This window comes from Nocardiopsis sp. YSL2 (genome assembly GCF_030555055.1).
Lineage (GTDB): Bacteria > Actinomycetota > Actinomycetes > Streptosporangiales > Streptosporangiaceae > Nocardiopsis.
The window spans coordinates 858,374-916,044 of record NZ_JAMOAO010000001.1 but is presented as its reverse complement, the minus strand read 5'-3'; the positions used below and the strand labels follow the sequence as shown (position 1 = coordinate 916,044).

Sequence of the window (57,671 nt, the reverse complement as noted above, 5' to 3'; positions counted from 1 at the left end):
GGCTGCGTGAGCTCGTCTCCGGCGAGTCGGCGTTCGTCGGTGCCGCCAACTACCTCACCCTGCTGACCGACCCGTACCTGTGGCGGGTCGCCATGTTCAACACCGTGGCCTTCGCCCTGGTGGCGGTGGCGGCGACCATCGTCCTGGGCACACTGGTGGCCCTGCTGCTGTCGACGCTGAGCCCGGTGGCGCGTGTGGCCGTGGTCTCCTGCATCATGGTGGCCTGGGCGATGCCCGCGGTGAGCGGCACCTACGTGTGGATGTGGATCTTCGACGTCGAGAACGGTGTCGTGGCCAGGGCGCTGATGGCCGCGGGGGCGATCGACCCCGCGGGCTACAACTGGTTCGCCGACCGCCTGTTCTTCTACGGGATCGCCACCCTCAACGTGGTGCACGGCGGGTTCCCGTTCGTGGCGGTGACGGTCCTGGCCGGGCTGCTGACCGTGCCCCGGGAGCTGCACGAGGCGGCGCTGATCGACGGTGCCGGGGCGTGGAAGCGCTTCTGGCACGTCACCTTCCCCGTCCTGCGCCCGGTGTTCGCGGTGGTCACCGTCCTGTCCACGATCTGGGACTTCAAGGTGTTCGCGCAGATCTACCTCATGCCCGGCGGGGACGTGGGCGGCTCTCAGATGCTCAACCTGGGCGTGTGGGCCTACGTGCGCTCCTTCAGCCACAACGACTACGGGCTGGGCTCGGCCATCGCCGTCCTGCTCTCACTGCTGCTGCTGGGCGTCACGGTGGTCTACCTGCGCGTCCTGTTCCGGGAGGACGAGCTGCGATGAGCTCAGTGCAGCCCCTCGATGAGCTTGGCCCGTATCCGGCGCCAGTCGACCGAGCCGAGCGAACGCCGGTTGAGGTCCGCGCGGACCGCGTCCATGGTGCGCAGGTCGAAGTCGCCGAGGGCCCGGCCGTCGTCGTTGTCCCGGTTCACGAGGTTGTCCACGTACACGAACAACCGCTGACCGCTGTGGTCGTCCAGGGCGTGGCGCACCGCGCTGTCACGGAAGCGCGCGTCGTAGGGGATCCAGCTGATGATCACCTCGGTGGGGGAGGGGCCGACCGCATCGCTCACGGCGTCACTCCGTCTCCCAGGCCGACACGGCCATCGTTCCCTCTCCGGTGCCGGGCGCGGTACGCACCCGGACTGGACGGGAGTCTAGCCACCTCCGCCGCGCGGCGGGCAACCCGGTCGCAGAGTGAGGAGTGCCGGTGGACATGACGACCGCGGCGGCCGCCGCCGACCGGGGAGGCTCCCGTCCCGCGCGGTTGCGCGACGCCGGGCGCGGGCGGCGTCGCGGGCGGGGGTGGAGCCGGTCGGCCGCCGCGGCGGCCAAGGCCGCCGGCGTCGCGGCCCTGCTGCTGTTCACGCTCTTCCCGGTCTACTTCATGCTGGTCAGCGCGTTCTCCGACAGGTCGACGGCGAGTACCGGGACGCTAGTGCCCACCGACCTGACCTTCGGCAACTTCGTCCACGTCATGACCGAGGGCGACTTCGGTCGCTACATGCTCAACTCGCTCGGCGTCGCGGCGGTGACGGTGGCGGGCGCGTGCGTGCTGGCGCTGCTGGCCGCCGTGGCGGTGACGCGGTTCCGCTTCCGGATGCGCACGGCGGTCCTGGTCATGGTGCTCGTCGTGCAGATGGTGCCGTTGGAAGCGCTGGTCATTCCGCTCTTCCTGCAGGTCCGTGATCTGGGAATGCTCAACACCCTGCTGGGGCTGGGCGTGGTCTACGTCGCCCTGTCCCTGCCGCTGGCGGTGTGGATGATGCGCGGTTTCGTGGCGGCGGTGCCCGTGGAGGTGGAGGAGGCCGCCTACATCGACGGCGCCTCGTGGCCGCGCATGTTCTGGTCGGTCCTCTTCCCCCTGGTGGCCCCGGGACTGGTGGCCACGGCCATCTTCGCGTTCATCATCGCCTGGAACGAGTTCGTGCTGGCGCTGACCTTCATGACGCGCAGCGAGAACTACACGGTGGCGGTCGGACTGCGCCAGTTCTTCGGCCAGTACGCCAACGACTGGGGCCACGTGATGGCCGCCTCCACGCTCATCACCCTGCCGGTCATGGTCTTCTTCGTCCTCGTCCAGCGCTGGCTCGTCTCGGGCCTGGTCCAGGGCGCCGTCAAGGGCTGACGGGGTGCGCGCGCTCCCGCCGCCCCGCTCCGGGGAGGAGGGGGCGGGCCGGCCCGGTCGGGGGGAGGGGCGGGCCGGCCCGTGACCGCGCGCCCGAGGGTCGCGCGCGGTCCGGATCAGCGCAGTTCGCGCTTGAGGATCTTGCCCGTGGCGGTCATCGGCAGCTCGGTGCGGAACTCCACGGAACGCGGGTACTTGTAGGCGGCCAGGCGCTCCTTGGCGAAGTCGATGATGTCCGCCTCGGTGGCGTCGGCCCCGGCGTCCTTGATCACGAACGCCTTGACCTCCTCGCCGTGCGTGTCGTGGGGCACGCCCACGACCGCGGCCAGGCTGACGGCCGGGTGGGTCATCAGGACCTCCTCGATCTCCCGCGGGTACACGTTGTAGCCGCCGCGGATGATCATGTCCTTGGACCGGTCGACGATGAAGTACATGCCGTCCTCGTCCCGGCGGGCGATGTCGCCCGTGCGGAACCAGCCGTCGCGCAGGACCTCGGCGTTGGCCTCGGGACGGTTGTGGTAGCCCTTCATCACGCAGTGCCCGCGCACCGCGATCTCGCCCTGGTCCTGCACCTCGTTCCAGTCGGGGTCGATGAGCTTCATCTCCACGCCCCACACCGGCAGACCGATGGAGCCGGTCTTGGCCAGCACCTTGGGGTTGTTGAAGGAGACCACCGGGGAGGTCTCGGACAGGCCGTAGCCCTCCTTGATCCCCACACCGAAGGTCTTGGTGAAGTCCTCGGCGAGCTGGCCGGGCAGGGACGCTCCGCCGGAGGCGGCGTCGACCAGGTTGGCGGTGATCTTGTCGATGTCGTAGGTGCCGGACTCGGCGGACTGGATCGCATTGAGCAGGCCCCAGTACATGGTGGGCACGCCGGCGAAACCGGTCACGCCCTCCTTCTCCATCAGCCGCAGGGCCTCGTCGGCTTCGAAGCGCGGCATCAGGACGACGGTCCCCTGGCGGTACAGGATCGCGTTGAGCATGACGGTCTGGCCGAAGATGTGGAACAGCGGCAGGACCGCCAGGCCGACGTCGCGCCCGTCGGGGTGGGCGTTGACCACCTTGGCCGAGATGACGGCGTTCATCAGCAGGTTGTTGTGGGACAGTTCGGCGCCCTTGGGCCGGCCGGTCGTACCGCTGGTGTAGATGATCACGGCGGTGTCTTCGGCGTCCGACTGCACGGACTCGAACTCGCCGGGCTGGCCCTCCAGGGCCTTCCACAGGGTCTCGGCGCCCTCGATGGTCGACTCGGTGGCGCCGGGCGAGGCGGGCAGGTCGATGTAGGTCTCGCAGGTCTCCACCTGGCCGAAGGCCTCGAACGCGCGCTCGCCCAGCGGCAGCTCGGGGCTGCCGGTGAACGCGAAGATCGCCTTGGCGCCGGAGTCCTCCAGGTGGTAGGCGATCTCACGGGGAGTGAGGAGCACGTTGAGCGGGACGACGACCGCGCCGGCCTTCAGGGCGCCGAAGTAGACGAACGGGAAGTAGGGCAGGTTCGGGCTGGCCAGCGCGACGCGGTCGCCGGGCCGTACACCCCGGGCCACCAGCAGGTTGGCGACCTGGTTGGCGATCATGTTGGTGATCGCGTAGTTCAGCCGCAGATCGCCGAAGACCAGGCAGTCCTTGTCGGGGACGGACCGGGCGCCGTCCTCGAGCAGTACGGACAGGTTGAGCATGGGGCCTCCCGCTAGGCACGTGGGCAACGGACCCAGCTGTGGCCTGGGTCGCGTGTGCTGCGTCACTATTTACGGCAGGGTAACAAACCGAGTGGTCGGTGTGGAGTGCTCGGGGGTCGGTAAAACCACCGATCTTTCGGTCACTCCCCGTGTCCGTCGCCGGACCCGTGTGGCCCGGGGCAAGCCGTGCCCGTGGTGACCGGCCAACCGCTAACCTGGGTCCAGTACACCCACACCGGACAGGAACTTGCAGCGATGACAGCGGTAGACGGCGACCAGACGACGGGCGACACCTACGACGCCCGCGCCCTCCAGGACAAGTGGCAGGCGCGCTGGGCCGCTGAGCTCCCGTTCCAGGCCAACGAGGACCCCGGCGACACCAGGCCCCGCTCCTACATCGTCGACATGTTCGCCTACCCCTCGGGCGACCTGCACATGGGCCACGCGGAGGCCTACGCGATCGGCGACGTGATCGGGCGCTACCGCTTCCAGCGCGGCGACAACGTGCTGCACCCCGTCGGCTGGGACTCCTTCGGCCTGCCCGCGGAGAACGCGGCCATCAAGAACGACTCCCACCCGGCCGAGTGGACCTACGCCAATATCGAGACCCAGGCGGCCTCGTTCCGGCGCTACGGCATCGGCGTCGACTGGTCGCGCCGCCTGCACACGAGCGACCCCGAGTACTACAAGTGGAACCAGTGGCTGTTCCTGCGCTTCTTCGAGCGCGGACTGGCCTACCGCAAGGACGGCACGGTCAACTGGTGCCCCAAGGACCAGACCGTGCTGGCCAACGAGCAGGTCGTCCAGGGCAAGTGCGAGCGCTGCGGCTCCGACGTCGTGCGCCGCAGCCTGAACCAGTGGTACTTCAAGATCACCGACTACGCCCAGCGCCTGCTGGACGACATGGACCAGCTGGACAACGGCCGCTGGCCGGACGAGATCCTGGCCATGCAGCGCAACTGGATCGGCCGCTCCACCGGTGCCGACGTCCACTTCCGGATCGAGGGCCGCGACGAGCCGGTCACCGTGTTCACCACGCGCCCGGACACCCTGTACGGCGCCACGTTCTTCGTCGTGGCCGCCGACGCCGACCTGGCCGACGAACTGTGCGCGCCCGAGCAGCGCGAGGCCTTCGACGCCTACCGGCGCGACGTCGCCAAGCTGTCCGACATCGAGCGCCAGGCCACCGAGCGCCCCAAGACCGGCGTCTTCCTGGGCAGGTACGCGATCAACCCGGTCAACGGCGAGCGCATGCCGGTCTGGGCGGCCGACTACGTGCTGGCCGACTACGGACACGGCGCCATCATGGCCGTGCCCGCCCACGACCAGCGCGACCTGGACTTCGCCCTGGCCTTCGACCTGCCGGTCAAGGTCGTCGTGGAGACCGGTGAGCCCGACCCCGCCGAGACCGGCGTGGCGACCGCCGGCGAGGGCACGCTCCGCGACTCCGGCCCGCTGGACGGCCTGGACAAGGCCGCGGCCATCGAGCGGATCATCGAGGTCATGGCCGAGCGCGGCACGGGCGCCGGGACGATCAACTACCGCCTGCGCGACTGGCTGCTGTCCCGCCAGCGCTACTGGGGCACGCCGATCCCGATCATCCACTGCCCGTCGTGCGGGGAGGTGGCCGTCCCCGACGAGCAGCTGCCCGTGGCGCTGCCCGAGCTCAAGGGCGCCGAGCTGGCGCCCAAGGGCGTCTCGCCGCTGGCCGCGGCCAAGGACTGGGTGGAGGTCGACTGCCCCTCCTGCGGCGGTCCGGCCCACCGCGACACCGACACCATGGACACCTTCGTCGACTCGTCCTGGTACTTCCTGCGCTACTGCTCGCCGCACGACGACAGCGCGCCGTTCGACACCGAGGCCGTCAACAAGTGGGGTCCGGTCGACCACTACATCGGCGGCAAGGAGCACGCGACGCTCCACCTGATGTACGCGCGCTTCTTCACCAAGGTCCTGCACGACATGGGGATGGTCTCCTTCACCGAGCCCTTCCGTCGGCTGACCAACCAGGGCCAGGTCATCAACGAGGGCCGGGCGATGTCGAAGTCGCTGGGCAACGGTGTCGACCTCGGCAAGGAGATCGACGCCTACGGTGTCGACGCGGTCCGGCTGACCATGCTGTTCGCCAGCCCTCCGGAGGAGGACGTCGACTGGGCCGACGTCTCGGTCACGGCCGCGCAGAAGTTCCTCAACCGCGCCTACCGGGTGATGTCCGAGGCCGGTGCCGCCAGCAGTCCGGGCACGGACCCGGCCACGGGACACGTCGAACTGCGGCGCGCCACGCACCGCACGATCGACCAGATCACGACCCTGGTCGAGTCGCGCCGGTTCAACGTCGCGATCGCCCGCACCATGGAACTGGTCTCGGCCACCCGCCGGGCGATCGACTCCGGGCCCGGCGCTGCCGACCCCGCGGTGCGCGAGGCCGCAGAGTTCGTCGCCGTCGCCCTGTCGCTGTTCGCGCCCTACGTCGCCGAGGAGGGCTGGGAGAAGCTCGGCCACGCCGGCACGGTGGCCGTCGGCAACTGGCCCGAGACCGACCCGGCTCTGCTGGTCCAGGACGAGGTCACCTGTGTCGTCCAGGTCCAGAGCAAGGTGCGCGACAAGCTGACGGTGGCGCCCGACATCGACCCGGCCGAGCTGGAGCGGCTGGCCCTGGCGTCGGAGAAGGCACGCAACTTCATCGGTGACAAGCAGGTCCGCAAGGTGATCGTGCGTGCGCCGAAGCTGGTGAACATCGTCGTCGGCTGACCCGCTCCACGGTGGTGGCCGCGCACGGCGGCCGCCACCGGCGCGCACGGGTGCAGGCCACGACCGACAGTGAGGCGGTGACCGGGTGTCCGGAAGGACCCGCGGGGTGCTGGTGCGGACGGCCGTCGCCGTCGGGGGAGCGGCGGTCCTGGCGGCCGCGGCGATCGGCGGCGGGCTCTGGCTGGCCGGGGACGACCCGGACCTGCCCGACTCCGGTGACGTCCACACCGCGGCACCCGGGTGCGGTGTGCTCTCCGACGAGCAGGTCGCCGAACTCCTGCCCGACGCCGTCCTGGAGTCCGCCGAGAGCGGGCCCCTGAGCGGCGGCGAGAACACGGCGTGCACGTGGACCTCGGCCGGATCGGACGGGGAACGCCCCGAGACGCTGCGCGTGGACCTGTCCGCGCGCTTCACCGACGCCTCCGGCGAGACCCCGGTGGCCGGGGACGAGGCCGCGAGGGCCGGTTACGAGGCCATGGTCCCCGTCCGAGGCGAGGACGTCCCGCTGGCCGACGATCTGCCCGCGAGCGTGTGGCGCGGCCAGGCGCCGGGCACCGCCGAACTGGCCTTCTACACCGACAACCTGGTGGTACGGGTCTCCTACGCCGGCGTCGGCCAGGAGTTCGAGGCGGCCCGCGACCGTGCCGTCGACGCCGCAGACCGGCTCGGGGAGGTCCTGTGACCGTGCCCGGTTCCGACGGCCCCGGCCCGGATCCGAACCCGCACCCCGAGCCCGCATCCCCCGCCGACGCCCCGGGCCCCGGCCCGGGCACGCCTCCCGGTCGGCACACGGCCCCCGACGGACACCCGGCCCGTGGCCACGACTCGGACGCCGGGTGGCGGCCGGAACCCGGCGTCGGCCGGGGTTCCGGTGACCACCCGGACCCCGGGACGGGTCCGCCCTCCGGCGCGTACCCGGTCCGCGGCCATGACTCGGACGCCGGGTGGCGGCCGGGCCCCGGAGCAGGCTGGGGCCCCGGCGAGTACGCGGGTCCGGGGGCCGGCTCGGGTCACCCTCCAGGGACCGTGCCGTCGGCCCAGCCGCAGAGCCGGGGCTGCGCCGTCGTCGGCGTGATCGCGGCCGTGCTCGTGGTGCTCCTGCTCGTGGCGGGCGCCATCTGGTTCGTGGCCAGCAGGGACGTCCTGGAGCAGGGCGACTTCGACGCCGCGCCCGAGTGCTCGATCGGGGAGACCGACGCGCTCGACGACCTGGTCCCCGCGCACGCGCTGGAGGTCCAGGAGCCGATCGGCGGTGATCAGGAGACCTTCGGCAGCGGGTGGCAGTGCCGCTGGGCCACCCCCGGCGGGGAGGGCAGCGCTGTCCCGGCCACTGCCACACTGGTCGCGGTCGTCGCACCCGACCCTGGCGGGGTGGACACGGCCGCCGACAACCTGCGCTCGTCGGCCGGTTCCGAGCGCGAGCACCTGGAAGGGCTCGGCGACGAGGCGTTCACGTGGGCCCACCCCGGCACCTTCGCCACGGGCTGCGCGGGTGTGCGCGTGTCCAACCTGTACCTGGAAACGTGCCACAGTGCCGCGGCCGACTACGGCGCCACCCGGTCGATCGATGAGGAACAGGCGGTGGCGGGTGCCGTGCGGTTGGCCGAGGACGTCGTCGCCGACCTGCCCGACTGACGTACCGCGGCCCCGTCACCAGGCGGTGTCGAGGAACTCCTCCACGGCCGGCGCGACCTCGGCGGAGAACGGCCGGTCGGAGTCGAGCACCGCGGCGCCCGGCTCGTCCCGGAACTCGCGCAGGATGTGGTCCGCGCCGGGCAGGTCGACGCGCCGGGCGTCGGGCAGCCCCGTCATCAGCCGGTCGACGTCCTCTTCGGAGACCTGGGCGTCCTGCTCACCCCACAGCACCAGTACGGGTGTGTCGGCGGGCAGGTCCGCGGCCAGGTCCACGGGGTCGAAGGAGTCGATCCAGGCGAGGAAGTCCTGGTTCTGCGGGGTGTACACCCCGAAGGAGTCGATGTCGTCGTTCAGTTCGCGGCCCGCGCGCACCTCGGCCCGGCCGTAGCGGGCGTCGGAGAGCAGCTCACGGGCCTGGGCCTCCGGGAGCCGTCCCGCGGCCTCGGCCTGGCGCGCCTGTTCCGTGATCTGGCGGTCGATGAGGTCGAGGTAGCGGGTGCCGGGAGGGGCCGCCAGGATCCGCGCGGGCTCGGCGTCGACGATGTCGTGGGCGCGCAGGGCGTACAGCGCGCCCTCGCTGTGTCCGACGACGACCGTGCGCTCGGGGTCGACCTCCGGCTGGGCGACGAGCTCGGCGTAGGCCGCCGCGACCTCGTCGTCGAAGACCTGTGGGTCGACCGGTGCCTCGGGATCGACCTCCTCGGCGGAGTCACCGCTGCCGAGTTTGTCGTAGCGCACCGAGGCCACGCCCGCCTCGGCCAGGACCCGCGCCAGGTTCCAGTTGGTCTCGGCCTCCGGGCGCAGCGGGCTGTTGCCGTCCCGGTCGGTGGGGCCGCTGCCGGAGATGATCAGCGCTCCGGGAACGGGGCCGGACGTGCGCAACGGCAGTGTCAGGGTCGCCGAGACCTCGCGACCGCCGCCCTCGAAGGTCAGCTCGCGTTCGGCTCCGTCGCTGCCCGGGGGTTCCACGGAGGAGTCGTCCCCGGCGGTGCACGCCGAGGCCACGGCCAGGGTGAGGGCCGCGCAGCCGGCGGCCAGGGCGAGACGGGCCCCGCGCACGGGGGAGGAGGAAGGTGTCGGCACGTGCTCAGGGTAGCGGCCGACACCGGCCCGGCGGCCCCGGCCCGGGCGAGCCGGGCCGGGTGCCGGTCAGACCCGGCGCATCACGGAGACGACCTTGCCGAGGATGGTGGCGTTGTCACCGGAGATCGGCTCGTAGGCGTCGTTGCGGGGCATCAGCCACGCGTGGCCGTCGGCCTCGCGTCGCAGGACCTTGACGGTCGCCTCGTCGTCCAGCAGGGCCGCCACGATGTCGCCGTTGTTGGCGTCGGGCTGCTGGCGCACGACGACGAGATCGCCGTCGGTGATGGCGGCGTCCACCATGGAGTCGCCCACCACGGTGAGCATGAAGAGCTGTCCCTCGCCCACGAGCTGCCGGGGGAGGGCGAGCACGTCCTCGACCGATTCCTCGGCCAGGATGGGGCCACCGGCGGCGATCCGGCCGACCAGGGGCACCGCGGCGGCGCGGGACGGGTCCAGGTCCTCCGGCGTCACGGTCCGGCCGGTGGCCGACCCGGGACTGCGCAGCTCGACGGCCCGCGGGCGGTTCTGGTCGCGGTACAGGTAGCCCTTGCGCTGGAGCACCTTGAGCTGGTGCGCCACGCTGGACGGGCTGGACAGACCGACCGCGTCGCCGATTTCCCTGATGGAGGGCGGGAAACCCCGTTCGCGCACGTACCGCTGGATGCAGTTCAGGACGCTCTGTTGGCGTGCGGTGAGTTTGGGGGTCTCGGACGCGGGCCCGCTCGTTTCCCCTACGGGTGCCAGAACGGTGGTGGAATCTACGGTTCCGGGATTGTCCTCCGGCACGGCCGGGCCTCCTCGGCATTCGGTTCGGTCTGGGCCTGCTTGCGTGTGTCCACCACCGGCGGGGCGATCGCGCCGACCTGGGGTCCACGTGATGGCGAAACCGGTGTGAAATCAAGGTCAACTTTAGTCGTTGCGTACGGTGATATCAAACAAGCGTTCGAGTCTGTGGACCATTCCTTCCGGCGAGCTATTCGCGGCCCAATTCCGTCCTCCACTTACGTGTCTACACGCGTTCGCGGCACCGCGTCCGCGGAATGGGCCGACCCGGTTCTCCCGGTCGGTCCGGTCCGGGGTGTGGGACTCGTCTCCACACCCGCGTGAGCGGGCGCGAACCCTTGGTCCGCGGGCGTTCCGGCTTCGCGGCGCCGCCGTGTCACGTGGGTCGCGGCCGCCGTCGCCGCTATCCTTGCGGAGGTGTCGAACGCCCGTCAGGGGCGGTCCGCAACCCCCGCCCCCGCCATCCGTGTGACCTCCGCCGCGCCCCGTGCGGCGGCCTCCGCCGTGTGCGCGGGACACGCGCCCGGCAGGGTTGCGGGTGTGTCCTCTGGGGTTTAGGTTCGACCACAACATCTGGTGCGGCTCTTGGGGCGGTTGTCCAGAAGTTGTGGTTTAGTAGAGGTGCGGGTTGTCGGCGAGGGAAGCAGGTGAAGCAGGTGCACTGTCCGTTCTGCCGCCATCCGGACACCAGGGTGATCGACAGCAGGTCCACCGACGACGGCGCGGCCATCCGCCGCCGCCGCTCCTGCCCGGTGTGCGAACGCCGCTTCACCACCCAGGAGACCGTCCTTCTGATGGTCGCCAAGCGCTCCGGGGTCACCGAGCCCTTCAGCCGCACCAAGATCATCGCCGGGGTACGCAGGGCGTGCCAGGGTCGGCCCGTCTCCGAGGACGCCCTCGCCAAACTCGGCCAGAAGGTCGAGGAGGAGATCCGCGGACGGGGTGTCGCCGAGGTCCCGGCCCACGAGATCGGCCTGGCCATCCTCGGACCGATGCGGGACCTGGACGAGGTCGCCTACCTGCACTTCGCCAGCGTGTACCGCGGGTTCGAGAGCCTCGCCGACTTCGAGGCGGAGATCGCCAGCCTGCGCGCCGACCGCGAGGCGGACTCCCGGTCCGACACGGCCGCCGCCCCCTGACCCTCCGCACGCTCCGCCGTCCGCGCGACGGCCACGCACCACAGCCGCGCGGGTGGCCCCGGCCATCCACGGGCCACTCGTCACCCACAACGCAGCGCACGGCCGCACCGACCGTGCTCACGAAGCTTTCAGGGGAACTGCCGCAATGACGGAAACCACCAGTGGACCAACGGGACGCAAGGGCAAGGGGAGCCGCAAGGGCCTGAAGATGAAGCGCATCTTCACCGCTCCCGGCGTGCACCCCTACGACTCCCTGACCTGGGAGCGCCGCGACGTCGTCATGACCAACTGGCGCGACGGCACGGTCAACTTCGAGCAGCGCGGCGTGGAGTTCCCCACCACCTGGTCGATGAACGCCACCCAGATCGTCACCAGCAAGTACTTCCGCGGCGCGGTGGGCACCCCCGAACGGGAGTGGAGCCTCAAGCAGCTCATCGACCGGGTCGTGGGCATGTACACGCGCACAGCCGTCGAGCAGGGCTACTTCGCCACCGACGAGGACGCGGAGATCTTCGACCACGAGCTCAAGTACGCGCTCGCCAACCAGCTCTTCAGCTTCAACTCGCCGGTCTGGTTCAACGTCGGCACGTCCTCGTCCCAGCAGGTCAGCGCCTGTTTCATTCTCTCCGTCGACGACACCATGGAGTCGATCCTCGACTGGTACAAGGAAGAGGGGATCATCTTCAAGGGCGGTTCCGGCGCGGGCGTGAACCTCTCGCGCATCCGCTCCAGCAAGGAACTGCTCTCCTCCGGCGGCACCGCCTCCGGCCCGGTCTCCTTCATGCGCGGCGCCGACGCCTCCGCCGGAACCATCAAGTCCGGTGGAGCCACCCGCCGCGCGGCCAAGATGGTCGTCCTGGACGTCGACCACCCCGACATCCAGGAGTTCGTCGAGACCAAGTCGCGCGAGGAGCACAAGATCCGCGCGCTGCGCGACGCCGGGTTCGACGTGGACCTGGGCGGCACGGACATGTTCAGCGTCCAGTACCAGAACGCCAACAACTCGGTCCGGGTCTCCGACGCCTTCATGCGCGCCGTCGAGAGCGGCTCCGAGTTCGGGCTGACCTCCCGGACCACGGGCGAGGTCGTGGCCACCGTCGACGCGAAGGACCTGTTCCAGCGCATGGCCAAGGCGGCCTGGGAGTGCGCCGACCCGGGCATCCAGTACGACGGCACCATCCAGGACTGGCACACCAACCCCGAGACCGGCCGGATCAGCGCGAGCAACCCCTGCTCGGAGTACCTGAGCCTGGACGACTCGTCGTGCAACCTCGCCTCGATCAACCTGCTGAAGTTCCTGCGCGAGGACGACACCTTCGACGTCGAGCGCTTCACCCGGCTCACCGAGCTGGTCATCACCGCGATGGACGTCTCCATCACCTTCGCCGACTTCCCGACCGAGAAGATCGGTGACACCACCCGCGCCTACCGCCAGCTGGGCATCGGCTACGCGAACCTGGGCGCCCTGCTCATGGCGACCGGCCACGCCTACGACTCCGACGGCGGCCGCGCCGTCGCCGCCGCGATCACCTCGCTGATGACCGGTGCCGCCTACCGGCGCAGCGCCGAGGTCGCGGGCGTGGTGGGGCCCTACGACGGCTACAAGCGCAACGAGCAGGCGCACAAGCGCGTCATGCGCAAGCACGCCGCGGCCAACGACGACCTGCGTACGGTCGGCACCCTGGAGGAGCCGATCCACGCGGCCGCCACTCGCGAGTGGGCGGAGTGCCTGAAGGTCGGTGAGCGCAACGGCTGGCGCAACGCCCAGGCCAGCCTGCTCGCCCCCACCGGCACCATCGGCTTCATGATGGACTGCGACACCACCGGCATCGAGCCGGACTTCTCGCTGGTCAAGTTCAAGAAGCTGGTCGGCGGCGGCTCCATGCAGATCGTCAACCAGGCCATCCCGCGCGCGCTGACCAACCTGGGCTACCAGGACGAGCAGTCCGAGGCGATCGTGGAGTTCGTGTCCGAGCACGGCCACGTCGTCGACGCCCCGAGCCTGCGTCCCGAGCACTACGAGGTGTTCGACTGCGCGATGGGCCGCCGCTACATCCAGCCCATGGGCCACGTGCGGATGATGGCGGCCGTGCAGCCGTTCCTGTCCGGCGCGATCTCCAAGACCGTGAACGTGCCCGAGGACGCCACGGTCGAGGACTTCCAGCACATCTACTTCGAGGGCTGGAAGCTGGGCCTGAAGGCGCTCGCCGTCTACCGCGACAACTGCAAGGTCGGCCAGCCGCTGTCCATCAGCAAGTCCGAGAGCGGCACGAAGGAGGCCGAGGAGCCCGCGACCGTCGAGGTCGCCCGGCCGGTCCGCCGCCGCCTGCCCAAGAAGCGCCCGAGCGAGACCACCTCGTTCTCCGTGGGCGGGGCCGAGGGCTACATCACCGCCGGATCCTACCCGGACGACGGTCTGGGCGAGGTGTTCATGAAGCTGGGCAAGCAGGGCTCGACCCTGGCCGGCGTCATGGACGCGTTCTCCATCGCGATCTCCATCGCCCTGCAGTACGGGGTCCCGCTGGAGACCTACGTGGACAAGTTCACCAACATGCGCTTCGACCCGGCCGGTATGACCGACGACCCGGACATCCGCATGGCGCAGTCCGTCGTGGACTACATCTTCCGCCGTCTGGCCCTGGACCACCTGCCCTACGAGGAGCGCGCGGCGCTGGGCGTGCTGTCGGCCGCCGAGCGCCAGGCCCAGGTCGCGGGCGAGGACCCCGCCCAGGTCGCCGCCCAGGTGGAGTCCTACGCCCAGTCGGCCGCCACCCACGTGGCGGAGGCCGCGGCACCGGCCGCGCGGGAGAGCGACGCGCAGGCCAAGGCGACCGAGGCGCACTCCACCGCCGAGCTCGTGGAGAGCACGCAGGGCTTCGTCGCCGACGCCCCGCTGTGCGTCACGTGCGGGACCAAGATGCGGCCCTCGGGCAGCTGCTACGCCTGCGAGGGCTGCGGCGCCACCAGCGGCTGCAGCTGATCGCCCGGGCTCCCGTGAGGGAGCGGTGACCCGAGACGTGGCGGCCCGGTTCCCGACCGGGCCGCCACAGCCGTTCGCGATGACGTACGTCGCGCACCGACCGGTTCCACCGGTCCGGGGCCGAGGGCGGCTGAGCGGCCGCACCGGCGGCCGGTGGTCCACACCTGTGGTTGGACGGGACGGCGAGCGGGTAATCCCTTCGGCACCGACGCGCCGGTGGAAGGTGGACGCATGCTGATTGCCTCGATCCTGCGATCGAAGGGTTCCGACGTGGTCACGGTCGCCCCGGAGGCGACCGTCGCGGAGTTGCTCACCGAACTCGCCCGACACAACATCGGCGCGGTCGCCGTGGCCCGGGGGGACGCCCTCGTCGGCATCGTCTCCGAACGCGACGTCGTGCGCGGGCTCGAACGGGCCGGCACCGACCTGCTCGCGGCCCCCGTCGCCGAGATCATGACCGCCGACGTCTACACCTGCACGACCGACGACACGGTCGAGGACGTCAGTGAGGCCATGACCCTGCGCCGCTTCCGCCACGTGCCCGTCCTGTCGGAGGGACGCCTGGTCGGTATCGTCAGTATCGGCGACGTGGTCAAGAGCCGGCTGCGGATCCTGGAGGACGACCGCGCCCAGCTGGAGGCCTACATCCAGGGCCGCCGGGGCTGACCCCTCAGGCCTGGCCCCGGTCGGCCGAGGCGACCGCGACGGCCGCCGTGGCCGCCGTCACCCCCAGTACGGCGGGCCAGGAGCCGATCTTCTTCGCCAGCGGGTGGGACAGCCCGAAGGCTCCCACGTACACGCCCCCGAGGGCCAGAGCCGGTCCCAGGCCCGAGCGTCGGCGGCAGGTCTCGACGGCCGCCGCGCCGAACACGGCCAGGACGGCCCCGCCCAGCGGGCGGTTGCCGGTGGCGCGCGCCACGGAGTAGCCGCCGATCAGGCCTGCGGTGGTGAGCACGGCGCTGTGTAGTGCGGACATCGTGGAATCCCTTCTCGTCGCCGGAGCCGGGAACGTGCCTCCGCCGAGGCCCCGGCCGGTGGTCTGCTGCGACCGAGGCTAGCCCCGTGCTCCGCGTCCGCCGTTCTCCGGCGCGCCGGGGATTCCCCGTCACGCTCAGGACACGAGGCATGGGTTTCGGACGCGACTCGTGCCAAAGTTGGTGCTGACCACTACCTCGGCCTCGGGTGCGACACACTCCCCACCTGGAACCGCAGCCGTGTACGCCGCGTCGAAGCAGACAGTTCCCGTCTTCCGCTAAGGAGTTCATCACCGATGTCGTTCGCGCAGACCGTGCGCGGTGCGGCCGGCGCCGTCGCCCAAGGGGGCGACCCGCGCCAGGCCGTGACCGACGCGCTTCAACAGGCCGCACCACAGGCCGCGTCCGAGGGAGGAGGCCTTGATCCGCGCGACTTCGTCGCCGCGCGTGAGCAGGGCAATTCCATCGGCACCCGGATCGAGCAGCGCACCACCTCGCTGAACAACGCGGGCGAGGCGCTCAACAGCAGCACCCACGAGCGCGGCCGGAGCGGGCCGGTCCATGTGATCTGCCCCATGGTGATTCCGCGCGGTCGCACGTTCCTCACGATGCTCCCCGCGATCGCGCTCGTCGTGATCGGTCTCCTGGGAGCCTTCGTCGTCCTGATCCCCGAGGCCATCGCCGGCGGGAGCCCCCTGATCAATCCCTTCTTCGGCGTGCACTACTGGCTCATCACCGCCGGTGTGGCCGGCTTCATGTGGTGGCGCCAGGGCATGGTCATGGTCCCGGAGGGGTGCGAGGCCATCGTCACCCGCTTCGGAAAGCGGGAGAACAACTTCGCGCCGGGCCGGGTGACGCTGCTCAACCCCTGGAAGCGCGTCTCCTACATCGTCAACACCACGCGCGAGTACCCCTTCAACGCGCCGATCCGCTCCGCCCCCACCAAGAGCGGCGTGCAGGCCTCCGTCGACCTCTTCGTCCAGTTCCGGATCACGGACGCGACGAGCTTCGTCTACACCCTCGGCGGCGTGCACGGCTTCCAGGAGAAGCTCAACAACGCCATCAGTGAGACCACCCGCAGCCTCATCTACGAGCAGGAGGCCTCGGCGATCTACGACATGGTCGGCGAGAGCACCCACGCGCTGCTGGACCAGCTGAACAAGCAGTTCGGCGGCATCGTGGAGCTGACCAGCGCCAACATCACCCACGCCGAGCCCTCCAACCAGGAGTACCGGATGGACCTGGCGGCGCCGGAGATGGTGCGCGTGGCCAAGGACGCCTACACCTTCGAGTACGAGCTCCAGCTGCGCAAGGAGCAGAACGAGGGTGATCTGAACAAGGAGCTCGCCACCCTCAACGAGACCCTGTCGGCGATCCAGGCCGACATCGCCCAGTACCAGGCGCAGATGGACACCGCCCTGGAGCGCGAGACCAACAAGGCGCGCGCCTCCGCGCGCCAGCGCTTCGTCGAGGCCGAGTCCGAGGCCAACGCCAACGCCGCCCTCCTGCAGGCCCAGGCCCTGGACATCCGCGCGGTCAGTGCGGCCGAGGCGCCCGAGATCCTCAACTACCGCTTCCGGGAGAGCCTCCTGGAGAAGCTGGAGGGGGTCGCCGACAGCCTGCCGCAGGTCCTGCGGATCGGCTCCGGGGACGGCGCCAGCGTCGACTACCTGCGCATCGCGCAGGAGATCATCGGCCAGGCCGACACCGCCCTGTTCTCCGAGGAGGACATGGACGCCATCCGCGGCCGCCTCGGCGAGATCCGTGCCCGCATCGGCGAGCGCGAACTGGAGATCCGCGAGCTGGTCGAGGACGCCGACACCGAGGCCGACCGGACCGGCAGCGAGGACCCGGGCGAGGACCTCGTGGAGGAGATCCGCCAGTCGGTCTCCGAGCAGGCCATCGACGAGCGCCTGTCGGAGGCCGCTCCCGAGGCCGAGCAGCAGGCCCCCGTCGACGCCCCGCCGCCCAGCGGCCCAGCCCACCCCCACCAGGACCCGCCCCCGCCGCCGTGGTCGCAGCGCGGCTCCGAGGGTCCCGGCCCGATCCAGGGAGGTCAGTAGATGAGCCAGCCCGTGAACATCGGCGGCGGCTCCAGCATCAAGGAGTCCCTCGCGTCCTGGGGCGACCTGGCCGGGCTGCTGCGCGGAGGCGACCAGGGAGCGATCGTTCCCGTCGTCATCCCGCGCGACACCCGCGGACTGCGCTGGACCGTCCTGGTCTGGTTCGGCCTGTTCGCCCTCACCTCCGCGCTGATGATGACCATCAACTCCCTGACCGCGGGCAACGCGGCCACGGAGTTCGCCTACACCGCGCTGTCCATCCCCACGCTCCTCGTGGGCCTGCTGAGCATCGTCGTCGCCGGCCTGTGGTGGTGGCGCGGCTCGATCGTGGAGATCGAGGAGGGCACGCACGGCATCCTGACCAAGTACGGCGCGATCGTGAAGCCGATCGGTCCCGGTCGGCACTACCTGTGGCACCCGTGGTCCCGGGTGGACTTCGTGGTGGACACCCGTACGGAGATCCCCTACACCGCGCCGGTCCTGGCCTGCCCCACACGCGAGAACGTGCCGCTGAAGTCGATCGAGTTCTTCCTCAAGTTCCAGATCATCGACCCGATCCGCTTCGTGACGATCATCGGCGCGAGCAACTTCGACCTGGTGCTCTCCAGCGCCGTGCAGGACGCCATCCGCCAGCGCAGCCGCCAGGTGAACACCGAGTCCGCCTACGACCTGCGCGGATCCAACGTCGAGGACATGCGCCGCCTGCTCAACAACATGCTGGAGAAGTACGGTGTGCGCATCACCGGCTGCAACATCCCCGACGTCCAGTTGCCGAACCAGTACCAGCAGCACCTGGCCACGCGGGAGCGGGTCGCCAAGGAGCTCGTCGCCTACGAGCAGGAGTGGGAGCTGACGCGCAAGCGCCGCATCGACACGCTGCTGATGGACATCGAGCGCTCCAAGAAGACCCGTGACGCGAAGATCGTCGAGGTCAACGCCTCCCTCAACAAGGCGCGCAAGGACGTGGCGCAGATGCTGGAGGAGCAGGAGACCGAGGCGCAGCGGGTGCGCTACGAGATCGAGACGCGCGGCCGGGCCGACCTCGTCGCCGCGGAGAACGAGGCCAAGGCCCAGCAGCGCCTGGCCACGGCCTACCGCGACAACCGGGCGGTGCTGGAGTACGAACTGGCCCGCCGCCGTCTGGACGTCGGCGCCACGCTGGCCGAGCACGCTCCGCGCCCGGTCGTGGTGCAGACCGAGGCGGGGTCGGGCGACAACTCCGCGTTGTCGACACTGCTCACGGCCCAGCTGCTGCCCCAGATCATGAACGGCGCGGGCGGCTCCCGCGCGACCCTGGCCTTCGGGGCGAACGCGCAGGAGGCCGTGGACTCGGTGCGGGGCTCGGTCGCGGCCGCCGCCGGGCGCCAGCAGGAGCTGGCGGAGGAGTACCAGCGCCAGCAGGACTCCGCCATGCGCCAGCAGTTCGAGCGCGGAGAGGGGTACGGCCAGAGCGGCCGTCGCTGATCCGTCCGGCTCCCACGACGAGGGCCCGCGACCGCTGCTCGGATTCCAGCGGCGGTCGCGGGCCCTCGGCCGTGTCGCGTCCTCAACCCGTGGGGGAGAGGGCCGCGTAGCCCGCGCCGATGTCGATCCCGTTCCGGGCCGCGATCTCCACCAGGTCCTCGATCTCCCCGACCTGGGCGTCGGCCAGGTCGTCGTCGCCCACCGCGTGCGCCCGGCGCAGCGCGGTCAGCGAGTCGTGGATGCGCAGGTGGAGGGTGAGCATGAACTCCCGCATGGATCCGCTCCTCAGCAGTGGCCTTCGGAGGGACGGGGGGTCCCTCCGGGGGGATGGACACCAGGTGTACAGGCCCAAGGTGAGAGCAGTACGTGAACGGCACAGCCCCCGGCAAAGGCCGTCCCCACCGCGCGCAAGGGCGTGTCGCGCGGAACGTGCCCTAGTGGTCGACCCAGACGTACCAGTCGCCGCTCACGTGCTCGTAGACCTTCGAGCCGTGCCCGGGCACGAACACGCCCTCAGGGATCTCCGAGGGACTGTGGGCCAGACCGGACTGGCTCAGCAGGCCCGCCCCCTCGATGGCGAAGAAGGTGATCTCCTCGCCTGTCCCAGCACTGGTGCCCACGCTGCGCAGCGGGTACAGCCCCGTCCACTCTCCGTTGCGCGGGATGGTCGTGGGGTCCTCGACCTCGGCGGCGAGCGCGAGCAGATCGTCGGACGATGCGCCGACCCGGGCCTGGAGGGGGACGTCGGCCACGGACAGGCCCAGGGCCAGTGCCGCGATGATCGGCGCGGACACCCAGCGCAGCCAGTAGTAGCGGATCATCGGGCGCGCGACGGCGAGCGCGATGCCCAGGCGCAGCGCGCCCATCCCGGCCAGCAGCAGACCGGCGCCCAGTCCGACGAGGAAGGAGGGGAGGTGGCCGCCCGGGACGCTGTCCTCGTAGAGCAGCACGAGCCCGGCCGCCGTGCACGCGGGAATGTAGAGCCGCCCGGGCGGTCGGGAGGCCCAGCTGATCAGGCGCTGACCCGGCGTCGGCTTCTCCGCCATCGCGATCAGTTTGGCCACAGAACCCTCGGAGGCGGGATCGGAGGCAGCGGCGGACATGATGTTCCCCCCACCGAATCCATGTCGGGTGGACGCGGCCCGAGGGACGCAGCGGGAGCGCGCCGGGGCCGGGTCAGAGACGATACGGCCGACGAAGCGCGGCCTCACCGACAGGATAGAGCAGCGGCGGAGCGTGTTCGGGGCGGCGGGCGGAATCCGTACCGCCCGTCGCGGAAGCCGTGACGGAGGCCGGGCGGGGAGGGGGAGCGGGCCGCGAGACCCTCGGGGCCAGCACCAGGTAGTCCCACGACCACCGGCCGCCCCCCACCGCCATGAGCACGCATACCGCCGTGACCAGCCCCGTCGCCGCCCACGAACCGAACGGTGCCGCCTCCTGGGCTCCGGAGGCGAGCGCGCCCACCACGGCCGCCGCGGCCAGCAGCGGGCCCGCCAGCCATGTGAGCAGGCCCACGGAGAAAGAGATCGACAGCGCCACGAGGACCGCCGGCAGGAGCGCGGCCGCCAGGGCGGCGGCCGGGACCCCCGACTCGGTCAGGCGTTCGGCCACCAGCGGTCCGCGGCTCCGCAGCGCGAGCCCGTACTCGGCGAACATCGCGCCCACGCCCACGCGCGTGACGGTGGAGACCACGTCGTACAGGCGGCCCCGGAGCATCCGGAGCATCTCCGGGCGGGTCCGGGGCCGCGCGTACGGCGTGGAGCGTTGCATGTCCATTCCCTCCGGAAGGCCCGGTACTGCTGGTCCGACAAGCGGAAACTACCGAAAGTGACGACGTATGCACGATCGTCGCGCGCGGTGAGTCGCGCAATGGCCCCCTGATTCGTGCGAGCGCGCTCCGAGGCTGCGCCGGAGGCGTCGGTTGAGGGTGGTGGCCCGTTGTTCGCGGAGCGACTCGGCGGGCGGTGGTGGGTGACGGGCGGTGGGGGTGCGCCGGAGGCGTCGGTTGAGGGTGGTGGCCCGTTGTTCGCGGAGCGACTCGGCGGGCGGTGGTGGGTGACGGGCGGGCTTAGGGTGGAACCGTGTCGACCTCCACTGAACCCGCCGTCCCCGCCCCCACGTTCGCAGTGGAGGAGGAGTTGCGCGCCCACGGCGCCCGGCTGATCGCCGGGGTCGACGAGGTGGGGCGCGGAGCCTGGGCCGGCCCCCTGCTGGTGTGCGCGGCCGTCGCGGGCGTCGGGGACCCGCCGCCCGGCCTCACCGACTCCAAGCGGCTCACCCCCAAGCGCAGAGCGGTCCTCGCCGAGCAGCTGCGCCCCTGGGTGGCCGACCACGCCTTCGGCTGGTCCGAGCCGGCCGAGATCGACGAGGTCGGCATGACCGAGGCCCTGCGACGGGCCGCGCACCGCGCTCTGGCGTCGCTCTCCACCGGCCCCGACGCCGTCATCCTCGACGGCAAGCACGACTTCATCGGCCGTCCCTGGCGTGTCCGCACCCAGGTCAAAGGCGACCTGACCTGCATCAGCGTCGCGGCCGCCGCGATCCTGGCCAAAGTGCGCCGCGACGCGCTCATGGCCGACCTGGCGGGGGAGCACCCCGCCTACGGCTTCGAGAGCGGTGTCGGCTACCCCTCGCCCGTCCACCGGGCGGCCCTGGCCGAACTCGGGCCCACCGAGCACCACCGGATGAGCTGGTCCTACCTCGACGACCTCCCCAGGTGGCGCCACCTGCGCAGGGCCCGCCCCGTTCCCGACGGCCAGCTCCCCCTGCTCTGAACGGGGCACCACGGCCCGCTGCCGCCCGGAGTGCCGAGCGGGGCGCGCCGACACGCCGCCCCGCACTGGACATCCGGCCCCACGGGGGGCAAAGCTGTGCCTGTGGACGTCGGCCCCCCGACGCCGTTCGGCCCCCGTCACCCCGCCCTGGAGAGCCGACCGCCCACGGACCCCCACGCAGGAAGGGGCTTTATGACCCGGGACACGCGCTCAGCCGCCGCCGCGGAACCGGGGCGCTCCTCCGGACTCGACAGGCTGCGCGCCCGGTACCACCGGGTGCCCCTGGCCCGACGCCTGGTGGCGGCACTGGTCCTGTGCACCGTCGTCGCCGTGGTCACGCTGCTGATGGGCGGCAGTGTCGTGGGGTCGGTCTCGGGCACGCTCGTCCTGCTCATGGTCCTGGCGGCGCTGATGCGGTCGGTCGACGCCTTCGTCACCGTCCTGGTGTGCGTGGTCTGGCTGTCGGTGACCGTGCCGCTCTTCCAGATCCCGCTCCCCGGCGAACCGGTCGTCCTGCTGCTGGTGCCCGTCCCCCTGCTCGTCGTGCTCGCGGCGTCCCGCGTCCGCGAGTTCCCCGTCTGGCACACCGCCGCGCTCTCCCTCACCGCCGGCCTGATCGCCGGATTCTCCGTGGCCCTGGTCGGGATGGTCGCGGAACCGGTGCCCGCCTCCTGGGGCGTGGGGCTGCTCTACGCCGCGGCCTGCGCCTGCGTGTTGTGGCGGCTGGCCGCCTCCCGCCAGATCACCAAGGCCTCCGACGACCGGCGTGCGGCCGACGCTCCGGCCGGCCGGAGCGCGGCGCCCACCGGCGCCCGACCGGTCCGCGCGCGCGGGGACGGGGTGCCGCGACCCACACGCGGGCGCGACGGCGGCGGCGCCGAGGACGGGGACCCGGTCCCCGTGGACCAGGCACTGGCCGAGCTGGAGGACATGATCGGCCTCGACCCGGTCAAGCAGCAGGTCCGCGGGATCGCCGCCTCCATCGAGGCCGCCCGGCTGCGTGCCGACGCCGGCTTCCCCGTCGAGCGGCCCCTGCGCCACCTGGTCTTCTCCGGGCCCCCGGGCACCGGCAAGACCAGCGTCGCGCGCACCCTGGCCACGATCTTCCACTCCTTCGGCCTGCTTCCCACCTCCCGGGTCGTGGAGGCCCAGCGCGCGGACCTGGTGGGGGAGTACCTGGGCGCGACCGCCATCAAGACCAACGAGCTGGTCGACCGGGCCCTGGGCGGCGTCCTGTTCATCGACGAGGCCTACGCACTGGTCAACGAGGGCGACGGACAGGCCGACCGGTTCGGCAACGAGGCCGTGCAGACCCTGCTCAAGCGGGCTGAGGACGACCGGGACCGGCTCGTCGTCGTGCTCGCGGGCTATGAGAAGGAGATGGACGCCTTCCTGGCCTCCAACCCCGGCCTGGCCTCGCGCTTCGCCACGCGCATCACCTTCCCCAGCTACTCCGCCGACGAGCTGACCCGCATCGCGGAGTCACTGGTCGCCCAGCGCGGCGACGTCCTGGACCCCGAGGCCGCGCGGGCGCTCCGGCACGGGTTCGAGCAGGCGGTCCGGCGCGAGGCCGTCGACGACCTGGGCAACGGGCGCTACGCCCGGTCGGTCGTGGAGAAGGCCGCACAGGCGCGCGACGTGCGCGTGGTCACCACCGGGGTGGACGGGGACGCGCCCGCGCCGCGCCCCGGGGCCGAGGACCTCATCACCGTGCGGGCCGCCGACGTCACCACCGCCCACGCCGAGCTCACCGCGAGGCTGCCGGGTTTCGGGGAGACGCCGGGTATCGAGGAGGCGCTGGCCGAACTCGACGCCATGATCGGCCTGGAACCGGTCAAGGAGCAGGTCCGCTCCATCGTCGCCCAGCTGCGGGTGGCCAAGCTCCGCGAGGAGCAGGGACTGCGCAACCAGGCGCCGATGCGCCACTTCGTCTTCACCGGGCCGCCGGGCACCGGCAAGACCACGGTGGCCCGGGTCCTGGGACGCGTGTTCTCCGCGCTCGGCCTGCTGGGGCGGGCCGAGGTGGTGGAGGCCCAGCGCGCGGACCTGGTGGGCGAGCACCTGGGCGCGACGGCGCTGAAGACCAACCGGCTGGTGGACCGCGCCCTGGGCGGCGTGCTGTTCGTGGACGAGGCCTACGCGCTGGTCAATCCCGGCTACAGCGGCGGCGACGCGTTCGGGGCGGAGGCCATCCAGACCCTGCTCAAGCGGGCCGAGGACGACCGGTCGCGGCTCGTGGTCGTCCTCGCGGGGTACCCGGCCGAGATGGAGCGGTTCCTGGCCTCCAACTCCGGGCTGTCGTCGCGGTTCAACGTTCGCGTGCGCTTCCCCTCCTACACCCCGGACGAGCTGACCGAGATCGCCGAGGCGGTCGCGGCCGGCACCGGCGACGCCTTCGACGAGACGGCCAGGGAGGACCTGCGCAGCATCTTCGCGCACGTGTGCGCCGAGGGGTGGATCGACGAGCTGGGCAACGGGCGCTTCGCCCGGTCCCTGTTCGAGAAGGCCAGCTCCCACCGCGACCTGCGGGTCTCCCAGGACGTCGGTGCGTCGGCGACCGCCGCGGACCTGACCGTCGTCACCAGTACGGACGTGCGCCGGGCCTACGCCGACGCCACCCAGAGCAGCTGACCCGCCCGGGGCGTGGTCCGCCGCCGCCCTCGGGACACCGGGCGGAGGGCAGGGCCAGGCGCTCCGGACGGCGTTCGGAGGCGGCCCCGAGGAGTGCGAGCACCACCCGCGAAGGCGGGGCGCACACCCTGGGGGCGCTGGTGGGCCGACTGCTAGTGTCCCGTCTATGACCGCTCGATCCTCATCATCCGCGTCCCCCGTCACCCAGGCGCTCATCCTCGCCGGAGGACAGGCCACCCGGCTGCGGCCCTACACCGACACCCGCCCCAAGGCGATGGTGGAGGTGGCCGGACGGCCCATCATCGACTACCAGCTCGAGTGGCTGACCGAGCACGGCGTGGAGCAGGTCGTCGTGTCCTGCGGCTACAAGGCCGAGGTCCTGCGCGAGCACCTCGACGCCCGGCGGAGCGGTCCCGAGATCACCCTTCTCGTGGAGGACGAGCCGCTGGGCCGGGGCGGTGCCCTGCGCTACGCCTCCAGCGGTCTGCGCGACCAGGACGCGCCCTACTTCGCGCTCAACGGCGACGTGCTCACGTGGTTCCCGCTGGACGAGTTCACCGCCCACCACCGCGACCGCGGCGGCGCCGCGACCCTGGCGCTCGCCCAGTTCCGCACCACCTGGGGCATCGTGGACGTGGACGACGAGGACCGGATCGAGGGCTTCACCCAGAGCCCGCTGCTCCCCGTGTGGATCAACGCCGGGGTCTACCTGTTCGAGCCGGAGATCACCCCGCTGCTGCCGACCAAGGGCGACCACGAGTCCTCCACGTTCCCCGACCTGGCCAAGGAGGGGCGGCTGACCGCCTACCGCATCGACGGTTTCTGGCGCGGAGTGGACACGGCCAAGGACGTCAAGGAGGCGGGCGCGGAGATCACCGCCATGCGCGACGCCGGGTGACCGCGGGTCCTGCCTCGTCCGGAGGCGGTCTGGTCGGGCCCGGGGCGGGTCGGTATCGTCACGGACGTGACACATGACGGTTTCATCCTCCCCAGTGCCCCCAACTTCCGTGATCTCGGCGGTCTCCGGTCCGGCTTCGGCCGCACGGTCCGCCACGGCCTGCTCTACCGCTCCGACGCCCTGCACTCGGTCAGCACGGAGGACCTCGCCGTCTACCACGGCCTGGGCATCCGCCAGCTCGTCGACCTGCGCACGCCCGTCGAACGGGAGCGGCTGCCCGACATCGTCCCGGACGGCGCCGAGTACGCCGTGGTCGCGGTCCAGGGCCGGGACGCCGCCGGTGCCAACTTCACCGACACCCTCGCCGACCCCGAGGCCGCCCGCGCCATGTTCGCCGACGGTGCCGCGGAGCGGTTCATGTACGCGGTCTACCGGGAACTGGTGGCCGACGACGAGGCGCTGGCCGGTTACCGCGAGCTCGTCGAGCGCGTCGCGACGGGTCCCAGCTCCCTGGTCTTCCACTGCAGCGCGGGCAAGGACCGCACCGGTTGGGGCGCCGCGATCGTCCTGAGCCTGCTGGGCGTGGACCGCGCCGACATCCTGGCCGACTACCTGGCCAGCAACGAGCGCCAGGCCAACACCGACGCGTGGATGCGGCGGCTGTCCGTGGACAGTGGCCTGGCCTGGGAGGACGTCGCGCCGATGACCCGGGTGCGTACCGAGTACCTGGAGACGGCCTTCGGGCACGTGGAGGAGGCGTTCGGATCCTTCGACCAGTACGTCGCGGACGGGCTCAAGGTCTCGGCGGACGCGGTCGACAGGCTCCGGGAGCGCCTGCTGCACTGAGGCTCCCGCCGTGCCCCCGCGCACCTGTGCCCCACGGAACGCGGCGTCCCCGGGGCCCCGCAGGCGTGCGGCCGGGCGGCCCTCCGCGGTACCCCGCCGGGACGGGTCAGAGCGTGTCGAGGCGGCGGCGCAGGTCGGCCTCGTCGCGCGCGGCGCCCAGAACCTCGCCCAGGGCGGCGAGGACGGTGGGCCGGTCCACGCCGCGGTCCAGCATGCGGCGGGCCGCGGCCCACAGGTTGGCGGGCCGACCCGTCCACAGGCGCTCGGCGAGGCGTTCGTGCCGGTCGAGCTCCCGTTCGCGCTCGGGGTCGTCGACGGTCACAGGCCGGTACCACCGGTCCTTGCCGGTGGAGTGGCGGCCGCTGTGCGGAGTGGCCGCCTCGTACTCGCCGTAGTGGTCGAGCCGCAGCAGCGCCCGGCGTCCGCCCGGGGTGGCCGGGTCGAACTCCTCCGGCGCCCACAGGACCAGCTCGCTGGCCAGGAGGGGGAAGGCGAACATCCGGCGCGCGAGCGCGGCGAAGTCGCCGTCCGGCAGCAGGCGTCGGATCGCCTCCTGGCGCAGGCCCAGCCGGCGTGCCGGATCGCGGTAGGTGCGGGTGAAGGCCGAGGTGGCCTCCCACAGTGCGTCGAGGGTGGCGCCCACGGCCACCTCGGGCAGCCTTCCCCGCGCTCCGGCCCAGCGGATCCAGGCGGCCAGCACGTGTGGCATGGCCTCCTGCTCCTCCCTGAGGAGCACGACCCGGCCGGGCAGCCAGTGCAGCAGGAACGACTCGACCTTGCGCGGGCTGATCCGCATCGGCCGGCCTCCGTCGACGTCGCAGCCGTGCGCGATGATGTGGTCGACGCAGCGGCTCGCGGCATAGGAGTCCGAGAGCTCGGCGGCCTCGTCCGAGGCCAGGAAGCGGGCGGCCAGCACCGCCCGTCGATCGTGCCGCCAGAGGGGAACGGGCGCGACGCACACGCCCTCGGGCGGTTCGGGCAGCGCCAGGATGCGGGAGGCGGCCAGGGCGAAGTGCGTGGACAGCGAACCGCGGGCGAGGTCGGCGGCGGTGAGGCCGACCGCCTCCACGACCGGGCCGCCGGGTTCGGCGGCCGCGCCCGCCACCACGCGCGACGTGCGGTCCAGGGCCCGGACCAGCCGCGCGCGGGCCTCGGTGAGCTCCAGCTGCTCGAACCGGGCGTACTCGTCCATGTGGGCGCGTTCCCGGCACTGGGCCAGGAGCTGGTCGACCTTGGTCGTCACCCAGGCGTCGCGCAGGACTCCGCCCCCGTTGTGGTCCACGACCAGGATCAGCGCGTGCTCGGGCGGCACGGCGCCCGCGTCGTCGGGGGCGTCCCGGCTGAACACGCAGACCACGTCGTCGGTGTCGCCGAACTGGTCGCCGTTGACGTAGGCGGCCACCGGGGTGACCGCGCCGAGCTGGTCGGCCCAGGCGGGCATCTGCAGCCCCTGCTCCTTGAGCGCGATCATCCCCTGTTCGGCGAGGTCGCGCTGCTCGGCGGAGGTGCCCAGTGCCGTGACCGCGGCCAGGACCGCCAGGCCGGCGGGCCGGCCCGAAGCGGTGGCGTGGGTGATCAGGCCCTCGCCGAGCAGCCGCTCGACGTCCACCCCCGGCAGGCGCTCGCCCCACCAGGCCCCGAGCATCTCGCTGAAGGCCAGTTCGGCGTCGAGCGGGTGCCGCATGGCCAGGAGTGCCCGGGCGGCACGCAGCATCTCGTCGAAGACCGCGTCGGGGACCGGCGGGGGGCCTGAGGGTGTGGGTGGTGTAGGGGAGGGCACCACCCGAGCGTATGACAGCCGGGGCCTTCGCCGATCCCGTCCCGTGGACGGCGGCGCGTTCGCGCGGCCCCGGGGTCAGGGACGCGGGTCGGATCGGGGTGCGGGGACCGCGCGATGACCGGTGATGAGCGTGCCCGCGCGGCGCGTCGGCCGCCGCGCCGGGTGCGAGGGCGGGACCGAGTTCACCAACGCCTCCAGGTGCTCGCGGGCCACGCGTTCGACCAGGTCCGGGGTGACCGTGATCCCCAGATGCTCGATGCAGTTCCACGTGTCGCTGACACAGCGCTCCACGCGTCGGCGGGGCAGCCCGCTGAACTCGTCGTGGAGCCGTGCCGAGATCTTCGGAAGATCCTGGACAGGGAAGGTCTGGAGCATTCGTGCTCACACCCCTAGGTGATGGTGGCCGGACGTGACCTTCACCCATTCCACTTGTTCTGAACCGACTGTCAACCCCTCTTCCGGCGCGCGGTGGATAAAACCTGGCGGGGACACTGTTTACTCGACCCCCACTGTTACCGCAGGTCAACAAGGCGAAAAAGGGCAAGTCGGACATCTGGGGGCCCGATGGCACATGAGTGGGGTCAAACGGCAGAGGGGCGGCCAAGGCCCGCAATTGCGCGAAAACGTGCCCATGAAACGACGGCGTGACTGTTCTCCGAGCGCCCGGTGGCCTACCATTTACCTTCCACGTCCACGGGCGGCCCCCGCCGCGACAGCGGCCCCGCGCAGCGGGTGTGTCCTATGCTTGAGCCGTGACAGTGGCCGAGAGGAGTCATGGAGTGTGACTCCCGAGGGCCCTGGAGTCCCCCGACCGCAATCGGCGCCATGGACGGATGAGTGCCACGGGCGGACGAGGGCCGTCGGCGCAAGACGTACGGTCCAGGCAACAGCCCCAACGAAACACGGGTGGGGAATCCGAGGGTTCCGGAGGTGTCGAGCAGTTGAGCGCCGAGACGTCCATTCCGCCACCCCGGGTCAGCGGGGCGGAACTTCCCGACGCGGTGAAATCCCTTCTCACCGATGCGCCGATCGGGTTCGCGCTGATCGGCCCGGACGACGAGTTCGGAACCATCAACCAGCGGCTCGCCGACCTCGTCGGCCTGACCCCGGCCCAGTGCCTGGGCCGGCGCCCCGAGGACCTGGCGGGCAAGTCCGACTCCGCCGCCGGCGCGGCGCTGCTGCGCACCGGGCCGGCCGCGGCCCGCGAGCACGGCCGCTCCGTCCGCGAACGCCACCGCACCCCGGGCGGTGAGGTCTGGGACCTGACCTGGTTCCCCGTCACCTCCCCGGACACCGGCGACGTCCACGTCGCCCTCATCGCCGCCCGCGACCACGACGGCGGCGCGACCCGGCGCGAGGAGGAGCGCCTGCGCGCCCTCCTGCAGGCCGGAAACCAGATCGTGTGGACCGCAGGGGCGACCGGCGAGGTCCACGAGGACTCACCGCAGTGGCGTGCCATCACCGGCCAGGACCTGGAGTCCTACCTCGGCCGCGGCTGGCTGCGGGCGCTCCACCCCGACGACCGGGAGCGCGTCGAGATCGCCTGGAGCGACGCCGTCCTGGACGCCACGCCCTTCGACGCCCTCTTCCGCGTCCGGACGCGCTCGGGCGGCTACACGCACTACCGTGCCCGCGCCAACCCCGTCAGCGACGGCGTCCGCGTCACCGAGTGGATCGGCACACTGGTCGACATCACCACCGAGCGCGAGGCCGACGAACTCCGCCAGCGCCTCAACCACCAGCTCAGCGAGGCGGCCATGCGCACCGCACGGCTGCAGCAGGCCACCTCCGACCTCGCCGAGGCCCTCACCGTCGCCCACGTCGTCGACGCCATGTCGGACATCGGGCGGTCGGGCGTGGGCGCCGACCACACGTCCGTGGTCCTGTTGGACCGCGACCGCCTCCGGCTGCGCAGCATCGCCGCCGCGCACGCCCACGACCTCCCCCGGCACGCGTTCCCCCTGGACCACCCCGACGTCGCGGCCAGGGCCGTGGCCGACCGCGCACCGCGGATCGCCTCCGGACCCGCGGAGCTGTCCGCCATGTTCGACGACGCCCCCGAGGTGGCCGAACTCCTGGACACCACCCCCGAGCGCTCCTGGGTGGCCCTGCCGATGATGGTCGCGGGCCGCCCCATCGGAGCCCTGCGCTTCGCCTTCTCCGGCCCGCGCGAGATCACCGACGAGGAGCGCGTGTTCCTGGAGGCCCTGGCCGGCCAGTGCGCGCTGGCCATCGGCCGGGCCACGCTCTACGAGCGCGAGCACAGCACCGCCGAGGAGCTCCAGCACAGCCTCCTGCCCGAGGACCTGCCCCAGGTCAGCGGGGTACGCCTGGCCGCCTACTACCGGTCCGGCTCCCAGCACGTGCAGGTGGGCGGCGACTGGTACGACGCCTTCCCGCTGCCCGACGGCCGCGTGGCGGGCGTCCTGGGCGACGTCATGGGCAAGGGGATCCCCGCGGCCGCCGGGATGAGCCGGATCCGCAACGCCCTGCGCGCCCTGGCCTACTCCATGCCCGAACCGGCCGACGTTCTCACCGGGCTGGACCGCATGTTCACCGCCACCGAGGGTATGGACCAGGTCACCACGCTGGTCTACTTCGTGCTGGACCCGGTCACGGGCCAGCTCGACCTGAGCAACGCGGGGCACCTCCCGCCGCTGGTCGCGGCGGGTGGCGCGAGGCCGTCGCTGCTGGACAGCGAGCCCGACACGCCCTTGGGGATCACCTCGGAGAGGGGCCACCACAAATTCTTCGTCCAACCCGGTAACACTGTGGTCCTGTACTCCGATGGACTGGTTGAGAACCGTAAACGGTCCGTCGCCTCGGGGCTGGACGAGTTGGTCGAAGTGGCCTCGTCGGCACCGCCGGAGGTGGTGGGCGATCCACAGCTCATGCTGGAGTACCTTGTTGAGAGCATGCTCGAAGGGTATGAGCAGGACGATGACGTCACTCTGCTCGCTGTTCAGCTACCGGTGATCGATTCCGCGTCGGAGCGGTAGACCGTACGAACAAGTCCATTGCCTTGCCTACAGTGAAGAAGTCGTTCCTCCCCGCGACGCGGGGATGAGCCCAGCGCATACGCTTGGTAGACAAACGGCTTCCCCGCCCCAGTGGGGACGATCCCAGGCCGCAGGTGGGAGAGGGCGCCGTGCCCGGTCCCGGCCAGGCGGACCACCGGGTCCGACAATCTCGCCACACGTCCGTTCGAGAGGTGTTTGTGTCATCTGCCAGTTCGACTCGCTCGAAGCAGTCCGAGTCACTGCAAGAGCCCGTCATTCAGCAGCTGATCGAGCGTGGGCGGTCCCAGGGCTTTCTTGAGCCCGAGGACGTGCGCCGTGCCTTCGAGGAGGCCGAAATCCCGATGTCGCAGGCGCAGTCCGTGCTCCGCAGCCTCGCGAAGGAGGGCGTGACCGTGCTCGTTCCCGAGTCGGCGTCCTCACGGCGCAAGGCTCCGCGGCGCAAGACGGCGGCCCCGCGGTCCACCTCGACCAAGTCCACCGCGGACACCGCGTCCCCGCGGGCCGCCAAGCCCGTGCGCGCCGCGGCCGCACAGGAGCAGCCCAAGACGGTCACCGCCGTCGTCGACTCCGCCGAGGCCTCCGAGGGCTCGAAGGCGGGCAAGAAGGCGGCGCCCGCCAAGAAGGCGGCGCCGAAGAAGGCCGCCGCCAAGAAGACCGCCGCGGCCAAGGCGCCCGCCAAGAAGACGGCGGCCACCAAGAAGTCGGCCAAGAAGGACCTCGAACTCGCCCCGACCGGGGAGATCGCCGAGGAGCCGCTGGACGACGACCTCGAGCACACCGGTGCCGAGCTCGAACTGGTCGAGGACACCGGCGACACGTCCGACAAGGACGCGGTCAAGCCGGCCAAGCCCGAGGCCGTCGGTGCTCCCGCCAAGTCCGACAAGAACGACGACTCCTTCGTCCTGTACGAGGATGACGACGACGCGCCCGCCGCCCAGGTGGTCGCGGCCGGCGCCACCGCGGACCCGGTCAAGGACTACCTGAAGCAGATCGGCAAGGTCCCGCTCCTCAACGCCGAGCAGGAGGTCGAGCTCGCCAAGCGCATCGAGGCCGGCCTGTTCGCCGAGGAGAAGCTCGCCGAGGAGTCCGAGCTGCTCACCTTCGAACTGCGCGACGAGCTGGAGTGGATCGCCGAGGACGGCGGCCGCGCCAAGAAGCACCTGCTCGAGGCCAACCTGCGTCTGGTCGTGTCCCTGGCCAAGCGCTACACCGGCCGCGGCATGCTGTTCCTGGACCTGATCCAGGAGGGCAACCTGGGCCTGATCCGCGCCGTCGAGAAGTTCGACTACACCAAGGGCTTCAAGTTCTCGACCTACGCCACCTGGTGGATCCGTCAGGCGATCACCCGCGCCATGGCCGACCAGGCCCGCACCATCCGTATCCCGGTGCACATGGTGGAGGTCATCAACAAGCTGGCCCGCGTGCAGCGCCAGATGCTCCAGGACCTGGGCCGCGAGCCCACCCCGGAGGAGCTGGCCAAGGAACTCGACATGACCCCGGAGAAGGTCGTCGAGGTGCAGAAGTACGGCCGCGAGCCGATCTCCCTGCACACTCCGCTGGGCGAGGACGGCGACAGCGAGTTCGGTGACCTCATCGAGGACTCCGAAGCGATCCAGCCGGGCGAGGCGGTCAGCTTCACCCTGCTGCAGGAGCAGCTGCACTCGGTGCTGGACACCCTGTCCGAGCGCGAGGCCGGCGTCGTGTCCATGCGCTTCGGTCTCACCGATGGCCAGCCGAAGACTTTAGACGAGATCGGCAAGGTCTACGGGGTCACCCGTGAGCGCATCCGGCAGATCGAGAGCAAGACGATGTCGAAGCTCCGTCACCCGTCGCGTTCGCAGGTGCTCCGCGACTACCTGGACTAGGTCGTGTTCCGTGGATGCCGCCCGTCGCGAGCGGCGCATCCAGTGGTGCTCTCGCAAGGCCGAAGAAGGAGTTCCCCTACTGTGCGGCTTCGCCGTTATCGCACAGCGGGGCCCGCCCGATTCGGCTGTCGACTGATGAGAACGCAGCGAGAGTGACACTGGGGCGTCGCGCAGCAGGGTGAGTATCCGCGGAACACGACCTGGGGTCGCTCCAGGTGGTTCACGACTCACGCTGACCTCTTCCGTTGGGCCGCTCCGATCGTTCGGAGCGGCCCAACGGCGTCCGGTGCCCCATGGGCTCACGAGTGTGGCGACGCTCGCGTGTCCCTCGCCCAGGTGGCTGTCCCCGCGTGTACCAGGGGTTCCCTGTCGTCCATCCGACACGGCCATGCTGCCGCACCGGCTGTAGGTGCGACATAAAGTCGCGATGCCGATTCGTTATACGGCGGGGTGCGGTCGCTCAGCCCTCGCGGATCGTCATACGGCTGATCGCGTTCCCCTCCACGGCGAAGGTGAAGGAACTCAGGCCGTTGGCGTGGTGTGAGCGCCAGTCGCCGACGACGGTGACCTCGGACCCGTCGGCGCGGCACGTCTGCGGTGTGAGCACGCCCCGAGCACCGATGAACTCCTTGTCGCTCCAGGCCTTGATCCGCTCCCGCCCGGCGAACTCGCGGCCCCAGTCGTCCACGACGCCGTCCGGTGTGAACGCGTCCAGAAAGGCGTCCTCGTCGTGGCGGTTCACCGCGGCGACGAACGAGGCGACCGGTTCGGGTATCGGCGTTTCCAGGTGTGGCTCGGGCATGGTGGTCCTCTCGAAGCGTGGCGACTCGACCCGACCCTAGACAGGGCGCCCGACGGGGAGAAGGTCCACGGCGCGTGTCGCCGTCAGTCGCGTACGACGACGTCCATCACGCGCGCGGTGCCGGGCCGGACGGCGGGCGGCAGTTCCACCGTGTGGCCCAGGTCGCGCAGGGCCGCCACCAACTCCTCCGGCGTGGCCGCCTCGACCCCCTCGGCCAGCAGCGCGCGGGCGATGTCGCCGCGCGTGGCCTTGGCCATGTGGCTGACCACACTGCGGCGCGCCGTCCCGTCCACGACGCGCTCGCGCAGCACGCGCACGGCGACGGTGCGCTCGGCGGCGGCCCCGGTGGGCTTGAAGGCCGCCGCGTAGGTGGCGGAGCGGCAGTCGACCAGCAGCCGGTCCCCGGTGAGCGCGCCGAGCGGGGTGGCCAACGCCCGCCGCCAGAAGGCGCCCAGACCGCCCAGCGGAGGCAGCTTCACGCCCATGGACAGGCGGTAGGGCGGCAGCAGGTCCGTGGGCCCCACCACGCCCCAGAGCCCGGAGAAGACCAGGACGCTCGCGCGCGTGCGGTCGGCACTCGGTGAGTCGAGCAGCTGTGGCAGGCCGAGGCGGTCGTAGAGCACACCGGTGTAGAGGTCGGCGGCACGCAGGGTGGGCGCGGTCGCCAGGTCCAGGTTGCGCTTGAGCGCCTCGGACTGGCCGGCCGACAGCCCCAGGACCTCCAGTGCGGTGTCCTCCGGCCCGCCGCACAGCTCGGTCAGCGCCGCCAGGGCCTCCGCGCGGGCGGGAGCCAACTCGGGAAGGGTGAGCGTGCCGGTGTCCAGACGCGGCCCCTCCCCGGCGGTGGCCTTGCCCTCGGACGGCGGCAGCAGGATGAGCATGGTGCGGACTCCCGGGCGGGACGGTGCGGATGGCGGTGGGGGCGAGCCCATGGTACGGCCTGCTCAGAGCGAGGTCGTGCGGGGCGGCCCGGACCCGGGGTGGGATCATCCGGATGCGGGTGCCGACCGACGGGGGTCGGCCCGGGAACGGAGAGGATCGGGGCCATGCGGGAGTGGTCGGAGCGGATCGCGGGGGACTGGCCGCCGGCGGAGGTGGAGACGGCCGACGGCTGGCGGCTCGGATACGGCGCGGGCGTGACCTTCCGGGCCAACTCCGCCTACGCGTTGGACCCGGGCGCGCCGGGCTCCGTCTCGACGGTGGAGCGCTTCTTCCACGCGCGGGGCGCCCCCGCTGCGGTGCAGATCTGGCCCGGGATGAGCGATCTGGACACCGAACTCGCCGATCGGGGCTACACGGCCCGCAGGGCGGCCCTGGTCATGGTCGGCGGGATCGGTGACGCGCGAGCGCCGCGGGCGGGCTTCGAGGTGCTGCCGCGGCCGGACGCGCGCTGGCGCGACCTGTGGGCGCACGAGACCGCCGACGCGCGCGTGGTGGAAGGCCAGCACCGCATCATGGACCGCGTGCCGGTCATGGGCTACGCCGTGGACTCCGCGGGAGACGCGCGCGGATGCGGCGCGCTGGGGGAGGGCTGGGTGGGCCTGTACAACATGCTCACCGCGCCGTCCGCGCGCGGCCGAGGGCTCGCGGGCGGGATCATCGACGCCCTGCTCGCCTGGGGGCGGGACAAGGGCGCGCACAGCGCCTACCTGCTCGTGGCGCGGGACAACGTGTCGGCCCTGCGGGCCTACGAGCGGGCGGGCTTCGCCGAGGTCGCCCGCTACCACTACCGGGTCGGCCCGGTTCCGCAGGTGTGAGACCTTCGACACCCCCTCCCGTCGCCCACCACCGCCCGTGGGGCCGCCCGGCGGTGGGGCGGGCTTCCCTCAACGGGCGCCTGCGGCGCGGTTTCCTTCTTCCGTCGCCCACCACCGCCCGTGGGGCCGCCCGGCGGTGGGGCGGGCTTCCCTCAACGGGCGCCTGCGGCGCGGTTTCCTTCTTCCGTCGCCCACCACCGCCCGTGGGGCCGCCCGGCGGTGGGGCGGGCTTCCCTCAACGGGCGCCTGCGGCGCGGTTTCCTTCTTCCGTCGCCCACCACCGCCCGTGGGGCCGCCCGGCGGTGGGGCGGGCTTCCCTCAACGGGCGCCTGCGGCGCGGTTTCCTTCTTCCGTCGCCCACCACCGCCCGTGGGGCCGCCCGGCGGTGGGGCGGGCCTCCCTCAACGGGCGCCCCCCGGGGGCACACACAGGCGACGGCGGCGACCCAGGGGCCGCCGCCGTCGTCAAGCCTGTTCAGTTGTGCCTTTCGCGTTTGTGGCTAACGCTCTTCGGAGCCCTTCGAGCTCTCGGTGAGCTTGTGGGTCTCGTCCTGGATGTCCGAGGCGATCTTGCGCAGGGAATCGTCGTGCTTGCGCATGTGGTGTGCGCAGAACAGAAGTTCGCCGCCGGAGTTCAGCAGCACCCGAACGTACGCCGGTGCACCACAGCGGTCGCAACGGTCAGCAGCCGTCAGCGGCTGGGTGGGGGCAAGGGTTCCAGTCACTTCGCCATCCTCAATACTCGGCGTTAGTCACCTCTGACAACATCTAACCCGACCCAGACGTTCCCAACCGGTCCCGCTGTACGCCGACAGCGGAATCGGTCGGATTGGTTGCTCGAAGGGGTGGTCTGGGGTCGAATCGGCGGGACGTCCGTTCTGGTTGTAGTTGTACCCCTCGTCTGGTGTCGGCATCCGCGGAAAACGGGAGTATCCAGGTCGCATCCACCGGAGGTGGTAGTGTCGCGCGGGGTGGGACCAGTCCCGAACCGCCGCCCCTGTCGGCGGACCCAGTTCCGAGCGAGCCCGGTGACGACGCCGGACACAGCGCGGGCGGACCACCGGAGACCGCCCTCACCCGGCGCGCGAAGGCCACGCGCCGCGCTCGTCCCCCATACGTCGGTGCGGCGCGGTACAAAGGGCCCACGCACCGCATCAGAGCCAAGCAGGCCCTCAAGACGCAGGAGATGTCCGAGTGACCGCCTTGACCGCAGCCGTCCACGACCCCGGGGACTACTCCGCCCGGCACCTGTCGGTCCTCGAAGGGCTCGAGGCGGTGCGCAAACGGCCGGGTATGTACATCGGGTCCACCGACAGCCGGGGCCTCACCCACTGCATGTGGGAGATCATCGACAACTCCGTCGACGAGGCCCTGGGCGGCTACTGCGGACGCATCGACGTCACGCTGCACACCGACGGATCGGTGTCGGTCAGCGACGACGGCCGCGGCATCCCGGTGGACGCCGAGCCCAAGTCCGGCCTGTCCGGCGTCGAGCTGGTCATGACCAAGCTCCACGCGGGCGGCAAGTTCGGCTCCGGGTCCTACACCGCCTCCGGCGGCCTGCACGGCGTCGGCGCCTCGGTCGTCAACGCCCTGTCGTCCAGGCTCGACGTGGAGATCGACCGCCAGGGCCGCACCCACGCCATCAGCTTCCGCCGGGGTATCCCCGGACGCTTCGCCGGGGCGGGACCCGACGCCGAGTTCACCCCGGTCTCCGGGCTCGAACAGGTCCGCAAGGTCGCGGCCAAGATCACCGGGACCCGCATCCGGTTCTGGCCGGACATGCAGATCTTCCTCAAGGACGCCGACATCGCCCGCGAGTCCCTCCTGGACCGGGCCCGCCAGACCGCGTTCCTGGTCCCGGGCCTGACGATCGCCGTGCGCGATGAGCGGGTCGAGGGAGAGACCGCCTTCGAGGAGGAGTTCCGCTTCGACGGCGGGATCAGCGAGTTCTGCACCTTCCTCGCACCCGACGAACAGATCAGCGACGTCCTGCGTATCCAGGGCAGCGGCAACTTCACCGAGACCGTGCCGGTCCTGGACGACGCCGGGCACATGGTGCCCGCCGACGTCGACCGCCGCCTGGACGTGGACGTGGCCCTGCGCTGGGGCACCGGCTACGACACCACCGTGCGCTCGTTCGTCAACGTCATCGCCACGCCCAAGGGCGGAACGCACTTCAACGGCTTCGAGCGCGCGCTGGTGCGGATCATCAACGACCAGCTGCGCACCACCAAGCTGCTCAAGGCCAACGACGACCCCGTCACCAAGGACGACACCCAGGAAGGGCTCACGGCGGTCGTCACCGTCCGCCTGCCCGAGCCGCAGTTCGAGGGGCAGACCAAGGAGATCCTCGGCACCTCGGCGGCGACCCGGATCGTCTCCCAGGTCGTCGGCAACGGGCTGCGCGAGTTCCTCACCTCCACCAAGAAGGCGGAGAAGGCCAAGGCCCGCCTGGTGCTGGAGAAGGTCGTGGGCGCCGCCAAGGCGCGCCTGGCCGCCCGCCAGCAGCGGGAGACCCAGCGGCGCAAGAACGCCCTGGAGAACTCCGCTCTGCCCGCCAAGCTCGTGGACTGCCGCAGTGAGGGCCTGGAGCACAGCGAGCTGTTCATCGTCGAGGGCGACTCGGCGCTGGGCACCGCCAAGCTGGCCCGCGACTCCGAGTTCCAGGCGCTGCTGCCGATCCGGGGCAAGATCCTCAACGTGCAGAAGTCGTCGGTCGCCGACATGCTCAAGAACGCCGAGTGCGCGGCCATCCTGCAGGTGATCGGCGCCGGCTCCGGCCGCACCTTCGACATCGACGCCGCCCGCTACGGCCGGATCATCCTCATGGCCGACGCGGACGTGGACGGCGCGCACATCCGGTGCCTGCTGCTCACGCTCATCTACCGGTACATGCGGCCCATGCTGGAGGCGGGCCGGGTGTTCGCGGCCGTGCCGCCGCTGCACCGGGTCGAGCTGACCAACGTCCGGCGCAAGCGCGGCGCCAAGCCGGAGGACCGCTACATCTACACCTACTCCGACGCCGAGCTCCAGCGCACGCTCCTGGACCTGGAGAAGCGCAAGCTCTCCTGGAAGGAGCCGATCCAGCGCTACAAGGGCCTGGGCGAGATGGACGCGGACCAGCTGGCCGAGACCACCATGGACCCGCGCTTCCGCACGCTGCGCCGTATCCAGGTGGAGCAGGCCGAGGAGGCCGCGAACGTGTTCAACCTGCTGATGGGCAACGAGGTGGCCCCGCGCCGCCGGTTCATCCAGGAGGGCGCCCAGGAGCTGGACGTGGCGCGCATCGACGCCTGACACCTCGCGTGCGGGCCCGGCCGGGACGTCCCGGCCGGGCCCGCACGCGTCAGGGGCTGGGCGGGTGCCACACGCCGTCGGCGAGCAGGCGGTCGATCGCGTCCCGGTAGGGGGTGGGGTCCAGCCCCCTGTCGGCCACCCAGGCGTCGTCGTAGTAGCTGTGCTGGTACCGTTCACCGCCGTCGCAGATGAGGGTGACCACGCTGCCCCTGCGGCCCTCGTCGAGCATCCTGGCGACGAGGTGCCACACACCCCACAGGTTCGTGCCGGTGGAGCCGCCGGCGGACAACCCGGTGCGGTCGGCCAGGTGGCGCATGGCGGCGATGCTCGCGGCGTCGGGCACCGGCATCATCAGGTCGATCACCGACGGCACGAAACTGGGCTCCATGCGGGGGCGGCCGATGCCCTCGATCCGGGAGGGCATGCCGGTGGCGTAGTCCGCGGCACCGGTGACCCAGCCCGGGAAGAACGCCGAGTTCTCCGGGTCCACGACCGCCAGCCTGGTCCCCAGACGGCGGTAGCGCAGGTACCGGCCGATGGTGGCGGAGGTGCCGCCGGTCCCCGCGCCCACGACGATCCAGTCGGGGCACGGGTAGCGCTCCATGCTCAGCTGCTCGAAGATCGACTCGGCGATGTTGTTGTTGCCGCGCCAGTCGGTGGCGCGCTCGGCGTAGGTGAACTGGTCCATGTAGTGGCCGCCGGTCTCGGCGGCCAGCCGCTCGGCCTCGGAGTACATCTCGGGCGGGGCGTCCACGAAGTGGCACCGGCCGCCGTGGCGCTCGATGAGGGCGATCTTCTCCGGGCTCGTCCGACGCGGCATCACCGCGATGAACTCCAGCCCGACGAGCTGCGCGAAGTAGGCCTCCGAGACGGCGGTGGACCCCGAACTGGCCTCCACGATGGTGGTGTCCTGGGTGATCCACCCGTTGGCCAGCCCGTACAGGAACAGCGACCGGGCCAGGCGGTGCTTGAGGCTGCCGGTGGGGTGCACCGACTCGTCCTTCAGGTACAGGTCGATGCCCCACTCCGGCGGCAGGGGGAAGACGTGCAGGTGCGTGTCGGCCGAGCGGTTGGCGTCGGCGACGACCTTGCGGACCGCTTCGTCGGCCCATGACCGTGCGCTGGCGCTGCACCGGTCCACCCAGACGTCGTCGGAGGGCTCGGGGCTGTCAGGTGATTCGGGTGGCATGTCCAGCAGCGTAGCCGCTCACCTGGGGCGCGGTCCCTCCCGGTCGCCCGCCCTAGGGCGTGTGTGACGGATGCTCGCCCTGCTGCGCGTCGCCCCAGCGGCACTCTCACTGCGTTCTCATCAGTCGACAGGGGAACCGCCCTGGCTCTTTCTTCGGCCTTGTGAGAGCACCACTGGATGCGCCGCTCGCGACGGGCAGCATCCACCAGACACGCCCTAGTCCAGGGAACCGCCCGACATCACCGCGTGCATGCGGCGGTACGTGGACGCCTCGTCGTGCCGGTTCTGCCGCTCCAGCGTGCGCGCCAGCGCGATGTGGGCCCAGTTGTCGACCGGGTCCAGCTCGATGATGCGGCGGAAGGTCCGTTCGGCCTTGTTGAGCTGCGCCGAATGGAAGTACGACAGGCCCAGGAGTTCCAGCAGGGAGCGGCTCTCGGGTTCGTCCTCGACGATGGGTTCGAGCGTGCGGGCGGCGTAGATGGGGTCGCCCAGCTCCAAGAACATGCGGGCCCGGTTGAAGGTTTCGTAGGTGCTCTCTTCCACGGTGCTCCTCTCGACGGCGCCGGCCGTCCCGGATCACAACGGCCATGGGGATGACCGCATTCCCAGAGGGACTGGGAGGGGCGGGTGCGGCCCGGCGTCGGGCCGCACCGCCGCCCTCACAGAAGAGATCCCCGATCACGGGAGCCACGACACCCGCCGGACCGGATCCGGTCCCGGAGGAGGACCCGCCGCCCCCGGGTCAGGCGTCCACCGGGGAGACACGACCGGTGTCGACGTCGTAGAGCGCGCCGGCCACCGGCAGCCCCGGGGGGAGCAGGGGGTGGTGGCGGATGCGCTCCAGGTCGTGCTTGAGCGCGCCCAGCTGGTCGCTGTCGGTGTGGAACTCCAGGCTGCGGGTGTCCACGCCGTGCTCCTCCTGGATGAGGTCGTGCACGACGTCGTCGTTGTCCACGGAGGCCATCTTGCAGCGCGTGTGCGGCAGGATCAGCACGCGGTCCACGCCGAGCAGGTACACGGCCAGGACCAGGGTGCGCAGGGTGTCGTCGGTGACGCGCGCGCCCGCGTTGCGCAGGATCTTGGCGTCCCCCGGCTTGAGGCCGAGCATGTCCAACGGCTCGATCCTGGAGTCCATGCAGGTCACCAGGGCCAAACCACGGGCGGCCACCGGCTTGAGACCGCCCAGGGAGAACTGGGCGGCGTAGTCGTCGTTGGCTGCGAAGACGTCCGCGAAGTCGTCGTGGCCGGGCGTGCTGTGCGCACTCATGGGTGGTCGCTCCCTTGTCCTTGGTCACGGGTGTGCCGTGCACATGGAACCAGGCCCGTGTGCACGGCACGTTTCGAGATGCTCAGGTACCCGATCCCGGAGCGGTGATACCGGAATCGGTCTGTCCGCTCCCCACTGTAGTAATCGCACGTGGGAGCGCGTCGCCCGACCCGTCCCGTCGCTCGCTCAGGTCCGGCAGGCGCACCGGCTTGCCGTCCGCGCGCGAGGCGCGCGCGGGGGCGCGGCCGACCCAGGCGAACAGCAGCGTGTCCTCGCCCTTGAGGAAGCGGTGGCAGCGCACGCCGCCGGTGGCACGGCCCTTGACCGGGTAGGCCTCGAACGGTGTGACCTTGGCCGAACCGGCCTGGGTGCCCTCCAACACGGTGGACTCACCGGCGACGGTGACCACCACCGAGTCCTCGGGCAGCGGGACCGCGCCGAACCACAGCACGTGCGCGTCCTCGGCCAGGCGGACGCCGGCCACGCCCCCGGCGGGACGGCCCTGCGGCCGCACGCCCGTGGCGGAGAAGCGCAGCAGCTGCGCCTCGGAGGTGACGAAGGCGAGGTCCTCCTCGCCGGTGGAGAGCTGGGTGACGCCGACGACCCGGTCGTCGTCCTTGAGCGTGATGACCTCGAAGTCGTCCTTGTTGGGCGGGTAGTCCGGGGCGACGCGCTTGACCACGCCGGCCCGGGTCCCGATGGCGAAACCGGCACCGGAGGGGTCCATCGCGACCACCGACACCACGCGCTCGTCCTCGTCGAGCTGGACGAACTCCGACACGTGCAGTCCCGCGGCCAGGGGCGGCTTCTCGGTCCCGTCGTCGGGCAGCTCCGGCAGTTCCACCACCGGGACGCGGATCATCCGGCCCAGGTCGGTGACCAGTCCGATGTCCGAGCGCGAGGTGGTGGGCACGGTCACCGTGACCGCGTCGTGCTTGGTCCGCAGGCCCTCGTACACGCGGGGTACGGTCGCGCCCTTGCTGCGGCCGATGTTGCCCTCGACGCCGAACACCACGTGGCAGGGCTGGTCGGCCATCTCCAGGGGGATGACCGCGCTGCGGGCGGCGCCGTCGCTCTCCCGCAGCTGGGTGCGGCGGGGGGTGGCGTACTCCTTGGAGACCTCGCCCAGCTCCTTGGAGACCACGCGGCGCAGCTTCTTGTCGGACTCCAGGATCGCGGTGAGCTCGTCGACCTCCTTGTTGAGCTTGTCGCGCTCGGTCTCCAGCTCCAGCCGGTCGTAGCGCGTCAGGCGGCGCAGCGGGGTGTCCAGGATGTAGCGCGCCTGGGTCTCGGAGAGGTCGAAGGCGCCCATGAGTGACTCGCGGGCGGCCGCGGTGTCGTCGGCCTCGCGGATGAGGGCGATCACGCGGTCGATGTTGAGCAGCGCGACCATGAGGCCGTCGACCAGGTGCAGGCGCTCCTGGCGCTTGGTGCGGCGGTGCTCGCTGCGCCGGCGGACCACGTCCAGGCGGTGGTTGACGTAGACCTCGAGGAGCTCGCGCAGGCCCAGCGTCTGGGGCTGGCCGTCGACGAGGGCGACGTTGTTGATGCCGAAGGACTCCTCCATCGGCGTGAGCCGGTAGAGCTCCTCCAGCACGGCCTCGGGGTTGAAGCCGTTCTTGAGCTCGATGACCAGGCGCAGTCCCTGGTTGCGGTCGGTGAGGTCCTTGAGGTCCGAGATGCCCTGGAGCTTCTTGGACTGCACCAGTTCCTTGATCCGGCTGACGACCTTCTCCGGCCCCACGTTGTAGGGGAGCTCGGTGACGACCAGGCCGGTGCGGCGGGCCGAGACCTTCGTGATGGAGACGGTGGCCCGTGTCTTGAAGGTGCCCCGGCCGCGCTGGTAGGCGTCGCGCACGCCGTCCAGGCCGACGATCGTGCCGCCGGTGGGCAGGTCGGGCCCGGGGACGAACTCGGTGAGCTCCTCCAGGGTGGCGTCGGGGTGCGCGATCAGGTGCCGCGCCGCCGCGATGACCTCGCCCAGGTTGTGGGGGGCCATGTTGGTGGCCATCCCGACCGCGATGCCGGAGGAGCCGTTGACCAGGAGGTTGGGGAAGGCCGCCGGCAGGACCTCCGGCTCGGTCTCCTGGCCGTCGTAGTTCGGCTTGAAGTCGACGACGTTCTCGTCGATCGACGAGACCAGGAGTTCGGCGGGGCGCTCGAGCCTGGCCTCCGTGTAGCGCATGGCCGCGGGGGCGTCGTCGCCGCCCAGTGACCCGAAGTTGCCGTGCCCGTCGACGAGGGGGACGCGCATCGCGAAGGACTGGCTCATCCGGACCAGGGCGTCGTAGATCGCGCTGTCGCCGTGGGGGTGCAGGCGTCCCATCACCTCCCCGACCACGCGGGCGCACTTGACGTGGCCGCGGTCGGGCCGCAGCCCCATCTCGTTCATCTGGTAGAGGATGCGCCGCTGGACCGGTTTCATACCGTCGCGCGCGTCGGGCAGCGCGCGTTGGTAGATGACCGAGTAGGCGTACTCCAAGAAGCTGCCGCGCATCTCCTCGGAGACGTCGATGTCGATGATCTTCTCGGCGAGATCCTCGGGGGGACGGGAAGTAGTACGGGCCATGTCCGTCATTGTGGCCTGTGCCAGGGACTGAATCGTACAGGGGCGCGTGTTCGGGCTGTGAGAGCTGTGTGACGGGACCTATTCGTGACCGTGTCGCGGGCGCGGCCCCCGCCCCCGGAAGGGGGAGGGAGCCGCGCCTTCGTCGCGGGGCCGGGCCGCTGGGACGCGTGGGCCGTGGCCCGGCCCCGGTGTCAGTCGGAGAAGGGGATCGTGACGGTGGCGCCGTCCTCGGACCCGGCCCGGACCGCCGAGGTGTCACTGCCCAGGGCGCTCCACAGCTCGACGCGCACGGACCCGCCGTCCATGTCGCCGAGGGCCCCCTCGCCGCCGGCCAGCCCCTGGTCGTGGGTGTACTGCTCCCAGCCGTCCAGGTCGTTGGTGGCGAAGTAGCGGTAGGTCTCCACGCGGTCGTCCGTGCCGTCGCCGTCCAGGTCGTAGGCCACACGGGCCTGGATCGCGTTGCCGACACCGGTGCCGGAGTCCACGGGCAGCGAGAAGGCGGTGGAGCCGCCCGTGTGGGAGCCGGTCAGCCCGTCGGCGGTGAGGACCACCCGGTCCTGCGGGGGCCGCCCGTCCTGGTTGGAGCCTCCGGCGGAGGCCACGGTGATCTGTCCGGCCGAGCCGTCCGGCGAGCCGGAGAGGCCGGTCGGGTTCAGGTGGAAGGTGCCGTCGCCCACGTTGCCGTCACCCGGGTCCCCGGGGTCGCCCGGGTCGCCTCCGCCGCCCTCACCCGTGGTGGAGGCGAGGGAACGGGGCTCGACGGACAGTTCGACGCCGTCGGAGAAGGTGACGGTGATCGGCTCGCCGCCGGGGTTGAACGCCGTGTGGGTGCGCTCGCCCCCGTCGTCGAAGACCGCGTAGTGCGCGGTGTCGGCGGTCACCGAGACGTCCACGGTGCCGACCTCGGCCAGGGTGGAGACCCACTGGTAGGTGTGCGGCTTCGACTCGCCCGCCTCGGGCTCGTAGTCCGTCCACTGCTGCTCGAAGTGCTCCAGCGCCCGGGGGCCGTCGGACAGGGCCAGGTGGGCCCAGTGGACGTCCCGCCAGATCTCCGGCTCGCGGCCGAGCCGGTCCACCAGCGACCGGTGCAGCCGCCCCGCGTGCTCGGGGTCGTGGCCGAGGTAGAGCGAGCCGGCGGTGATGGGCAGGTAGTTGATGCCGTAGTGCTCCTCCGCGCCGCCGTCCCACCAGATCCGGTAGTCGGCGCCGTCGCCCCACACCATGGCGGCGATGTCGTGCGTGTAGTCGTCGGGGAAGGCGTCCCCGCCGTGGTTCTGCCAGTACCGCGCCACGGTCGAGGCCTGGGTGGTGTGCAGGTACACGCCCAGGTCGCGGATCTGCCGGTCCCCGGTCAGGGAACCGAACAGCGCGGTGGCGGCGGCGAAGTGCATCCCCTCGGAGGAGGACTCCTGGTTGTTCCCGGCGGCGAACCCGGCGTGCCCGGAGGCCCAGCCGTGCCCGGCGTAGGGGGAGAAGGACCGCAGGCGCGGGAACATGTCGCTGTCGGGGTCGGTCTCGGCCACGTCGCGGATGAGCAGGCGGACCATGCCGCCCCAGGCGTCCTCGGCGGCCCAGGCGCTGTCGTAGCGGGCGACGACGGCCGCGGCGGAGACGAAGTAGCCGTAGTGGAAGTCGTGGTCGTTGAGCTCGGTCGCGGCGCCGAAGGAGTCCGGGTAGCCGAGCATGGTCCCCCACCGGTCGTCGTAGTGGAAGCCGCGGTCCCCGCCCGGGGACAGCCAGGCCTCCAGGCGAGCCTTGACCAGGGCCAGGAGTGCGTCCCGCGCCTCGGTGTGGCCGATCGAGTCGGCGATGGGGACGAGCTGGGCCAGCCTGCCCAGGGCCTTGCCGTCCCAGTAGGTGTCGCCGGGGGTGGGGAAGTGCTCCTCCTCGGCGAGGACCTCGTCGATGAGCGCGCGCATCCGGTCGTGGTCCGCGGAGTCCACGGTGGGCAGGCTGGGCAGGATGCCCTGGGTGGTGAGCTCCGTGGTGAAGGCCGCACCCTCCACGACCCGCATCTCGCCGCGCGGCGAGGCGTAGGCCAGGTCGGTGACGGGAGTGGTGGCCGCGCGCCACTGGTGCGGGTACAGGGCCGTCAGCGTGCCGTCCTCGGTGCCCTCGCGCGGCTCGGTCGTCAGCCGGTAGGTGCTGGTGAGCGTGGCGTCGGCCTCCGCGTACTCGTACTCCACACGGGAGTCGCTGACGAAGGAGTAGGCGTAGGGCGCGAAGGTGTCCAGATCGGACCGTGAGGGCAGCACCGCGACGGAGTAGTAGCCGTCGGCGCCGGTCGCGGCGGTGAAGGTGTCGCCCGAGCGGGTCCAGGCGGTGTCGGAGGGGGCGAAGAGGGCGTAGTGGCGCCCGTCGACGCTGGCGCCGACCACGGACCCGTCCTCGTGCCAGACGTCCGGGGGCGCGGAGAAGGAGACCCGGGCGTCGCCTCCGGCGGTGTCGGCGTAGGCGAAGGGCAGGCCCTGGCCGATGGTGACGTCCAGGGAGCGTCCGCCGCCCTCCCACCGGGACGTGACGGTCCAGTCGCCGCTGTCGGCGACACGGGTGTCGGGAGAGCTGAGGCCCTCCACGCCCATGGTCAGGTCCGCGGTGGCCGGGTACTCGTACTTGAGCCCGTCGCCGACGATGCGGTGGTCCTCGGGGTAGCCGACCTCCAGGCCCCCTTCGCGGGCGTGGAAGCCGAGGGGGTGGGCGAACAGGTTCTCGCCGTAGGGGTTGTCCGGGTAGCGCTGGAAGATCAGCGACGACCACCACTCGTTGGTGGGGGCGGGACCGTCGAACTCGGGCGTGACCTTGGGGGCGATCGGACTGCCGTTGAGGTCCGAGGCGCCCGGCGCTCCTGCGGGCAGGCCCTGTGTGTAGCCGCCGGAACCGACGGGGACCTCGTCGGCGGCGGCGGCGGGTGGCAGTGCCGTGGTGCCCGCGGCGCAGACCAGCGCGGCGACGGCCGCGAGGAGGCCGGCGCGCGCCGGAGGCCGCGCGGCGGGGGGACGGGAGGCTTGCATGCTGCTCCTTGGGGGGAGAGGCGCTTCGGTGGTGTCGCGGCGCCATGGTCTGGGAGCGCTCCCAGACCATGATCACTGTTAAGAGTGTTATCTATTTCACAGGGGCGGCGCAATCCGGGTAGGGGGAGGCGTTATCGACTCGTTGTCGATGGGTGGTGACTTTGGGTGCCCGGTTCCAGAAGCGGACCAGTGTGGACCACCGCCCGGAGCGCTCGGGCGCCTGGAAGACGGGGCCTTCGCGCCTTCCGGTATGCCCGCTCGTGCCCACACCGTCGCCCGCCACCACCCTCAACGGACGCCTGCGGCGCGGTATGTACTCACGGACCCACCTCCAGGCACTCCAGGACCCGTCGGCGCCCTCACCGCGCCCTTTCTTTGGGGCGGCTCTGGTACCAAGAGAGGCATGGCCTCCATCCCGCCTCTGCGCGAACGCGCCGAGCACCACCTGCGTGCCCTGGCCGGGGACTCCGCCCGGCTCCGTGACGACCAGTGGACCGCCATCCACGCACTGGTCGCCGAGCACCGCCGTGCCCTGGTCGTCCAGCGCACCGGTTGGGGCAAGTCCGCCGTCTACTTCGTGGCCACCGCGCTGCGCCGGGCCGAGGGCGCCGGGCCCACGGTCATCGTCTCCCCGCTGCTGGCCCTGATGCGCAACCAGATCGCCGCCGCCGAACGCGCGGGCATCCACGCGCGCACCATCAACAGCTCCAACACCACCGCCTGGGAGGCCACCTACGCCGACGTGGCCGCGGGCGAGGTGGACGTGCTGCTGGTCAGCCCGGAGCGCCTCAACAACCCGGAGTTCCGCGACCGCGTCCTTCCCCAGCTGGCCGCCGGCGCGGGCCTGGTCGTCATCGACGAGGCGCACTGCGTCTCCGACTGGGGGCACGACTTCCGCCCCGACTACCGGCGCATCCGTTCGCTCCTGCACGAGCTCCCCGACGGCATCCCGGTCCTGGCCACCACGGCCACCGCCAACGAGCGCGTCACCCGCGACGTCGCCGAACAGCTCCAGTCCGGCGGCGGGGAGACCCTGGTCCTGCGCGGGCCGCTGGAACGGGAGAGCCTGCGGCTGGCCGTCGCGGACCTGCCCGACCCCACCGCCCGGCTCAGCTGGCTGGCCGAGCAGCTGCCGCGGATCGAGGGCTCGGGCATCGTCTACACCCTCACCGTCAGCGCAGCGCTGGAGACCGCGCGCTTCCTCGGTGAACAGGGCATGGAGGTGCGCGCCTACACCGGACAGACCGACCCGGAGGAGCGCCGCGACGCCGAGGACGCCCTGCTGCAGAACCGCGTCAAGGCCCTGGTGGCCACCAGCGCGCTGGGCATGGGCTTCGACAAACCCGATCTGGGCTTCGTCGTGCACCTCGGTGCGCCGCAGTCGCCCATCTCCTACTACCAGCAGGTCGGCCGCGCGGGCCGCGGGGTGAGCCGGGCCGAGGCGATCCTGCTGCCGGGCCGGGAGGACACCCAGATCTGGGCGTACTTCGCGGGACTGTCCTTCCCGCCGGAGGCCACCGTGCGCCAGACGCTGGAGGTGCTGGACGCCGAGGGCGGCCCGCTGTCCACGGCCGCGCTGGAGACCCGCGTCGACCTGCGCCGTACCCGCCTGGAGCAGATGCTCAAGGTGCTGGACGTGGACGGCGCGGTCCAGCGGGTGCGCGGCGGCTGGAGGTCCACGGGGCGTCCGTGGTCCTACGACGCGGACCGGTACGCGGCCGTGTCCGAGGCCCGGGACCGCGAACAGCGCGCCATGCTCGACTACATCGCCACCGACACCTGCCGGATGGAGTTCCTCCGCCGGCAGTTGGACGACCCCCAGGCCGAGCCCTGCGGCCGCTGCGACGTGTGCACCGGTGAGTTCTGGCCCACCGAGGTCGACGCCGGCCGCCGCGAGGCCGCCGCCGCGCACCTGGACCGCCCCGGCACCCCCATCACTCCCCGGCGCCAGTGGCCGAGCGGGATGGACACGCTGGACGTTGCGCTCTCCGGCAAGATCAAGGAGGACCTGCGGGCGTCGGAGGGGCGCGCGCTGGCCCGCTTCACCGACGTGGGCTGGGGCAACGAGCTGCGCCGCCGCCTGGCCGAGGACGCACCGGACGAACCCGTCGACGAGCGCATGCTCCAGGCGGTGGTGCGGGTCCTGGCCACCTGGGGGTGGGAGCGCAGGCCCGTCGGTGTGGTGGCGATGCCGTCCACGACCCGGCCCAAGCTGATCACGGACCTGGCCGCACGGTTGGCCGAGCTCGGCCGCCTGGCACCCGTGGGCGCGCTGGACTACCGCGTCCCGCCGGGACCGCGGCGGCACAACAGCGCGATGCGCCTGGCCCAGGTGTACTCCGCGCTGACCGTCACCGATGAGCTGAGGGAGCGGCTGGTCGACCTCCAGGGCCGGACCCCGGGGCCGGTCCTGCTGGTCGACGACTACGCCGACACCGGTTGGAGCCTCACCGTGGGTACCGCCCTGCTGCGCAGAGCGGGTGCCCCGGAGGTGCTGCCGCTCACTCTGGCCACCAGCGGCGGCTGACCACGGGCGCTCCTCGTCGTGTGGAGGCGGCTGAGCCTGTGCCCACGCGTGTCGAGCCGCGCGACTCCACGGGTGGTGGGGTGGCCACCGGAGCCTCGGCTGCTTCTCCGTGCCCGCCGCGCTCTCCGAGCGGTGTGGCCGGTCCCGGGACACGGCAGGGACCCCGCACCGGGCGGGGTCCCTGCCGTGTCGAGGTCGTGGCGGCCCAGGGGAGGGCCCGGGCCCGTGCGGTCAGCGGAGGCGCTGGCCCCGGGGGGCTCCGCGGCCGGGGAGGGCCCGGGCCCGTGCGGTCAGCGGAGGCGCTGGCCCCGGGGGGCTCCGCGGCGCACCGGCTGGCCCTCGCCCAGGTCCGGGCGGGCGCCGGGCTGGTGCAGGGCGCGGGCGGCGAGGTGGTGTCCGCGGCCCAGCGCCTCTTTGGGGTGGCGGCCGGCCAGCCACGCGGGCAGGAAGCCCGCGATGAACGCGTCCCCGGCGCCGACGGACCCCGGACGCGGCTCCACCGGCTCGGCGGGAGCGGTCACGCAGTCCTCACGTGTCTTGGACGCCCACAGGCCGCCCTGGTCGCCGAGCTTGATCACGACGTTGGGGAACCAGGCGGTGAGTACCTTGGCGGCGGCCTCGGGCTCGTCCCGGCCGGTCAGCACGCGGGCCTGGTCGACGTTGGCGAACAGCAGGCGGGCGCCCTGCGTCCAGTCCAGGAAGTTCTCCGCGCCCGCGCGCTCCAGCGGGGCGTGGGAGCCGCCGTCCACCGAGATGGACATGCCGCTCTCGCGGGCCATCCGCAGCGCCACCCGGGCGGCGCGCCGGGAGTCGGCGTTGATCAGCGTGTAGCCGGACACGTGCAGGTGCCCGTCGGGGCCGAACACGTCGCGGGGCAGGTCCTCGGGCTGCAGACGGGAGTTCGCCCCCGGGTCGCTCAGCATCGTGCGGTCGCCCCGGTGGGTGATCATGACCACGCACGTCCCCGTGGGGCGCTCGGGGTCCATCACCATGCGTGAGTCCAGGCCGTAGCCCATGAGTTCCATCTCGCGGGTGCGCCCGGTGATGTCGGAGCCGCGGCGGCCCACGAACGTGGTCTCGATGCCCTCCACCGCCAACCACGACGCGATGTTCGCGCCCGACCCGCCGCCGTACATCGTCACCGACGCGGGGGTGTCGCTGCCGCGGGCCAGAGGGTGGAACGCGCGTGCGACGGCATCGGTCATCAGATCACCGATGACGACCACTCGAGTCATTTCGCCAACCACCGCCGAGGGTTGAGATCTTGCATGCCAGCACGACGTTAACAGGTGAAGCGTCAGCGGCGTGTAACGAACTGACAGCGCCATGGACACGCGCGACGTCGTTCCGGCGGGGCGCGGCCGACCCGTGTGCACCCGCCCGTAGAGCCGTGGTTCCCCTTCGAGGGGCCATCGTCGTCTAGTCTCGCAGTCGTGCAGTCCTACCCGAACCACTGGGAAGCCGACGTCGTCCTGACCGACGGAGGCACCGCGCACCTGCGCCCCATCACTCCCGACGACGCCGACCTGCTCCGAGAGTTCCACTCGCGGCTCTCCCCGGAGACGATCTACTACAGGTTCTTCGCGCCCTACCCCAAACTCTCCGACCGCGACGTCACACGGTTCACCTCGGTCGACTACGAGGACCGTGTCGCGCTGGTGGCCACCATCTCCGACTCGCTCGTGGCCGTGGTCCGCTACGACAAGGTCGCGCCGGAGGAGGCGGAGGTCGCCTTCGTCGTCGAGGACGGGCACCAGGGCCGCGGGCTCGCCTCCGTGCTCCTGGAGCACATCGGCGCGGCCGCGCGCGAACGCGGTGTACGCCGGTTCATCGCCGACGTCCTGCCGGAGAACCGCCGGATGATCAACGTCTTCCGCGAGGCCGGATACACCGCGCAGCAGACCTTCGACGAGGGCGTCATCCGGCTCACGCTGGACCTGCAGCCCACCGACGACTCCACCGAGGTCATGCGCGCCCGCGAACAGCGCGCGGAGTCGCGCTCCATCGCCCGCCTGCTCTTCCCGAGGTCGGTCGCGGTCATCGGCGCGAGCCGCACGGCGCACACCATCGGTCAGACCGCTCTGCGCAACCTGCTCACCGGCGAGTTCCAGGGGCCGGTCTACCCGGTGCACCCCGAGGCCAAGGCGGTCGTCGGCGTCCGTGCCTACCCCTCGGTGCTGGACATCCCCGACGAGGTCGACCTGGCCGTCGTCGCCGTGCGCGCCGAGGCGGTCGCCGAGGTCGTGGACCAGTGCGCGGAGAAGGGTGTGCACGGCCTGGTCGTGGTCAGTTCCGGTTTCGGCGAGATCGGCCCCGAGGGCCGCGCCCGCCAGGACGAGCTGGTGCGCACGGCGCGCGCCGCGGGCATGCGCGTGGTCGGACCCAACTGTCTGGGCATCGCCAACAGCGACCCCGCGGTGTCGCTGAACGCGACCCTGTCACCGGACCTGCCCCCGCGCGGACCCATCGGCTTCTTCTCCCAGTCGGGCGCTCTGGGCCGGGCCATCCTGCAACGCGTCGCCGAGCGAGGCATGGGCCTGTCCACGTTCGTCTCCGCGGGCAACCGCGCCGACGTGTCCGGCAACGACCTGGTCCAGTACTGGCAGGAGGATCCGGCCACCGAGGTGGTCCTGCAGTACCTGGAGTCCCTGGGCAACCCCCGCAAGTTCACCCGTCTGGCGCGGCGCCTGGCCAAGCAGAAGCCGGTCGTGGCGGTGCGCAGCGGCGGCTCGGCGCAGGCGACCCCGACCGGGCACGCCGCGGGCGGGCTGGCGCTGCCCGACTTCGCCGTCACCTCCCTCTTCCAGCAGGCGGGCGTGGTGCGGGTCGACGACATCACGCAGATGTTCGACGCCGCCCAGGTGTTCGCCTACCAGCCGCTGCCCGACGGGCCGAGGGTGGGCGTCATCGGCAACTCCGATTCCCTGGAGCTGCTGGTCAAGGACGCCGCGGTCCGGCAGGGCCTCAAGCCGCACGAGCCGGTCAACCTCGGTCCCCAGGCCACCGCGCAGGACTTCGACCGGGCGCTGGAGACGATGCTGTCGGCCGAGGACGTGCACTCGGTCGTGGTGGTCTTCGTCCCGGCGCTGCAGCCGATCGGCGACGACGTCGCCCGCGTGCTGCGCGCCCGGGCCAAGGACTCCGACAAGCCCATCGTCACCACCTACCTGGCACGCCAGGGGCTGCCCGAGGTGCTCCGCCAGGTCGGGGCCAACGGTGAGACGCTGCGCGGCTCGGTGCCGTCCTACCCCGCGCCCGAGGACGCCGTGCGCGCGCTCGCCCACGCCACCCGCTATGCCCAGTGGCGCAACCGCAAGCCGGGCCGACACCCCGAACTGCCCGACATCGACCGGGCCCGGGCCCGGGCCACCATCGGCCGCGCCCTGGCCAAGTCGCAGGGATCGGGACAGGACATCGCGTGGTTCGGCGGGGAGCGCCGCTACGACGAGGAGACGGCGGTCTCCAGCGAGGACGCCCGCGACCTCCTGGCCAGCTACGGCATCGCCGCCTACCCCGACCTGCCGGTGTCCTCGGCCGACGAGGCCGTGGTCGCGGCCGGTGAGCTGGGCTACCCGGTGGTCGTCAAGGCCGACGCCCCCGACCTGCGGGTGCGCGCCGGCGGCACGTTCGTGCGGGCCGACCTGCGCACCCCCGAGGACGTGCGCAGCGCCTACCTGTCCCTGCACGACAGGTTCGGCGCCGAGGCGGAGCTGGTCGTCCAGCGCATGGCCGCGCCCGGGGTGCCCACGGTCGTGCGCGCGGGCGACAACCAGTCCTTCGGCTCCGTGGTCTCCTTCGGCCTGGCCGACGTGACCGCCGAACTGCTGGACGACCGGGCCTTTCGCCTGGCGCCCCTGACGGACATGGACGCCGCGGACCTGATCCACGCCGTACGGGCCGCTCCACTGCTGTTCGGGCTGCCGGCCGGGGCCACCTCCCTGGCCGAGCAGCCCAACGTCGAGGCGTTGGAGGAGCTGCTCATCCGGGTCTCGCGCCTGGTGGAGGCCTTCCCCGAGATCGGCTACGTGGATCTGGACCCGGTTCTGGTCAACGCCACCGGCGCGCACGTGCTGGGAGCCCGCATGTGGCTGCGCGAGGCGCCCGAGGTCCGACCCGACGCGGGCCCCCGGCGACTGCGCGGGGTGACGTTCTGATCAGGAACTGGTCGACCCGTTTCACATCCCGGTCGCGAAGTGTCACGGGAAGGAGGCAGGATAGGGGTATGAGGAAAACACGTGCCGTGTCCACCGACTGGCGGCTGGAGATCGAACGGAGCGGCTACTACCCCGCGCTGGTCATCGACGCCGTCGCCACGGCTCTGGGAGACGAGACCGCCGAGGCGTTCATCGTTCACCACGAGGCGACCTTCGATCCGGCGATGGAGATGCGTCGGCACATCACGGTGATGGTGTTGACCGCGACGCGCCTGGTGGTGTGCCACACCGACGAGCATCCGCCCACCGAACCGGGCGGGGCCTCGCACGCCTCCACGACCACCGACTGCATCCAGCTCGGCAACATCCAGTCGGTGGCCCTGACCAGGGTCGTGCCGAACCCGGCCCAGTACACGCCGGGGAGCCTGCCCAGCGAGCTGGTGCTGAGCGTGAACCTGTCGGTCAACTGGGGCGCGGTCGCCAACATCGACCTCGAACCGGCCGCCTGTGCGGACGAGACCTGCGAACTCGACCACGGCTACACCGGGTCCATCACCGCCGAACCGCTCACGCTGCGCGTGAGCGAAGCCGCCGACGGTGCCGACGCCGTGTCGGCGATGCTGACCTTCGCCGACTCGCTGTCCACGGCGACGACCCGCCGCTGAGCCCGCCGAGCCCGACACCGGGGCCGGGGAGGACCCCTCCCCGGCCTCCGGTGTCTCCCGGCCCGGGGGATGGCGCCGTTCGTGTCCGCTCGTGTGACAGACGGTCATCCGTCCGTCACAGGGTCTTAACGAACCGGCCCCGCGCAACCGTGGTGCCTTAACAAGCCGCCCGTCTAAGGTTGAATCGGTTTTGTGTATACCGCCACGAACGAGGCGTACCCGGCCACAAGCCGGGTGCGTCGCGTGCCGCCGGTGCGCGCGCCCGGAACGAGCGCGCGAGCGCGCATTCAGCAGAAAGGTGTCAGCCTGCGATGACGCAGCACCCGTCCCCGCCCCCCTCCGGAGACCGGACACTGGTCCGTCTCGACGTCGACCGAGCCATCGCCACCGTCACACTCGACTCCCCGCACAACCGCAACGCGCTGTCGGCCCGGCTGCGCGCGGAGCTGTCCACGGCCCTGTCCGAGGCGATGGCCGACGACGAGGTGAGGGGTGTCGTCCTCACCGGCACCGGTCCGGTGTTCTGCGCCGGAGCGGACCTGAAGGAGGTCGGCGCCGCTCTGGAGGGACGGGACGTCGAGCCGGCACCCGAGCTGCCCGAGATCTTCGAGCAGATCATGGGCGCGCCCAAGCCGGTGATCGCGGTGCTCAACGGCGCGGCACGGGCGGGCGGGATCGGCCTGGTGGCCGCCGCCGACATCGCGCTCGCGCCCAAGAGCGCCACGTTCGCCTTCACCGAGGTGCGCATCGGGGTGGTCCCGGCGATCATCTCGGTGCCGGTGTCCGCCCGCATGCACTCGCGCCAGTTGAGCCGGTACTTCCTCACCGGTGAGCTGTTCGACGCTTCGGCCGCGGCCAAGGCGGGCCTCATCACGCAGGCCGTCCCGGACCGGGACATGGCGCACGCCCTCGACGCGGTGCTCCAGGGCCTGCGGGGGTCGGCGCCGCGCGCGCTCTCGCGGACCAAGGAACTCCTGGGCGAGCTGGGCGCCGGGGCCCTGGCCGCCCCGGACCGGCGCAAGGACGCGTTCACCAGGATGGGCGAGCTGTCGGCGGAGTTCTTCGCGGGGGAGGACGCGGCCGAGGGGCGCGCGTCGTTCTTCGAGAAGCGCCCCCCGCGCTGGACGCAGTAGTCGGCCACGCGCCCCGCCGACCCCGCCGCGCGGGGGCAGGTGGTCGTCGGACGCCCCGTGACCCGGGCGTCCGACGTGTGTGGCCCGGGTGCACGCGCTCCCCGTGTCGGGCCACAATGGTCTGGTGAGCTACTCCGGAGATACGAGGGTCGGCGGCCCTGCCGACCTGCGACAACTACCGCACCTGACGATCGCGAAGCTGGCCGTCGGCCCGATGGACAACAACGCCTACCTCCTCACCTGCAGAGCGACCGGCGATGCCGTGCTCATCGACGCGGCGGCCGAGGCCGACCGCGTCCTGGAGCTGATCGGGGAGAACGGCCTGACGCGGGTCGTCACCACCCACCGCCACCAGGACCACTGGCAGGCCCTCGCCGAGGTCGTCGGCCAGACCGGCGCCCGTACCGTCGCCCACCCCGACGACGGCGGCGAGCTGCCGGTCTCCGTGGACGAGCCGGTGGTCCACGGGGACACCGTTCCGGTCGGGGACTGCTCCCTCACCGTCATCCACCTTCGGGGACACACGCCCGGGTCGATCGCGCTGCGCTACGACGACCCCGAGGGCCGTACCCACCTGTTCACCGGCGACAGCCTCTTCCCGGGCGGTGTCGGCCGCACCGGTTCCGACGCCGACTTCCGCTCCCTGCTCGGGGACGTGGAGGAGCGCGTGTTCGGCCCGCTGCCCGACGACACCTGGATCTACCCCGGCCACGGCCGGGACACCACGCTCGGAGCCGAGCGCCCCAGCCTGGGCGAGTGGCGCGAGCGGGGCTGGTAACCCGCCCGCCGCCCGCGTGTCGGCGTTCAGGCGCCGAAGCAGCAGAAGCCGGACCGCCCGAGGTGGAGGGCCACCGCCTCGGGCACCGGTGTCCCCGCCACCAGCGCCCGGTGGAAGGCGCGCATGGCCGTGTCCGTCGCCGCGTCGTCGACCGGTACGGGACTGGCCACCACCGTGCGCGTACCGCGTGCCAGCAGCGCTCCCACGAACCCCGACGGCAGACCGGGCGCGGCGGCGAAGCCGCGTCCGCTCCAACAGGTCGACAGGGTGACCACGGCCGGTGCCGCGTGCGCTTCCCGCAGGTCGCAGGCGAGCAGGGGGCCCTGCGGCAGTGCCACGGACGCCAGGAGCGGAGCGTCGTCGGGAACGCGGCCGTGCGCGGCCAGGTGCACGAGGTCGGCGTGTGCGAACCCCGCCAGCACGTCCTCGGGGCGGGTCCACCCGCCGCTGAGGACCGTCGCCGAGGGGTGCAGGCCGGCGAGCGCGGCGACCTCGGTCCGGGCACCGGCGGGCTCGGTTCCGGCCACGAGCAGGACCCGGCGGGGCGTCGGCGCGGGGCCGGACCGTTCGGCCCAGAAACGGGCGGTGGGGACCAGCGAGAGCGTCCGTCCGCACAGCGCGGGAAGCATGCCCCAGGGAGGATCGCCCAGCGCGGGGTCGGCGGCCACGACCAGAGCTCGGTCGCCCACCAGCGACAGGACCGGCGCCAGGAGCGCGTGGACGGCGTCGCCCGCGGGCGCGGGCGCTCCGGGCGAGCGCGGTGCCTCGTGGGCGAAGCGGGCCAGGGCCCGCGCGGCCCGGCGGAACGGCCCCAGGGGCCGTGCCCGCACCCCCGCGGACGTCGTGACGAGCGCGACCAGGTCCCCCGCCGCCCGCACCAGGTGCACGAAGGCCCGGCCGTCCAGGTGCTCCACCAGTGCGGGGAGGACGGGCGCCGCGGTGCGGCGCGGACGCGCGGCCGCACCGGAGGTGTACAGGGCACGCCAGCGCTCGGACTCCCAGCGGCGTGCGCCTACACGGGGGTCGTTGCCCCGCGCCAGGGCGGCGCGGTAGCGCTCGGTCAGGGCGGTCAGGGCCGCCGAGCCGGGTGCGAGGGGGCCCGGGACCAGGGGCTCCGCCCAGGCCCGGCCCAGGTCCGCCCACTCCAGGGCGGTGGCCGCGTCGCCGTTCAGCAGCGCGTGCTCCAGTCCGGCCCGGACGACGTGGGGGTCCGCGGCGGCCGGGCCCGCCCAGGCTCCGGGGGCGGTGACCGGGCCCCGGACCAGGGACCGCAGAGCGCGGTGGGCGGCGCGGTCGGGGGCGGGGGCTCCGGGCGCGGCCAGGGGAGCTCGCAGCGCCAGGGCGTCCCCGGCCCGTTCCAGGATGGCCGCCGACCGTGCCGCGCCGAGGGCGCCCGGCCCGTCGGCGGGCCCGATCGCACCCGGCGTACCGGTAGCAACGACGGCTCCGGCAGGACTGGCCGTCACACGCGTCACGGCAGCTCCGGTGTCGCCGACCGCGCCGACCGCGCCGACCGCGCCGACCGCGCCGACCGCGCCGACCGCGCCGACCGTTCCGGACGCAGGATCCGTCCCGAGGGCTCCAACGCCGCCGCCGGTGGCGCCGTGTGCGGCGAGGGCGTCGGCGCCACCCATGGTCGCGGGCGCACCGATCGCCCCGGCGGGGCCGGTCGGGTGGGCGGCTCGGGCGGCGCGGTGGGCCATGTGCTCCAGGCGGACGGCGAGGCGGTGCCAGAGCGAGCCCGCGCCGTTCGATCGCCGGACGCGCCGGATGAGTTCGACCGCGCGGGTCGGCGATCCGTCGAGCAGACGCAGTTTCGCCTCGACCAGCAGGGTGGCGGGTGCCGCCGCACCGTCGTCGCTCCACGATCCCTCGTGCAGGGCGGTCGCGGCCTCCTCCACCAGGCCCTCGGCCAGCAGTGCCTCGGCGAGGTCGACGTGCAGGGCGTCCCGGCGGTCGGCGGGCAGGCGGTGGCGCAGGTCGAGGAAGGTCCCGATGGCCGACACGGCGTCGCCGCGGTGCAGCGCCAGGCAG

Annotated in this window: 43 protein-coding genes (2 of these 43 running past the window's edge); 23 read left to right on the top strand and 20 right to left on the bottom strand. The window is 71.9% G+C overall.

Annotated features, from left to right (window positions below; all coding sequences use genetic code 11):
* Positions 1 to 782 carry the 3' portion of a carbohydrate ABC transporter permease gene (locus M1P99_RS03925; RefSeq protein WP_304455568.1) on the top strand. Its footprint begins 118 nt before the window's first position, so 782 of the gene's 900 nt are visible here — the last part of the coding sequence; its start codon lies off the left edge, out of view; it ends in the stop codon at positions 780 to 782.
* Positions 783 to 784: 2 nt separating this feature from the next.
* Here the strand turns inward: M1P99_RS03925 and M1P99_RS03920 are convergent, their stop codons facing one another.
* Positions 785 to 1,072 carry a hypothetical protein gene (locus M1P99_RS03920; RefSeq protein WP_304451307.1) on the bottom strand — a complete coding sequence of 96 codons (288 nt, stop codon included), beginning with the start codon at positions 1,070 to 1,072 and terminating at the stop codon, positions 785 to 787.
* A gap of 143 nt (positions 1,073 to 1,215) precedes the next feature.
* Between M1P99_RS03920 and M1P99_RS03915 the strand changes: the two genes are divergently transcribed.
* Complete coding sequence (locus tag M1P99_RS03915; RefSeq protein ID WP_304455567.1) at positions 1,216 to 2,127, top strand: carbohydrate ABC transporter permease; 912 nt, start codon at positions 1,216 to 1,218, stop codon at positions 2,125 to 2,127.
* 116 nt (positions 2,128 to 2,243) lie between these two features.
* Here the strand turns inward: M1P99_RS03915 and M1P99_RS03910 are convergent, their stop codons facing one another.
* Positions 2,244 to 3,800, bottom strand: coding sequence for a long-chain fatty acid--CoA ligase (locus M1P99_RS03910; RefSeq protein WP_304451306.1), 1,557 nt, complete (start codon positions 3,798 to 3,800; stop codon positions 2,244 to 2,246).
* 255 nt (positions 3,801 to 4,055) lie between these two features.
* Between M1P99_RS03910 and leuS the strand changes: the two genes are divergently transcribed.
* The 3 genes from leuS to M1P99_RS03895 all read left to right on the top strand — a co-directional run bounded on the left by leuS (position 4,056) and on the right by M1P99_RS03895 (position 8,186).
* Positions 4,056 to 6,551, top strand: coding sequence for a leucine--tRNA ligase (gene leuS, locus M1P99_RS03905; RefSeq protein WP_304451305.1), 2,496 nt, complete (start codon positions 4,056 to 4,058; stop codon positions 6,549 to 6,551).
* A gap of 106 nt (positions 6,552 to 6,657) precedes the next feature.
* Positions 6,658 to 7,233: a hypothetical protein gene (locus tag M1P99_RS03900; protein ID WP_369696491.1), complete on the top strand. Its 576-nt coding sequence runs from the start codon at positions 6,658 to 6,660 to the stop codon at positions 7,231 to 7,233.
* Between the two features lie 344 nt (positions 7,234 to 7,577).
* Positions 7,578 to 8,186 carry a hypothetical protein gene (locus tag M1P99_RS03895; RefSeq protein ID WP_304451304.1) on the top strand — a complete coding sequence of 203 codons (609 nt, stop codon included), beginning with the start codon at positions 7,578 to 7,580 and terminating at the stop codon, positions 8,184 to 8,186.
* A 15-nt stretch (positions 8,187 to 8,201) separates the two neighbouring features.
* Here the strand turns inward: M1P99_RS03895 and M1P99_RS03890 are convergent, their stop codons facing one another.
* Both M1P99_RS03890 and lexA read right to left on the bottom strand, forming a co-directional pair.
* The gene (locus M1P99_RS03890; RefSeq protein ID WP_304451303.1) at positions 8,202 to 9,269 is read right to left on the bottom strand and encodes a S9 family peptidase; all 1,068 of its coding nucleotides are present in this window, start codon (positions 9,267 to 9,269) and stop codon (positions 8,202 to 8,204) included.
* A 66-nt stretch (positions 9,270 to 9,335) separates the two neighbouring features.
* The gene (lexA, locus tag M1P99_RS03885) at positions 9,336 to 10,013 is read right to left on the bottom strand and encodes a transcriptional repressor LexA (protein WP_304455565.1); all 678 of its coding nucleotides are present in this window, start codon (positions 10,011 to 10,013) and stop codon (positions 9,336 to 9,338) included.
* A 695-nt stretch (positions 10,014 to 10,708) separates the two neighbouring features.
* Here lexA and nrdR point away from each other — a divergent pair.
* The 3 genes from nrdR (at position 10,709) to M1P99_RS03870 (ending at position 14,837) form a co-directional block, all read left to right on the top strand.
* The gene (gene nrdR, locus M1P99_RS03880; protein WP_179827217.1) at positions 10,709 to 11,191 is read left to right on the top strand and encodes a transcriptional regulator NrdR; all 483 of its coding nucleotides are present in this window, start codon (positions 10,709 to 10,711) and stop codon (positions 11,189 to 11,191) included.
* A 145-nt stretch (positions 11,192 to 11,336) separates the two neighbouring features.
* The gene (locus tag M1P99_RS03875; RefSeq protein WP_304451302.1) at positions 11,337 to 14,171 is read left to right on the top strand and encodes a vitamin B12-dependent ribonucleotide reductase; all 2,835 of its coding nucleotides are present in this window, start codon (positions 11,337 to 11,339) and stop codon (positions 14,169 to 14,171) included.
* Positions 14,172 to 14,402: 231 nt separating this feature from the next.
* Positions 14,403 to 14,837 carry a CBS domain-containing protein gene (locus tag M1P99_RS03870; RefSeq protein ID WP_304451301.1) on the top strand — a complete coding sequence of 145 codons (435 nt, stop codon included), beginning with the start codon at positions 14,403 to 14,405 and terminating at the stop codon, positions 14,835 to 14,837.
* 4 nt (positions 14,838 to 14,841) lie between these two features.
* Here the strand turns inward: M1P99_RS03870 and M1P99_RS03865 are convergent, their stop codons facing one another.
* Positions 14,842 to 15,147 (bottom strand): hypothetical protein, encoded by a 306-nt coding sequence (locus M1P99_RS03865; protein ID WP_304451300.1) that lies wholly within the window; start codon positions 15,145 to 15,147, stop codon positions 14,842 to 14,844.
* 294 nt (positions 15,148 to 15,441) lie between these two features.
* Here M1P99_RS03865 and M1P99_RS03860 point away from each other — a divergent pair, with 294 nt between their 5' ends.
* Together M1P99_RS03860 and M1P99_RS03855 are read left to right on the top strand one after the other, a co-directional pair.
* A complete protein-coding gene (locus M1P99_RS03860) occupies positions 15,442 to 17,208 on the top strand; it encodes an SPFH domain-containing protein (protein WP_304451299.1) in 1,767 nt (588 codons plus the stop codon).
* Positions 17,209 to 18,672 (top strand): SPFH domain-containing protein, encoded by a 1,464-nt coding sequence (locus M1P99_RS03855; RefSeq protein ID WP_304451298.1) that lies wholly within the window; start codon positions 17,209 to 17,211, stop codon positions 18,670 to 18,672. It abuts the gene before it with no gap.
* 82 nt (positions 18,673 to 18,754) lie between these two features.
* On the opposite strand, the gene M1P99_RS03850 is transcribed toward M1P99_RS03855, so the two are convergent.
* The 3 genes from M1P99_RS03850 to M1P99_RS03840 form a co-directional block, all read right to left on the bottom strand.
* On the bottom strand, positions 18,755 to 18,946 hold the full coding sequence (locus M1P99_RS03850) for a hypothetical protein (RefSeq protein WP_304451297.1): 192 nt from the start codon (positions 18,944 to 18,946) through the stop codon (positions 18,755 to 18,757).
* A 160-nt stretch (positions 18,947 to 19,106) separates the two neighbouring features.
* The gene (locus M1P99_RS03845) at positions 19,107 to 19,775 is read right to left on the bottom strand and encodes a hypothetical protein (RefSeq protein WP_304451296.1); all 669 of its coding nucleotides are present in this window, start codon (positions 19,773 to 19,775) and stop codon (positions 19,107 to 19,109) included.
* 73 nt (positions 19,776 to 19,848) lie between these two features.
* The gene (locus M1P99_RS03840) at positions 19,849 to 20,442 is read right to left on the bottom strand and encodes a DoxX family protein (RefSeq protein WP_304451295.1); all 594 of its coding nucleotides are present in this window, start codon (positions 20,440 to 20,442) and stop codon (positions 19,849 to 19,851) included.
* A gap of 311 nt (positions 20,443 to 20,753) precedes the next feature.
* On the opposite strand from M1P99_RS03840, the gene M1P99_RS03835 reads away from it, so the two are divergent.
* The 4 genes from M1P99_RS03835 to M1P99_RS03820 all read left to right on the top strand — a co-directional run bounded on the left by M1P99_RS03835 (position 20,754) and on the right by M1P99_RS03820 (position 25,821).
* Complete coding sequence (locus tag M1P99_RS03835; RefSeq protein WP_304451294.1) at positions 20,754 to 21,446, top strand: ribonuclease HII; 693 nt, start codon at positions 20,754 to 20,756, stop codon at positions 21,444 to 21,446.
* Positions 21,447 to 21,638: 192 nt separating this feature from the next.
* On the top strand, positions 21,639 to 24,077 hold the full coding sequence (locus M1P99_RS03830; protein ID WP_304451293.1) for an AAA family ATPase: 2,439 nt from the start codon (positions 21,639 to 21,641) through the stop codon (positions 24,075 to 24,077).
* A gap of 166 nt (positions 24,078 to 24,243) precedes the next feature.
* Positions 24,244 to 24,975, top strand: a complete 732-nt coding sequence (locus M1P99_RS03825; RefSeq protein ID WP_304451292.1) for a nucleotidyltransferase family protein — start codon at positions 24,244 to 24,246, stop codon at positions 24,973 to 24,975.
* 66 nt (positions 24,976 to 25,041) lie between these two features.
* On the top strand, positions 25,042 to 25,821 hold the full coding sequence (locus M1P99_RS03820; protein ID WP_304451291.1) for a tyrosine-protein phosphatase: 780 nt from the start codon (positions 25,042 to 25,044) through the stop codon (positions 25,819 to 25,821).
* Between the two features lie 106 nt (positions 25,822 to 25,927).
* On the opposite strand, the gene M1P99_RS03815 is transcribed toward M1P99_RS03820, so the two are convergent.
* Entirely contained in the window at positions 25,928 to 27,535 is a 1,608-nt protein-coding gene (locus tag M1P99_RS03815) for a hypothetical protein (protein WP_304455564.1), read from the bottom strand.
* Between the two features lie 141 nt (positions 27,536 to 27,676).
* Complete coding sequence (locus M1P99_RS03810; protein ID WP_304451290.1) at positions 27,677 to 27,976, bottom strand: hypothetical protein; 300 nt, start codon at positions 27,974 to 27,976, stop codon at positions 27,677 to 27,679.
* A gap of 566 nt (positions 27,977 to 28,542) precedes the next feature.
* On the opposite strand from M1P99_RS03810, the gene M1P99_RS03805 reads away from it, so the two are divergent.
* Together M1P99_RS03805 and M1P99_RS03800 are read left to right on the top strand one after the other, a co-directional pair.
* On the top strand, positions 28,543 to 30,600 hold the full coding sequence (locus M1P99_RS03805) for a SpoIIE family protein phosphatase (RefSeq protein WP_304451289.1): 2,058 nt from the start codon (positions 28,543 to 28,545) through the stop codon (positions 30,598 to 30,600).
* 218 nt (positions 30,601 to 30,818) lie between these two features.
* Positions 30,819 to 32,486, top strand: coding sequence for an RNA polymerase sigma factor (locus tag M1P99_RS03800; protein WP_304451288.1), 1,668 nt, complete (start codon positions 30,819 to 30,821; stop codon positions 32,484 to 32,486).
* A gap of 460 nt (positions 32,487 to 32,946) precedes the next feature.
* Here M1P99_RS03800 and M1P99_RS03795 read toward each other — a convergent pair whose 3' ends face one another.
* Positions 32,947 to 33,273 carry a nuclear transport factor 2 family protein gene (locus M1P99_RS03795; protein WP_304455563.1) on the bottom strand — a complete coding sequence of 109 codons (327 nt, stop codon included), beginning with the start codon at positions 33,271 to 33,273 and terminating at the stop codon, positions 32,947 to 32,949.
* Between the two features lie 98 nt (positions 33,274 to 33,371).
* Positions 33,372 to 34,169 carry a peroxide stress protein YaaA gene (yaaA, locus tag M1P99_RS03790; RefSeq protein WP_304451287.1) on the bottom strand — a complete coding sequence of 266 codons (798 nt, stop codon included), beginning with the start codon at positions 34,167 to 34,169 and terminating at the stop codon, positions 33,372 to 33,374.
* A 165-nt stretch (positions 34,170 to 34,334) separates the two neighbouring features.
* On the opposite strand from yaaA, the gene M1P99_RS03785 reads away from it, so the two are divergent.
* Complete coding sequence (locus M1P99_RS03785; RefSeq protein ID WP_304451286.1) at positions 34,335 to 35,045, top strand: GNAT family N-acetyltransferase; 711 nt, start codon at positions 34,335 to 34,337, stop codon at positions 35,043 to 35,045.
* Between the two features lie 499 nt (positions 35,046 to 35,544).
* Here the strand turns inward: M1P99_RS03785 and M1P99_RS03780 are convergent, their stop codons facing one another.
* Positions 35,545 to 35,769: a hypothetical protein gene (locus M1P99_RS03780; protein WP_304451285.1), complete on the bottom strand. Its 225-nt coding sequence runs from the start codon at positions 35,767 to 35,769 to the stop codon at positions 35,545 to 35,547.
* A 469-nt stretch (positions 35,770 to 36,238) separates the two neighbouring features.
* On the opposite strand from M1P99_RS03780, the gene M1P99_RS03775 reads away from it, so the two are divergent.
* Positions 36,239 to 38,344, top strand: a complete 2,106-nt coding sequence (locus M1P99_RS03775) for a type IIA DNA topoisomerase subunit B (protein WP_304451284.1) — start codon at positions 36,239 to 36,241, stop codon at positions 38,342 to 38,344.
* Positions 38,345 to 38,393: 49 nt separating this feature from the next.
* Here M1P99_RS03775 and M1P99_RS03770 read toward each other — a convergent pair whose 3' ends face one another.
* From M1P99_RS03770 to M1P99_RS03750, 5 genes are all read right to left on the bottom strand, one after another.
* A complete protein-coding gene (locus M1P99_RS03770; RefSeq protein WP_304451283.1) occupies positions 38,394 to 39,533 on the bottom strand; it encodes a PLP-dependent cysteine synthase family protein in 1,140 nt (379 codons plus the stop codon).
* A 216-nt stretch (positions 39,534 to 39,749) separates the two neighbouring features.
* Positions 39,750 to 40,076, bottom strand: a complete 327-nt coding sequence (locus M1P99_RS03765) for a M48 family metallopeptidase (RefSeq protein ID WP_053617738.1) — start codon at positions 40,074 to 40,076, stop codon at positions 39,750 to 39,752.
* A gap of 199 nt (positions 40,077 to 40,275) precedes the next feature.
* Positions 40,276 to 40,800 carry a carbonic anhydrase gene (locus M1P99_RS03760; RefSeq protein ID WP_304451282.1) on the bottom strand — a complete coding sequence of 175 codons (525 nt, stop codon included), beginning with the start codon at positions 40,798 to 40,800 and terminating at the stop codon, positions 40,276 to 40,278.
* 82 nt (positions 40,801 to 40,882) lie between these two features.
* Entirely contained in the window at positions 40,883 to 43,369 is a 2,487-nt protein-coding gene (locus tag M1P99_RS03755; protein ID WP_304451281.1) for a DNA topoisomerase (ATP-hydrolyzing) subunit A, read from the bottom strand.
* 191 nt (positions 43,370 to 43,560) lie between these two features.
* Complete coding sequence (locus M1P99_RS03750) at positions 43,561 to 46,380, bottom strand: glycosyl hydrolase (RefSeq protein WP_304451280.1); 2,820 nt, start codon at positions 46,378 to 46,380, stop codon at positions 43,561 to 43,563.
* A gap of 403 nt (positions 46,381 to 46,783) precedes the next feature.
* On the opposite strand from M1P99_RS03750, the gene M1P99_RS03745 reads away from it, so the two are divergent.
* A complete protein-coding gene (locus M1P99_RS03745) occupies positions 46,784 to 48,907 on the top strand; it encodes an ATP-dependent DNA helicase RecQ (RefSeq protein ID WP_304451279.1) in 2,124 nt (707 codons plus the stop codon).
* Between the two features lie 290 nt (positions 48,908 to 49,197).
* Here the strand turns inward: M1P99_RS03745 and M1P99_RS03740 are convergent, their stop codons facing one another.
* The gene (locus M1P99_RS03740; RefSeq protein ID WP_304455562.1) at positions 49,198 to 50,133 is read right to left on the bottom strand and encodes a carbohydrate kinase family protein; all 936 of its coding nucleotides are present in this window, start codon (positions 50,131 to 50,133) and stop codon (positions 49,198 to 49,200) included.
* 207 nt (positions 50,134 to 50,340) lie between these two features.
* Here M1P99_RS03740 and M1P99_RS03735 point away from each other — a divergent pair, with 207 nt between their 5' ends.
* From M1P99_RS03735 to M1P99_RS03720, 4 genes are all read left to right on the top strand, one after another.
* Entirely contained in the window at positions 50,341 to 53,061 is a 2,721-nt protein-coding gene (locus M1P99_RS03735; RefSeq protein ID WP_304451278.1) for a bifunctional GNAT family N-acetyltransferase/acetate--CoA ligase family protein, read from the top strand.
* Positions 53,062 to 53,147: 86 nt separating this feature from the next.
* Complete coding sequence (locus M1P99_RS03730) at positions 53,148 to 53,726, top strand: DUF5998 family protein (protein ID WP_304455561.1); 579 nt, start codon at positions 53,148 to 53,150, stop codon at positions 53,724 to 53,726.
* 311 nt (positions 53,727 to 54,037) lie between these two features.
* Complete coding sequence (locus tag M1P99_RS03725) at positions 54,038 to 54,859, top strand: enoyl-CoA hydratase-related protein (RefSeq protein WP_304451277.1); 822 nt, start codon at positions 54,038 to 54,040, stop codon at positions 54,857 to 54,859.
* 124 nt (positions 54,860 to 54,983) lie between these two features.
* A complete protein-coding gene (locus tag M1P99_RS03720; RefSeq protein ID WP_304451276.1) occupies positions 54,984 to 55,637 on the top strand; it encodes an MBL fold metallo-hydrolase in 654 nt (217 codons plus the stop codon).
* 26 nt (positions 55,638 to 55,663) lie between these two features.
* Here the strand turns inward: M1P99_RS03720 and M1P99_RS03715 are convergent, their stop codons facing one another.
* Positions 55,664 to 57,671 carry the 3' portion of a CHAT domain-containing protein gene (locus M1P99_RS03715; RefSeq protein WP_304451275.1) on the bottom strand. 374 nt of this gene lie beyond the right edge of the window, so only the last 2,008 of its 2,382 coding nucleotides appear in the window; its start codon lies off the right edge, out of view; it ends in the stop codon at positions 55,664 to 55,666.

Coding starts and splice junctions, on each gene's coding strand:
- M1P99_RS03755 (WP_304451281.1), bottom strand. CDS start 43,369: ATGGCCCGTACTACTTCCCGTCCCCCCGAGGATCTCGCCGAGAAGATC.
- M1P99_RS03915 (WP_304455567.1), top strand. CDS start 1,216: ATGACGACCGCGGCGGCCGCCGCCGACCGGGGAGGCTCCCGTCCCGCG.
- M1P99_RS03760 (WP_304451282.1), bottom strand. CDS start 40,800: ATGAGTGCGCACAGCACGCCCGGCCACGACGACTTCGCGGACGTCTTC.
- M1P99_RS03745 (WP_304451279.1), top strand. CDS start 46,784: ATGGCCTCCATCCCGCCTCTGCGCGAACGCGCCGAGCACCACCTGCGT.
- M1P99_RS03825 (WP_304451292.1), top strand. CDS start 24,244: ATGACCGCTCGATCCTCATCATCCGCGTCCCCCGTCACCCAGGCGCTC.
- M1P99_RS03865 (WP_304451300.1), bottom strand. CDS start 15,147: ATGTCCGCACTACACAGCGCCGTGCTCACCACCGCAGGCCTGATCGGC.
- M1P99_RS03910 (WP_304451306.1), bottom strand. CDS start 3,800: ATGCTCAACCTGTCCGTACTGCTCGAGGACGGCGCCCGGTCCGTCCCC.
- M1P99_RS03830 (WP_304451293.1), top strand. CDS start 21,639: ATGACCCGGGACACGCGCTCAGCCGCCGCCGCGGAACCGGGGCGCTCC.
- leuS (WP_304451305.1), top strand. CDS start 4,056: ATGACAGCGGTAGACGGCGACCAGACGACGGGCGACACCTACGACGCC.
- M1P99_RS03845 (WP_304451296.1), bottom strand. CDS start 19,775: ATGTCCGCCGCTGCCTCCGATCCCGCCTCCGAGGGTTCTGTGGCCAAA.
- M1P99_RS03875 (WP_304451302.1), top strand. CDS start 11,337: ATGACGGAAACCACCAGTGGACCAACGGGACGCAAGGGCAAGGGGAGC.
- M1P99_RS03750 (WP_304451280.1), bottom strand. CDS start 46,380: ATGCAAGCCTCCCGTCCCCCCGCCGCGCGGCCTCCGGCGCGCGCCGGC.
- yaaA (WP_304451287.1), bottom strand. CDS start 34,169: ATGCTCATCCTGCTGCCGCCGTCCGAGGGCAAGGCCACCGCCGGGGAG.
- M1P99_RS03810 (WP_304451290.1), bottom strand. CDS start 27,976: ATGCTCCAGACCTTCCCTGTCCAGGATCTTCCGAAGATCTCGGCACGG.
- M1P99_RS03725 (WP_304451277.1), top strand. CDS start 54,038: ATGACGCAGCACCCGTCCCCGCCCCCCTCCGGAGACCGGACACTGGTC.
- M1P99_RS03840 (WP_304451295.1), bottom strand. CDS start 20,442: ATGCAACGCTCCACGCCGTACGCGCGGCCCCGGACCCGCCCGGAGATG.
- M1P99_RS03770 (WP_304451283.1), bottom strand. CDS start 39,533: ATGCCACCCGAATCACCTGACAGCCCCGAGCCCTCCGACGACGTCTGG.
- M1P99_RS03850 (WP_304451297.1), bottom strand. CDS start 18,946: ATGCGGGAGTTCATGCTCACCCTCCACCTGCGCATCCACGACTCGCTG.
- M1P99_RS03855 (WP_304451298.1), top strand. CDS start 17,209: ATGAGCCAGCCCGTGAACATCGGCGGCGGCTCCAGCATCAAGGAGTCC.
- M1P99_RS03870 (WP_304451301.1), top strand. CDS start 14,403: ATGCTGATTGCCTCGATCCTGCGATCGAAGGGTTCCGACGTGGTCACG.
- M1P99_RS03860 (WP_304451299.1), top strand. CDS start 15,442: ATGTCGTTCGCGCAGACCGTGCGCGGTGCGGCCGGCGCCGTCGCCCAA.
- M1P99_RS03785 (WP_304451286.1), top strand. CDS start 34,335: ATGCGGGAGTGGTCGGAGCGGATCGCGGGGGACTGGCCGCCGGCGGAG.
- M1P99_RS03815 (WP_304455564.1), bottom strand. CDS start 27,535: ATGCTGCGTGCCGCCCGGGCACTCCTGGCCATGCGGCACCCGCTCGAC.